Annotated in this window: 50 protein-coding genes (2 of these 50 cut by a window edge); 20 read left to right on the top strand and 30 right to left on the bottom strand. The window is 46.0% G+C overall.

Features of this window, described 5'->3' with window-relative positions; translation table 11 throughout:
• Both ACFFUV_RS14735 and ACFFUV_RS14730 read left to right on the top strand, forming a co-directional pair.
• Positions 1-622, top strand: the end of a protein-coding gene (locus tag ACFFUV_RS14735; protein ID WP_390194260.1) for an alpha/beta hydrolase-fold protein. The gene continues 965 nt to the left of window position 1, outside the view; only the last 622 of its 1,587 coding nucleotides appear in the window; its start codon lies off the left edge, out of view; the stop codon is at positions 620-622.
• Positions 623-636: 14 nt separating this feature from the next.
• Positions 637-2,607: a TonB-dependent receptor domain-containing protein gene (locus ACFFUV_RS14730; protein WP_390194258.1), complete on the top strand. Its 1,971-nt coding sequence runs from the start codon at positions 637-639 to the stop codon at positions 2,605-2,607.
• Positions 2,608-2,664: 57 nt separating this feature from the next.
• Here the strand turns inward: ACFFUV_RS14730 and ACFFUV_RS14725 are convergent, their stop codons facing one another.
• Genes ACFFUV_RS14725 through glyA form a run of 7 tightly spaced genes read right to left on the bottom strand, consistent with a single transcriptional unit; the run spans position 2,665 to position 11,567 of the window.
• Positions 2,665-4,044, bottom strand: coding sequence for an L-serine ammonia-lyase (locus ACFFUV_RS14725; protein WP_390194256.1), 1,380 nt, complete (start codon positions 4,042-4,044; stop codon positions 2,665-2,667).
• 42 nt (positions 4,045-4,086) lie between these two features.
• Positions 4,087-4,953 (bottom strand): formyltetrahydrofolate deformylase, encoded by an 867-nt coding sequence (gene purU, locus ACFFUV_RS14720; RefSeq protein ID WP_390194255.1) that lies wholly within the window; start codon positions 4,951-4,953, stop codon positions 4,087-4,089.
• A gap of 58 nt (positions 4,954-5,011) precedes the next feature.
• A complete protein-coding gene (locus ACFFUV_RS14715; RefSeq protein ID WP_390194253.1) occupies positions 5,012-5,677 on the bottom strand; it encodes a sarcosine oxidase subunit gamma in 666 nt (221 codons plus the stop codon).
• A complete protein-coding gene (locus ACFFUV_RS14710) occupies positions 5,670-8,687 on the bottom strand; it encodes a sarcosine oxidase subunit alpha (protein WP_390194251.1) in 3,018 nt (1,005 codons plus the stop codon). The genes ACFFUV_RS14715 and ACFFUV_RS14710 overlap by 8 nt, the downstream gene beginning before the upstream one ends.
• 12 nt (positions 8,688-8,699) lie before the next feature.
• On the bottom strand, positions 8,700-8,984 hold the full coding sequence (locus tag ACFFUV_RS14705; protein WP_390194250.1) for a sarcosine oxidase subunit delta: 285 nt from the start codon (positions 8,982-8,984) through the stop codon (positions 8,700-8,702).
• Positions 8,985-8,996: 12 nt separating this feature from the next.
• Positions 8,997-10,250 (bottom strand): sarcosine oxidase subunit beta family protein, encoded by a 1,254-nt coding sequence (locus ACFFUV_RS14700; RefSeq protein ID WP_390194248.1) that lies wholly within the window; start codon positions 10,248-10,250, stop codon positions 8,997-8,999.
• A gap of 54 nt (positions 10,251-10,304) precedes the next feature.
• Entirely contained in the window at positions 10,305-11,567 is a 1,263-nt protein-coding gene (glyA, locus tag ACFFUV_RS14695; protein ID WP_390194247.1) for a serine hydroxymethyltransferase, read from the bottom strand.
• Positions 11,568-11,700: 133 nt separating this feature from the next.
• Between glyA and ACFFUV_RS14690 the strand changes: the two genes are divergently transcribed.
• Positions 11,701-11,889, top strand: a complete 189-nt coding sequence (locus ACFFUV_RS14690) for a hypothetical protein (protein WP_390194246.1) — start codon at positions 11,701-11,703, stop codon at positions 11,887-11,889.
• A gap of 82 nt (positions 11,890-11,971) precedes the next feature.
• Entirely contained in the window at positions 11,972-12,469 is a 498-nt protein-coding gene (locus tag ACFFUV_RS14685) for a L,D-transpeptidase family protein (protein ID WP_390194245.1), read from the top strand.
• A 9-nt stretch (positions 12,470-12,478) separates the two neighbouring features.
• On the opposite strand, the gene yddG is transcribed toward ACFFUV_RS14685, so the two are convergent.
• The 7 genes from yddG to ACFFUV_RS14650 form a co-directional block, all read right to left on the bottom strand.
• Entirely contained in the window at positions 12,479-13,399 is a 921-nt protein-coding gene (gene yddG / locus ACFFUV_RS14680) for an aromatic amino acid DMT transporter YddG (RefSeq protein ID WP_390194244.1), read from the bottom strand.
• A 90-nt stretch (positions 13,400-13,489) separates the two neighbouring features.
• On the bottom strand, positions 13,490-14,116 hold the full coding sequence (locus ACFFUV_RS14675) for a cold-shock protein (protein WP_390194243.1): 627 nt from the start codon (positions 14,114-14,116) through the stop codon (positions 13,490-13,492).
• A 131-nt stretch (positions 14,117-14,247) separates the two neighbouring features.
• Positions 14,248-14,658 (bottom strand): OsmC family protein, encoded by a 411-nt coding sequence (locus tag ACFFUV_RS14670; protein WP_390194242.1) that lies wholly within the window; start codon positions 14,656-14,658, stop codon positions 14,248-14,250.
• Positions 14,659-14,667: 9 nt separating this feature from the next.
• Positions 14,668-15,654: a Gfo/Idh/MocA family protein gene (locus ACFFUV_RS14665; protein ID WP_390194241.1), complete on the bottom strand. Its 987-nt coding sequence runs from the start codon at positions 15,652-15,654 to the stop codon at positions 14,668-14,670.
• An 8-nt stretch (positions 15,655-15,662) separates the two neighbouring features.
• Complete coding sequence (locus tag ACFFUV_RS14660) at positions 15,663-16,277, bottom strand: LysE family translocator (RefSeq protein WP_390194239.1); 615 nt, start codon at positions 16,275-16,277, stop codon at positions 15,663-15,665.
• A gap of 72 nt (positions 16,278-16,349) precedes the next feature.
• The gene (locus ACFFUV_RS14655; protein ID WP_390194238.1) at positions 16,350-17,270 is read right to left on the bottom strand and encodes a LysR family transcriptional regulator; all 921 of its coding nucleotides are present in this window, start codon (positions 17,268-17,270) and stop codon (positions 16,350-16,352) included.
• A gap of 15 nt (positions 17,271-17,285) precedes the next feature.
• Positions 17,286-17,735, bottom strand: coding sequence for an Lrp/AsnC family transcriptional regulator (locus tag ACFFUV_RS14650; RefSeq protein WP_390194237.1), 450 nt, complete (start codon positions 17,733-17,735; stop codon positions 17,286-17,288).
• A 209-nt stretch (positions 17,736-17,944) separates the two neighbouring features.
• On the opposite strand from ACFFUV_RS14650, the gene yjeH reads away from it, so the two are divergent.
• A complete protein-coding gene (gene yjeH / locus ACFFUV_RS14645; protein ID WP_390194236.1) occupies positions 17,945-19,219 on the top strand; it encodes an L-methionine/branched-chain amino acid transporter in 1,275 nt (424 codons plus the stop codon).
• Positions 19,220-19,221: 2 nt separating this feature from the next.
• Here the strand turns inward: yjeH and pdxR are convergent, their stop codons facing one another.
• Positions 19,222-20,655: a MocR-like pyridoxine biosynthesis transcription factor PdxR gene (pdxR, locus tag ACFFUV_RS14640; RefSeq protein WP_390194422.1), complete on the bottom strand. Its 1,434-nt coding sequence runs from the start codon at positions 20,653-20,655 to the stop codon at positions 19,222-19,224.
• A gap of 97 nt (positions 20,656-20,752) precedes the next feature.
• Between pdxR and ACFFUV_RS14635 the strand changes: the two genes are divergently transcribed.
• Both ACFFUV_RS14635 and ACFFUV_RS14630 read left to right on the top strand, forming a co-directional pair.
• The gene (locus ACFFUV_RS14635; protein WP_390194234.1) at positions 20,753-21,421 is read left to right on the top strand and encodes a pyridoxamine 5'-phosphate oxidase family protein; all 669 of its coding nucleotides are present in this window, start codon (positions 20,753-20,755) and stop codon (positions 21,419-21,421) included.
• Between the two features lie 470 nt (positions 21,422-21,891).
• A complete protein-coding gene (locus ACFFUV_RS14630) occupies positions 21,892-22,344 on the top strand; it encodes a dCMP deaminase family protein (protein ID WP_390194233.1) in 453 nt (150 codons plus the stop codon).
• On the opposite strand, the gene ACFFUV_RS14625 is transcribed toward ACFFUV_RS14630, so the two are convergent.
• Positions 22,327-24,993: an ATP-binding protein gene (locus ACFFUV_RS14625; RefSeq protein ID WP_390194232.1), complete on the bottom strand. Its 2,667-nt coding sequence runs from the start codon at positions 24,991-24,993 to the stop codon at positions 22,327-22,329. The genes ACFFUV_RS14630 and ACFFUV_RS14625 overlap by 18 nt on opposite strands.
• A gap of 117 nt (positions 24,994-25,110) precedes the next feature.
• Between ACFFUV_RS14625 and ACFFUV_RS14620 the strand changes: the two genes are divergently transcribed.
• The 4 genes from ACFFUV_RS14620 to ACFFUV_RS14605 all read left to right on the top strand — a co-directional run bounded on the left by ACFFUV_RS14620 (position 25,111) and on the right by ACFFUV_RS14605 (position 28,430).
• Positions 25,111-25,545, top strand: a complete 435-nt coding sequence (locus ACFFUV_RS14620; RefSeq protein WP_390194231.1) for a type 2 periplasmic-binding domain-containing protein — start codon at positions 25,111-25,113, stop codon at positions 25,543-25,545.
• Positions 25,542-26,576 carry a porin gene (locus ACFFUV_RS14615; protein WP_390194230.1) on the top strand — a complete coding sequence of 345 codons (1,035 nt, stop codon included), beginning with the start codon at positions 25,542-25,544 and terminating at the stop codon, positions 26,574-26,576. The genes ACFFUV_RS14620 and ACFFUV_RS14615 overlap by 4 nt, the downstream gene beginning before the upstream one ends.
• Positions 26,577-26,640: 64 nt before the next feature.
• Positions 26,641-26,859 carry a hypothetical protein gene (locus ACFFUV_RS14610; RefSeq protein ID WP_390194229.1) on the top strand — a complete coding sequence of 73 codons (219 nt, stop codon included), beginning with the start codon at positions 26,641-26,643 and terminating at the stop codon, positions 26,857-26,859.
• Between the two features lie 683 nt (positions 26,860-27,542).
• A complete protein-coding gene (locus tag ACFFUV_RS14605; protein ID WP_390194228.1) occupies positions 27,543-28,430 on the top strand; it encodes a hypothetical protein in 888 nt (295 codons plus the stop codon).
• Positions 28,431-28,489: 59 nt separating this feature from the next.
• Here ACFFUV_RS14605 and speB read toward each other — a convergent pair whose 3' ends face one another.
• The 5 genes from speB to ACFFUV_RS14580 all read right to left on the bottom strand — a co-directional run bounded on the left by speB (position 28,490) and on the right by ACFFUV_RS14580 (position 36,156).
• Positions 28,490-29,437: an agmatinase gene (gene speB / locus ACFFUV_RS14600; protein ID WP_390194227.1), complete on the bottom strand. Its 948-nt coding sequence runs from the start codon at positions 29,435-29,437 to the stop codon at positions 28,490-28,492.
• Positions 29,438-31,351: an arginine decarboxylase gene (gene speA, locus ACFFUV_RS14595; RefSeq protein ID WP_390194226.1), complete on the bottom strand. Its 1,914-nt coding sequence runs from the start codon at positions 31,349-31,351 to the stop codon at positions 29,438-29,440. It abuts the gene before it with no gap.
• A 429-nt stretch (positions 31,352-31,780) separates the two neighbouring features.
• On the bottom strand, positions 31,781-33,571 hold the full coding sequence (gene ade, locus ACFFUV_RS14590) for an adenine deaminase (RefSeq protein WP_390194225.1): 1,791 nt from the start codon (positions 33,569-33,571) through the stop codon (positions 31,781-31,783).
• A gap of 8 nt (positions 33,572-33,579) precedes the next feature.
• Positions 33,580-34,911, bottom strand: a complete 1,332-nt coding sequence (locus ACFFUV_RS14585; protein ID WP_390194224.1) for an NCS2 family permease — start codon at positions 34,909-34,911, stop codon at positions 33,580-33,582.
• Positions 34,912-34,920: 9 nt separating this feature from the next.
• Positions 34,921-36,156, bottom strand: a complete 1,236-nt coding sequence (locus tag ACFFUV_RS14580) for a M20 family metallo-hydrolase (RefSeq protein ID WP_390194223.1) — start codon at positions 36,154-36,156, stop codon at positions 34,921-34,923.
• 512 nt (positions 36,157-36,668) lie between these two features.
• Between ACFFUV_RS14580 and ACFFUV_RS14575 the strand changes: the two genes are divergently transcribed.
• Positions 36,669-37,166 carry an acyl-CoA thioesterase gene (locus ACFFUV_RS14575; RefSeq protein WP_390194221.1) on the top strand — a complete coding sequence of 166 codons (498 nt, stop codon included), beginning with the start codon at positions 36,669-36,671 and terminating at the stop codon, positions 37,164-37,166.
• A 114-nt stretch (positions 37,167-37,280) separates the two neighbouring features.
• On the opposite strand, the gene ACFFUV_RS14570 is transcribed toward ACFFUV_RS14575, so the two are convergent.
• Genes ACFFUV_RS14570 through dgcN form a run of 3 tightly spaced genes read right to left on the bottom strand, consistent with a single transcriptional unit; the run spans position 37,281 to position 40,127 of the window.
• Positions 37,281-38,138, bottom strand: coding sequence for a D-amino-acid transaminase (locus ACFFUV_RS14570; RefSeq protein WP_390194219.1), 858 nt, complete (start codon positions 38,136-38,138; stop codon positions 37,281-37,283).
• Positions 38,139-38,148: 10 nt separating this feature from the next.
• Positions 38,149-39,123, bottom strand: a complete 975-nt coding sequence (dgcA, locus tag ACFFUV_RS14565; RefSeq protein WP_390194218.1) for an N-acetyl-D-Glu racemase DgcA — start codon at positions 39,121-39,123, stop codon at positions 38,149-38,151.
• Positions 39,123-40,127: an N-acetyltransferase DgcN gene (gene dgcN / locus ACFFUV_RS14560; protein ID WP_390194217.1), complete on the bottom strand. Its 1,005-nt coding sequence runs from the start codon at positions 40,125-40,127 to the stop codon at positions 39,123-39,125. The genes dgcA and dgcN overlap by 1 nt, the downstream gene beginning before the upstream one ends.
• 874 nt (positions 40,128-41,001) lie before the next feature.
• Here dgcN and alr point away from each other — a divergent pair.
• Both alr and ACFFUV_RS14550 read left to right on the top strand, forming a co-directional pair.
• Positions 41,002-42,135, top strand: coding sequence for an alanine racemase (alr, locus tag ACFFUV_RS14555; RefSeq protein WP_390194215.1), 1,134 nt, complete (start codon positions 41,002-41,004; stop codon positions 42,133-42,135).
• Positions 42,136-42,289: 154 nt separating this feature from the next.
• Positions 42,290-42,547: a hypothetical protein gene (locus ACFFUV_RS14550; protein ID WP_390194213.1), complete on the top strand. Its 258-nt coding sequence runs from the start codon at positions 42,290-42,292 to the stop codon at positions 42,545-42,547.
• Positions 42,548-42,892: 345 nt separating this feature from the next.
• Here ACFFUV_RS14550 and malG read toward each other — a convergent pair whose 3' ends face one another.
• The 3 genes from malG to malE form a co-directional block, all read right to left on the bottom strand.
• The gene (malG, locus tag ACFFUV_RS14545; protein ID WP_390194211.1) at positions 42,893-43,783 is read right to left on the bottom strand and encodes a maltose ABC transporter permease MalG; all 891 of its coding nucleotides are present in this window, start codon (positions 43,781-43,783) and stop codon (positions 42,893-42,895) included.
• A gap of 11 nt (positions 43,784-43,794) precedes the next feature.
• Entirely contained in the window at positions 43,795-45,369 is a 1,575-nt protein-coding gene (gene malF / locus ACFFUV_RS14540) for a maltose ABC transporter permease MalF (RefSeq protein ID WP_390194208.1), read from the bottom strand.
• Positions 45,370-45,437: 68 nt separating this feature from the next.
• Positions 45,438-46,619, bottom strand: a complete 1,182-nt coding sequence (malE, locus tag ACFFUV_RS14535) for a maltose/maltodextrin ABC transporter substrate-binding protein MalE (RefSeq protein ID WP_390194205.1) — start codon at positions 46,617-46,619, stop codon at positions 45,438-45,440.
• A gap of 659 nt (positions 46,620-47,278) precedes the next feature.
• Here malE and malK point away from each other — a divergent pair.
• Positions 47,279-48,403, top strand: a complete 1,125-nt coding sequence (gene malK, locus ACFFUV_RS14530) for a maltose/maltodextrin ABC transporter ATP-binding protein MalK (protein WP_390194202.1) — start codon at positions 47,279-47,281, stop codon at positions 48,401-48,403.
• 133 nt (positions 48,404-48,536) lie between these two features.
• Here the strand turns inward: malK and ACFFUV_RS14525 are convergent, their stop codons facing one another.
• The 3 genes from ACFFUV_RS14525 to hutX form a co-directional block, all read right to left on the bottom strand.
• Positions 48,537-50,846, bottom strand: coding sequence for a starch-binding protein (locus ACFFUV_RS14525; protein WP_390194199.1), 2,310 nt, complete (start codon positions 50,844-50,846; stop codon positions 48,537-48,539).
• Positions 50,847-51,316: 470 nt separating this feature from the next.
• The gene (gene hutZ / locus ACFFUV_RS14520; protein WP_390194421.1) at positions 51,317-51,847 is read right to left on the bottom strand and encodes a heme utilization protein HutZ; all 531 of its coding nucleotides are present in this window, start codon (positions 51,845-51,847) and stop codon (positions 51,317-51,319) included.
• Positions 51,848-51,859: 12 nt separating this feature from the next.
• Positions 51,860-52,369 carry a heme utilization cystosolic carrier protein HutX gene (hutX, locus tag ACFFUV_RS14515; protein WP_390194196.1) on the bottom strand — a complete coding sequence of 170 codons (510 nt, stop codon included), beginning with the start codon at positions 52,367-52,369 and terminating at the stop codon, positions 51,860-51,862.
• A 290-nt stretch (positions 52,370-52,659) separates the two neighbouring features.
• Here hutX and ACFFUV_RS14510 point away from each other — a divergent pair, with 290 nt between their 5' ends.
• The 5 genes from ACFFUV_RS14510 to ACFFUV_RS14490 all read left to right on the top strand — a co-directional run.
• Positions 52,660-53,508 carry a heme/hemin ABC transporter substrate-binding protein gene (locus ACFFUV_RS14510; RefSeq protein WP_390194193.1) on the top strand — a complete coding sequence of 283 codons (849 nt, stop codon included), beginning with the start codon at positions 52,660-52,662 and terminating at the stop codon, positions 53,506-53,508.
• Positions 53,509-53,518: 10 nt separating this feature from the next.
• Complete coding sequence (locus tag ACFFUV_RS14505; RefSeq protein ID WP_390194189.1) at positions 53,519-54,553, top strand: FecCD family ABC transporter permease; 1,035 nt, start codon at positions 53,519-53,521, stop codon at positions 54,551-54,553.
• The gene (locus ACFFUV_RS14500) at positions 54,550-55,341 is read left to right on the top strand and encodes a heme ABC transporter ATP-binding protein (protein WP_390194186.1); all 792 of its coding nucleotides are present in this window, start codon (positions 54,550-54,552) and stop codon (positions 55,339-55,341) included. The genes ACFFUV_RS14505 and ACFFUV_RS14500 overlap by 4 nt, the downstream gene beginning before the upstream one ends.
• Before the next feature lie 135 nt (positions 55,342-55,476).
• Entirely contained in the window at positions 55,477-56,298 is an 822-nt protein-coding gene (locus ACFFUV_RS14495; protein ID WP_390194183.1) for a phosphate/phosphite/phosphonate ABC transporter substrate-binding protein, read from the top strand.
• 2 nt (positions 56,299-56,300) lie between these two features.
• A protein-coding gene (locus tag ACFFUV_RS14490) for a sensor histidine kinase (protein WP_390194180.1) crosses the window boundary here: on the top strand, positions 56,301-57,671 show its 5' portion. The gene runs 276 nt beyond the window's last position; 1,371 of the gene's 1,647 nt are visible here — the first part of the coding sequence; it begins with the start codon at positions 56,301-56,303; its stop codon lies beyond the right edge, outside the window.

Below are 57,671 nucleotides of genomic sequence, written 5' to 3'. Positions count from 1 at the left end.
ACTCGTCATTGCGTTTGATGGTCTTGAATATCAGCAGCAAATTCCCACCCCAACCATTCTCGACACTTTGATTGATGAAGGGAAAATCCCGCCCACACGCGCGCTATTTATTCACAATCTAACCCCGAAGAGCCGAGCCATAGAGCTGCCAGCAAATCCTGATTTTGCCAAAATGCTCGCTAAGGAATTGTTACCTTGGTTGTGCCAGCAGAAAGTCTGTCCTTCCGCCGAGAACACATTGCTGCTTGGCTCAAGTTTTGGCGGATTAGCAGCAAGTTACGCGGCGCTTGCGTACCCGACACAGTTTGGAAAAGTGCTTAGCTTATCTGGCTCGTATTGGTGGTCTGCCGAACGTTTCCCAAATGGTTTTACCGATCTGATTCAACCTCAATTCACCCACTCTGTTCAATTCTACTTGACCGCAGGACGCTTAGAAACCGCGCCCGAATCAGACAGTATATTGACGACCAACCGACAATTTTACCATCAGCTCAACACACTCGGTTACTCGGCAACCCTCAATGAGGTTGCAGGTGGACACGACTATTTTAGCTGGCGGTCGGCGATTGCCGACGGCCTAATTTGGCTACTTTCTACCGATTCCCAAAAAAATAAACTTTAAAGGTAAGGATGACTATGAAACCTTCACATCTAAGCTGTGCAGTGGCTTTGATACTGAGCTCTGCCAGTGGCTATGCCGCAAACCAAAACCACGCATCAATTTCCGATGTCGTGGTGGTCACGGCGACAACCAACGAAACCACTCTAGACAAAGCCCCCGCTTCAGTAACCGTGATCACCAACGAAGAGCTGAATAAACTGCCTGCGACCAATATCACCACCGCTCTTGAATCAGTCGCAGGTGTTCATATTTCACGCAGTACGGGCAGTGAGCCAAAAATCGTGGTTCGCGGTATGCATAATCAAAACTCCAGTAACGGGAATTACACCCTTCTGCTGGTTAACGGGCGTCGTGTTAGCTCCAGTGAAACCGTAATTCGGGGTGCTGGCTTTGATCTCTCCAGTATTCCGATGAGTGCGATTGATCATATTGAAGTCGTGAGAGGCCCCATGTCTTCGATCTACGGAAGTGAAGCGCTAGGTGGTGTCGTCAACGTCATTCTTAAAACCCCAACTGAAGAAACCCACATAGCGGGAAGCCTTAGTTACAGCATGCCTGATGATCACGCGGCCAGTTCTGTGTCTCCAACTTCCGATGGTAAATTGACCAACGGCAAAGGCTTTGCCAGCGGCTCAATTATCGATAACCAATTGCTGTACACGCTCTCTGTGGATGTTAGCGACCAAGAAGGTTGGTATCCGAATAATGCAGGCGATAACTTCACACCGCAAGCAAAGCAAAAGCGTACCGGAATGAATGCTGGGCTGACTTGGCTAACCAGCGATCAAGATACCGTGACATTGGACGTTGGCTACCTCGATGATGACCGCACCGAAATTGATAGCAGCGATACTGATTACAACAGTTTCTACGAAAGTAAAAAGCTGACCACCAATTTAGGGCACCAGCGTGACTGGTCATGGGGGGAAAGCAACGTGAACTATTTTTATGAACGTTCGAAAGTGCATGAAAATAACTCACACCCCATGGTTGCAGAGGCTGATCTTGTGCAAAACAATCATACGGTGGATGGCAAAGTGGCGTTTTCCCCAGCTGAGCAGCATATGCTAACCACGGGCGTTGCGGTATCTTACACCTCTGTTGAAAACGAACGCGATTATACCGGAGATCGCTCGGTGACCGAGAGCGCAGTATTTGCTCAAGACGAATACGCTCTGCTCGACGACTTAACCCTGACACTCAGCGGACGTTTCACCCACAACAATCAGTTTGGTAGTAACTTCAGCCCCCGCGTTTACGCCGTCTATCAAGCGACCTCGAACCTCACATTTAAGGGCGGTTATGGTGAAGGTTTTAAAGCACCAACTATCTTCCAGTCATCAGATGATTTCTCTCTGATCAGCTGTGGCGGAAGCTGTTATTTGATTGGTAACCCGGACTTAAAAGCGCAAACATCCAAGTCCTATGAATTTTCTGCTATGTACCAACAGCCAAGTTGGTACGCTCAAGCAACGGGGTTCTTCAACCAAGTAGACGATATGATTGACCGTGACTTAGACAATCGAATCGGCAACGCGGCGGATGGCAAGTATCTGATTCACTATGTCAATGTGGATGAGGTCGAAACTCAAGGTGTCGAACTAGAGCTCGAATTCGATATTAGTGACGATCTGTATGTCACCAGCAATGCGACATTCACTCAGTCTAAAAATCAATCGAATCATCAAGACATTGCCTACACACCAAAATGGCTTGCCAATGCAACGCTTAACTGGCTTCCGACCCAGGAAGTATCGTTATTCACCAGCATTAACTACACTGGCACCCAAAAAGACAGTGATGATAATAAACTCGATGATTATCAGATTATTAACTTTGGTGGACGCTACCAAATCAGCAATGAACTCGCGCTAAAAATGGGCATCACTAACTTGTTTGATGAACGTTTGGACGACAGTGACCAAGACTATGAAGATACTGAAATTGGCCGCACCTACTATGTGACCTTAGATTTCGAAATTTAAGTGAGGCATCCACTGCAAACAAAAATGACCGCTTAATGCGGTCATTTTTGTATCGAACTAACATTCAATCACGTTAACCGCCAACCCTCCACGCGAGGTTTCTTTGTATTTATCTTGCATATCCATCCCCGTATCACGCATGGTTTTGATCACTTTATCTAAGGAGACAAAATGCTGACCATCACCGCGCAGCGCCATCTGCGCCGCGTTGATCGCTTTCATCGCAGCAATGGCATTACGCTCGATACACGGAACCTGAACTAACCCTCCTACCGGATCGCAGGTTAAACCCAAGTTATGTTCAAGACCAATTTCGGCGGCATTTTCAACTTGGAGCGGCGTGCCCCCTAAAATTTGGCAAAGCCCAGCCGCCGCCATGGCACAGGCTGAGCCAACTTCCCCTTGGCAACCGACTTCAGCGCCGGATATCGATGCATTCTTTTTACACAGCGCGCCTATCGCCGCGGCCGCCAGTAGGAAGTCCACCACATGCTCTGGATTTGGGTCTTGAGTGAACTCCATGTAATACATTAATACCGCGGGGATGATGCCTGCAGCGCCGTTCGTTGGTGCCGTCACCATACGTCCACCGCCCGCATTTTCCTCATTGACCGCCAAAGCATAGAGGTTAATCCAGTCCATGCCATTGAGTGTCGAACTAATCACATTGGCAGCGGTGCACTGCTTCAATGACTGATGCAGACCTTTCGCGCGGCGTTTGACCGATAAACCACCAGGTAATATGCCTTCTTGTGTTAAGCCTCGTTCAATACACGACTTCATTGCATGCCAAATGCCCGTCAGTTCACTACGTACCTGCTCTTCGCTGCGCCACACCTTTTCATTTTCCATCATCAATTGACTTACAGAAAGCTGATGCGCTTGGCAAAGCTCGAGTAGCTCTTGACCCGAGTTAAAATCAAAAGGCACCGCAGTTTGGTTGAGCGCAACATCTGCTTGCCGCGTTTCTGCTTCATCAATCACAAATCCGCCGCCAATCGAATAATAGGTATTACGATGTAAGGTATGACCATCATGACCAATCGCCAAAAGTTCCATCGCATTAGGGTGAAATGGCAGCGCGTCATCGAGCAAGTGCATATCACGCTTCCATTTAAACTCGACGGCTTGCTGGCGATAGAACATCAGCGTGTGCTGCTGTTTTATCCGCTCAATTTCGTGGGGAATGATATCAGGGTCAATCGTGTCAGGCCGATAGCCCATCAATCCCATCATCACGGCGTTATCGGTGCCGTGTCCAACACCCGTTGCGCTGAGTGAACCATATAATTTGACCACCACTCGAGCCACACTGTCGTAAGTCATTAAAGCGCCAACTTCTTCACTAAAGCGCGCCGCCGCTAACATCGGCCCAACAGTATGGGAGCTTGACGGCCCCACACCAATTTTAAACAGATCAAACACGCTAATAGACATAACTTTGCCGCCTATGAAAATTCGAGATAAGAGTCATGAAGACTAGTGACTTAATACAATGGTTCTTCCGCCAGAGAGAAACACACGCTTTTCGATATGATGTTTTACTGCGTTAAACAGCGTTATACGTTCGATATCTTGACCTTTCGCGACCAACTCTTCTGGGTATTGTGCATGCCCAACCTCTTGAATACCTTGCGCAATAATCGGCCCTTCGTCGAGGTCATTATTGATGTAGTGCGCCGTTGCCCCTACCATTTTCACTCCTTTTTCCCATGCTTGGTGGTAAGGACGTGCGCCCTTGAAGCCAGGAAGTAACGAGTGATGAATATTGATTGCGCGTCCTTCTAATTGGTCACACAGCCATGGCGAAAGCACTTGCATGTAACGAGCAAGTACCACCAACTCAACGTCATAGTCATCCAGCAAGCTAACCATTTTCTGCTCTTGCTCTAGCTTACTTTCTGGGGTGATTGGCAAATGGTAATAAGGGATGTCATGCCATCTGGCAAGGTTCTCCAAATCCGGATGATTTGAGATAATCAGCGGCACTTCAATATTGAGCTGCCCTGTTCGATAACGATAAAGAAGATCGTTTAAGCAGTGGTCATACTTAGAAACCATAATCGCCACACGAGTACGATGATTTGGCTCGGTCAGTTGCCACTGCATAGCAAATTTTTCAGCACGCGGCGCAAATTCCAGATTGAACTCATCGACGTTAAATCCTTGAGGATTCGGACGAAACTCAATACGAATAAAAAAGCGACTTGATGCTTTGTCGTCAAAAGAAAGGATCTCTTCAACATAGTGCCCAGCTTGCGCCATGTAACGAGTCACAACATCAACGGTTCCAAGTGTGCTTACGCAACTTGCCGTAAAAATCCAAGGTTTGACATTATCCGTCATGTTTATTCCAACTCCCTTTGTTGCCGATGTGAACATCTCACATCGGCATACATTACGACTAGATCTCGATGTTTAAACCAAATTCAAGGCTGGCATCTTGCAGCCACAACCAAATGTAGTCAGCAAAGCTGCGGCGAATCACTAATTCAAATCGCTCATCGCTGATACGGCGAATGGTGGCACTGCTTTTAGCAAAAATGGTCGAGACCACTTTGCCCACAGGAAACTCAGTCGGATAAAAGTCGATCGGCGTCGATTTTCTCAATACGTCCACGGCATGAGGACCTGACAGTTCAATCACTGTATTGCCACCACTGCTGTTAACCAGTGAATAATGTCCGACCATTTCTTGGCGTAACTTCTCTTCCACATCAAAGCTTGCAAGCCCTGGCATGGTGATAAGCCACTCATCTGGTGTCATCCAACGCATCACATAGTCTCCCTTGTGGGTGGACGTCAGTGGCTGAATCGGCAATTCAAAGCCCAGTGCTTTTTTTACCGCTGCCGTTTGCTGCGTGTTACTTGCATCACAGCGTAGAACCAGATGGCCAAGCAGTTTGTTCTCTTTTAAAGTCACCCCAGCTGAGTCGCTATTGGCTTTCGCTAAGCTTTCTAAGTCAGCGTGGTGCAGTGGTGACTGCGCTTGAATTTCACCGCTTGGAACTTGATCCATCAGGGCAACCAACGGCGTTTGTTGTTGATCTAGCATTTCGGTATCAGACATTTTGACGCTCTCCTTTTGGATCGAGAAATACGGTGCTACAAATTTCTGCTTCGATGACTGAGCCATCGACTTGTGGGTAGTAAATCTTTTCACCCATTCGGCTCAAGCCACTTTTAACAAACCCCATCGCGATACTGCGGCCAAGGTTTTCACTCCAGTAGCTAGATGTAATATGGCCGACCATCGGCACTGGAATTGGCGCGTTAGGGTCCATCACACCTTGAGAACCTTCAGGAATGACAACATTTGGATCGATGGTTTTTAAGCCCACCAGCTGTTTACGGTCGGTACGAATACAATCTTCACGTGCCATGCCGCGCTTACCGATGAAGCTGAACGGTTTATTTTTACCCACACACCAGTCCATGCCTAAATCATAAGGGTGAACAGAACCATCGGTATCTTGTCCGGCGATAATAAAGCCTTTTTCAGCACGCAGAATGTGCATGGTTTCAGTACCGTATGGCGTAATGTCATATTTGGCGCCATGTTCAATCAGTTTTTTCCATACATGCATGCCGTAGTTGGCTTGAACGTTAATTTCAAACGACAACTCGCCAGTGAACGAGATTCGGAACACGCGTGCTGGTACGCCAGCCACCGTCGTTTGCTTCCAATCCATAAAGCGGAAGTTGTCTTTGCTTAAGTCGCAATCGGTCAATTCCGCCAGCAGTTTACGGCTGTTCGGCCCAGAAATGGTCGCCGTTGCCCAGTGATCGGTCACGGTATTGAAGTACACTTCAAGCTCTGGCCATTCAGTCTGGTGATAGAGCTCTAGCCACTCTAAAACATGAGCAGCGCCGCCCGTAGTGGTGGTCATTAGGAAATGATTTTCGCCTAAACATGAAGTCACGCCGTCATCAAATACCATACCGGTTTCACCGCACATTAAGCCGTAGCGACATTTGCCCACACCCAATTTAGCCCAGGCATTGGTATAAACACGGCCAATAAATTCGCGCGCATCTTTACCCTGAATATCGATTTTACCGAGGGTTGAGGCATCCAAAATACCAACGGATTTACGCACAGCGGTACATTCGCGATTCAGTGCTTGCTGCATTGTTTCACCGCGTTTTGGATAATACCAAGGACGTTTCCACTGACCGACATCTTCAAACTCTGCACCATTTTCTAAATGCCACTCGTGCATCGCTGTGTAACGTTTAGGATCAAACAGCGCATTGCAGTGACGACCGACGATTGCGCCAAAGGTTACTGGCGTGTAGTTCGGCCTAAAGATTGTGGTTCCAGTCTCTGGAATGGTTTGCCCCAGAGCTTTGGCGGTAATCGCCATGCCATTAATGTTACCAAGCTTACCTTGGTCGGTACCAAAGCCCATGGCGGTGTAACGTTTGACATGCTCAATGGATTCAAAACCTTCTCGACATGCTAGTTCAATCCCAGCCGCGGTCACATCGTTCTGATAATCGACAAACTGCTTTGGTGCTTTTGACGTTGTCAGCGGATGAGGGATATGGAACATTGCCATTGGCTGCGCGACCGTCTCTACTTCGACTTTAGGTAACGCAACCTCTACCACACTTAAACCAAGTGCTTGCAGCGCTTTGCTGCCCGCTCCTAAGCCCTGTTCTAAAGCGCCTTGAGTGGAAAACTCACCGCTTATCGCGCCTGCCAACAGTTGTTTTTGCTTCGTGGCTCCCGGAACAAAACCGATGACTTTGTCGTCCCACACTGGGCGACTTCCGGTATGACACGATAAGTGTACCGCTGGACTCCAGCCTCCAGATGTCGCGACCGTGTCCGCTTCAAGCTCATAAGGCTTACCGACGACTTTAAGACCCAGTGAATCGATATTCGCCACGCGCACCGCTTTGACTCGCTTGCTGCCTTTAACGTCAATCACCGCAGAACCTGAAATGACTTTGATCCCTGCATCTTTCACTTTTTCAATGATATGACTCGTCGCACTCGAACGGGTATCAACCACAGCCACAACTTGACGACCAGCTTGGTGCCAATCGAGGGCTGTTTGGTAGCCGCTGTCATTGGTGGTCATCACCACCAGTTGTTTACCCGGTACGACCGCATAACGATTAATGTAGGTCGATACCGCGCTGCACAGCATATTACCCGGAACGTCGTTGTTGCCGTAGACAAGCGGTCTTTCATGAGAACCCGTAGCGAGAACCACCCATTTAGCCCGCACTCGGTGTAAACGCTGACGCGCCTGCGTTTTTGGTGCTAGGTCGCTTAGGTGATCAGTACAACGCTCATGGATGGTTAAGAAGTTATGATCGTGGTAACCATTCACCGTGGATCGCGGCAAAAGCATAACATTGTCGGCTTTAACAAGTTCCTCAATCACCTCACTAACCCAAGCCATAGCTGGCTTGCCATTTAACATCTGTGTGCTGCTCAATAGGCTGCCACCAAACTCGTTTTGTTCATCGGCGATGATAACTCTCGCGCCCGCTCTGGATGCCGTTAATGCAGCACATAACCCAGCAGGGCCGGCACCAACGATCAATACATCACAATGTTGATTGATGTTTTCGTAGCGATCAGGGTCAAGTTCCAGTGGCGAACGTCCTAAACCGGCCGCTTTACGAATATACGTTTCGTAGGTTTCCCACATCGATTTGGGGTACATAAAAGTCTTGTAGTAAAAGCCTGGGGGCATCATGCTGCCACCGATTTTCCCTACAAATCCCATTAAATCTTTTTCGACATTTGGCCAGCCGTTGGTCGACTTACTGACTAAGCCATTGTAAAGCTCTTGCTGCGTGGCGCGTACGTTAGGCACTTGGGTCGCTTCCGTCGCTCCCAGCTGCATAATGGCATTCGGCTCTTCTGCGCCACTGCCAACAATCCCACGGGGACGGCCATACTTAAAGCTGCGCCCAATGATATCTACGCCATTGGCAATCAATGCGGAGGCTAAAGTATCCCCTTCAAAACCTTGGTAATGTTGGCCATTGAATTCAAAACTCACTGGTCGAGAGCGGTCAATACGACCTTCTGCTGCTAGCCGGTTTAACTGTGACATCCCTGCACTCCTTTAGCTTGCAACCACAGTGGGTTGCTCTCCAATTTTGTAAACTTCTTTAATTTCGTAGGTCTGGGTGTCACGCGTCATATTAAAGAACTTACGGCACCCCGCTGAATGCACCCACATTTCGTGATGTAGACCACGCGGGTTTTTACGAAAGAACAAAAACTCACCCCACTCTTCATCACTGCATGAATCTGGGTCTAGCGGGCGAGAAATATGAGCTTGCCCTTTAGGATGAAACTCTTCTTCTTCGCGATATTCGCAGCAATGCGGACAGTAAATTAAAAACATCCTTGTCTCTCCTTAGTGCGCAACGCCAGAGGCGCCATGTTCATCAATCAGTGCACCATTGTTAAAACGGTACATAGAAAACGGCTTCGCCAAATGGTGCATTTTGCCCGCCGCCAAACTCGCCGCAAATACGTTGCCCGAACCAGGCGTAGCTTTAAATCCACCCGTTCCCCAACCACAGTTAAAGAATAAGTTTTCCACTGGGGTTTCAGTCATGATTGGACAAGCATCGAGCGTGGTATCGACAATTCCGCCCCATTGGCGGTTCATCCGTACGCGGCTAAAGATCGGGAACATTTCCAAGATCGCTTGAATCGTATGTTCAATCGTGGCGTAGGAGCCGCGTTGACCGTAACCGTTGTAACCATCGATTCCAGCACCAATGACCAAGTCACCTTTGTCAGACTGACTAACATAACCATGAACATGGTTAGACATTACGACAGTATCCAAAATAGGTTTAATAGGTTCCGATACCAGCGCTTGCAGTGGGTGCGATTCAAGAGGCATCTCAAAGCCTGCCATTTTCGCCACTACGCCCGAGTTACCAGCGACCACGCAGCCCACACGCTCTGCCATAATGTTGCCATAGCGATTGGTTTTCACACCTTTGATCACGCCACCTTCGATAATCAGGTCGGTCACTTCCGTTTGCTGAATAAGGTCAACGCCTAGGCTGTCAGCGCCGCGAGCAAAGCCCCAAGCTACTGCGTCATGACGAGCCACACCCGCATTAGGCTGCCAAGAGGCCCCTAAAATGGGATAACGTCGATTCGGTGAACAATCCATATGTGGGACCAGTTCTTGAACCTGCTTGGCATCAAGTACTTCACCTTGAATACCGTTAAGACGGTTAGCGGCGACGCGACGCTCGATGTCGCGCATATCTTGCAACGTATGACCGAGGTTTAAACAACCCCGACGTGAAAACATCACGTTGTAGTTCAAATCTTGTGACAAGCCATCCCATAATTTGAGCGAATGTTCAAACAGGTGCGCGGCTTCATCCCACAGGTAGTTTGAACGTACAATGGTCGTATTTCGCGCGGTATTACCGCCACCTAAATAGCCTTTTTCAATCACGGCGACATTAGTAATGCCGTGTTCTTTAGCAAGATAGTAAGCCGTTGCTAAACCATGGCCGCCACCACCGATAATAATGACGTCATAACGTTTTTTGGGAGTGGGATTTCGCCACACGCTTTGCCAGTTTTCATGGTGAGAGAGCGAGTGTTTGAATAAGCCAAAACCTGAGTAATGCTGCATAGTCCTATTCCTTGGTTCATACATGAAGTGCCACCAGCACTTCATTGCACTAAACTAGCGATACGCGGGGAAATCACGGCACAATGCCGCCACATTTTCACGCACTTCTTGTATTTTGTTTTCCAATGCACTGGGCTGATCCAATACATCAAGAATGTCGGCAATCCAGCCGGCGAGGTTGATACATTCCGCGATGCCAAAGCCTCGCGTCGTGATGACTGGAGAGCCAATACGCAATCCAGAGGTCACAAACGGCGATTGTGGATCGCCCGGAACGGCATTCTTATTGACCGTGATATTCGCTCGACCTAACGCGGCATCCGCGTCTTTTCCGGTCAAACCTTGTTTGATAAGACTAAGTAGGAACAAGTGATTGTCTGTACCGCCTGATACGACATCAAACCCTCGCTCAATAAAGACCTCTGCCATCGCTTGAGCGTTTTTCACGACTTGTTTTTGATAATCGGTAAATGAGGGTTCAAGCGCTTCTTTGAACGCCACCGCTTTGCCTGCAATCACGTGCATGAGCGGGCCACCTTGTCCACAAGGGAACACGGCAGAGTTGAGTTTTTTCTCAAGTTCATTGGTCAGAGATAAAATCAAACCACCACGTGGGCCGCGTAACGTTTTGTGCGTGGTAGTGGTGACAACATCAGCATAAGGGACCGGATTAGGATATTGACCCGCGGCAACTAAACCGGCGACGTGCGCCATATCTACGAAGAGATAGGCATCCACTTTATCCGCGATTTCACGAAACTTTGCCCAATCCACAACGCGAGAATAGGCTGAAAACCCAGCGACAATCATTTTCGGTTTATGCTCAAGTGCCAGCTCTTCCACCTGTTGATAGTCGATTTCTCCGGTCTCTTCGTTCAATCCGTACTGAATCGCGTTATACAACTTGCCTGAAAAACTTACATGCGCACCGTGAGTTAAGTGTCCACCATGCGCGAGGCTCATACCCAAAATGGTATCGCCTGGTTCACATAGCGCCATGTAAACGGCAGCATTAGCTTGAGAGCCAGAGTGAGGCTGGACGTTGGCATACTCAGCACAAAAGAGTTTTTTGGCGCGCTCAATGGCTAACTCTTCGACTTCATCCACAAACTCACAACCGCCGTAGTAACGTTTTCCTGGATAGCCTTCCGCGTATTTGTTGGTCAGCATTGATCCTTGCGCTTGCATCACTCGGGGACTGGTGTAGTTCTCTGATGCGATCAGTTCAATGTGAGACTCTTGACGGAGCTCTTCCTTATTTATGGCCGCCCAAAGTTGGTCGTCATACCCTTCAATCAGTTGTTCCTTGTTAAACATGTTCTCTCCTTGCTGCCACCATGATAAGTTGAGTGGTAGTGGCTTTATCACGACTGATTTATTGACATCAGATGGTTACTTGGCGTTTTGTCCCTCGAGCAAATCAAGTGACTGTTAATCAAAACGCTCAATCATGTTAATGAAGTTGGGTATGGCGACCTTGCCTGAAACTGTCTTTGACATGTCCGATTACGACAAAGCGAAACGACGTATTTGGTACGCATCAAACCGCAGTAAACGGCAATTTCGTTATCTGGATACAAATTTACGTATTCACCTACGGATAGAGGTTCAAAAAGCGGCAAATAAGGGTCATTCTTGATGAGTAAATCTTTTACAATTTAAGTGATATTAAAACTAAAGGTGAGGCAGACCTTCTCGTGACAGTACGAATTTTTCTTTTGATGAGTGTACTCTTTTCAACACTCAGTTATGCGATCACTCCGATCACACCACCGACGAAACCAAGCATCACTGCCCCTATCGATTTAGTGAAAGTCGATAAATCAAAACGCCGTATGTATCTATTTTCTAATCAGCATATTGTGAAGTCTTATCGCATTGCTTTGGGTAAGAATCCAAAAGGACATAAGCAGCGCGAAGGGGATCAACGGACACCAGAAGGTCGCTATTATTTAGGGTTTGTGTCCAATGATTCGTCGTATTATCGCTCGATTCATGTCTCTTATCCCAATCAAAGAGATATTGAACACGCGCATAAACTTAATGTTGACCCAGGTGGCAACATTAAGATCCACGGTTTAAAAAACGACGAAACCCACTCAGCAAACTACATCCAAAGTTTTGACTGGACGAATGGGTGCATTGCACTTACCAATGATGAAATGGATGAATTTCTGGCGTTGGTTAAGCCCGGTACACCGATTGATATCGAATGGTAAGCCGTGGGGTCATGCCTCACGTTCTATCAGCGCGTTTGCGTTGTCTTCCTCTGGGGTGCGTGTCATCCACCAGCAAAGTAATGAGCCGAGCGTTACCAAGCCAACGCCTTGCCAGAAGCCGCTGCTTAACGAAATGCCTAATAACAGGGCGGAAAACAGCGCCGCCATGATAGGCGTAAAGTAGGATAACGTCGCTAATAGCATCATGTTGCCACCGAGGAGCGCTTGGTTCCATAGCCCATATCCTGCGGCCATGACGATTCCGGTAAAGACCAACCAAGCGATACTGGGCAAGGTTATTGACATGGGTGGCTGCTCACTTAATGCGTATTGCAGCCAAAGCCCTGCGGCCGTAAACAAGAAAAACAGCCCAACCGCGCTTTTTCCGCTGCCGATCTGTTTAGTCACCACACAGTAGGTTGCCCATAGCACAGCACCAATCAAAGCTAAGCTAAAGCTCAATGGATTGGTGGCGATATTATTGGCTAGAGCAGTCAGCGAGAAAGTTTGCCCTCCCAAAATAGACCACACAACGCCGATAAACGCGATACCAACACTTGGGTAAAGCCACAGGCTGACTCGTTTTGTACTGAGCTGAGCGGCGAATAACACCGTTAATGCCGGCCATAGATAGTTGATGATCATCATTTCAACGGCTTGATGCCGAGAATCTGCAAGGCCTAATGAGAGCGCCATACACGCCTCATATCCGGCAAACAACGCTCCACCAATGACCACATAACGCAATGAAAGATCGCACCGTCTCGGTAACCCGGTAACCATCATCACCATCATTGTCGCCAGCGAATAGATAAGCGCCGCACCGCCAACTGGCCCGAGTGACTCCGTAACTATGCGCATCAGCGCTGATACTGTGCTCCAAAGGACAATCGCAATCACACCGCACAGTGTATATTTATGACGTTTCAATACCGCACCGTCTTTTTGTTTTGCTAAATGGACGGATACATTGCGCTGGTCATCCTATGTAGTCAATAACTTACACGGATAACTGAACTTTTATTGACCAAAACCCGGTAAATAGTGGGATAAAAACCAACGCCCGCTATCAACGATCAACTGCATCTGCTCACGCCCTTCACCACTAAGGCTATAAATCAACACAGCAAAGTGCACGAACATCACTCCCCACTGCCCTGCACGAAACAGCAGGGAACGTGTTGGTAGCGGGGAAAATGGCGCGCTAAGAACTGGAAGTATCCAGCCACCAAATACGGCAATAAACAACAACGCCGCACCGCTAGTCTGTGGTTTAGCATTTCGCCAAGCACACACATCAAGCGCCACGACAAGACTCATCAATAAATTAACTGCAAGCAGCCAATAAACCACTTCGATAGGATAGCGATAATGGAATGTTGCCCCACCAAGCGCTGTGATAAAAATAATCGCGAAAAACACATCAAAAGAAATACCGCTTAAAGGCTCTATATTTGCCGCCTGAGCATGGCCTAATGCATCTTTACTGATCGAGAAACGCACCGGCATTGCTCGCTTTGGCCTCATTTTACGACGTTTCAGCGCCTGCTCTGTAAAACGAACTTTGTTTCCGCCATGAACGGGCGTAATAAAGCCATAGCCTTTATCTGGATACCATTCGCTGATTTGCCCTTTGTGTGCCATCACTTATTTTCACTTAAATCATCACGTCATGCTTGTGCACTTCGTGTGGGTGCACTGACGTGGTTAATGAAACACTCGTGATTTAAGCATAGAAAAAAGCCGAGCACATGGCTCGGCTTATTCATACTTTGGCGTTAGGACAACGACTTCACAATTGACCACGAGTGAGTCATGGTGATACCCGCACCAAGCATCAAGCAAACTGAACAATACTTTTCTAATGAGTTCGCCGTCACTTGTGCGACCACCTCTTCGTCAAGCTCGTTGCCTGTAATGTCAAAATGAATATTGATCGCCGTAAACAACCGAGGCGCAGTGTCACGTCGCTCCGTAGTCAACTTAGCCACGCAACCAGATACCGATTGACCGGCGGATTTTAAACCGTCGACAACATCAACAGAACTGCAGCCGCCCGCCGCCATTAACACCATCTCCATTGGGCTTGGCGCAGTGTCACCCCCATTTCCATCCATCACCACAGAGTGACCTGACTGCGATTGACCTAGAAACTTAAAATCTTCAATCCATTTTACTTCGGCTTGCATGCGCACTCCTTATTGTGTGTTATCAGTTGGAAAAACGACGCCCGTTTGCTGTCGAATTTGTTTGAGTAATTTGGCGACCAACAGCGAGCGGCGCTTGCAATCAGGGTCAATGGCATTGCTTTGTACTTGATCAGCAAACACGTGGGCTTCGTCAAACATCGGATTCGATTGTTGTTCAACACTTAAGTCTTGAGGCTCACTGCCTCTTGGGATTTTCACCACTTTTTGCGCCGTTGAGATCATCTCAACCAAAAGCGCTGCATCTTCACCCTGAATTTCACTGTTTAAGTACGAATTGCTGGTTTTTGAATGGTTGAGGACCACATCAAACCCATCGTAACTCATCACCACACTTCCGTTGCCATCCACTCCGGAATCGAGCAGGTGGGCAGTAGCCTGTACCGCTTTAGGTTCACCAAAAAGCTCAACGGCAGAGGCCAAACAATAATAACCAATGTCCATGATTGAACCATTAGAAAATGCAGGATTGAACGTATTTGGGTTTTCACCGTTGAGGTATTTCGGATAACGTGATGAATATTGGCAGTAGCTGATCATAGCTTGACGGATCGCGCCGATGGAGCTGAGCTGAGCTTTGAGAATCTTAAAATTGGGCCGGTGCGGAGACATAAAGGCTTCAAACAACACTCGCTGGTTATCTTCCGCCGCACGATACATTTGCTGCGCCAATTCATCACTAGACGTTAAGGGCTTTTCACAGGCCACATGTTTGCCAGCGTTGAGCAGCGCTATGGTTTGCGGCGCATGAAATGAATTAGGGCTTGCAATGTAAACAGCTTCATAAGTATCGCTCTGTGCGAACTGCTCAAAGTCATCAAAACAAGCGATGTCAGCGCCGTATTGGTCGGCAAATTGGCGCGCTCGATCAAGTTCTCTTGAGTATACGGCGGTAAGTTCAAAACGTTTAGTTAATAACGCGGCGTCGATAAAGCGATCAGTAATCCAGTTGGTGCCGATGACAGCTAATTTAATCATAATCTTATCTATACCGTTAAGATGACACGGAGTGCCAGAAGAATCAGTACTGCGCCTGACAATCGGTCAATCAGCACAGCGCGAGTTCGAATTTTATCCAGTACGCGTGGATTTGAGAGGAACAATGTGATCAGTGTATACCATAGCCCGTCGACTAGAAATGGGGTGAGCACGATGACTGACTTGCTTTCCCAAGAATGGCCAATCGCCACAAACTGACTAAACAGAGCGATAAAAAATAGAGAAATTTTGGGGCTGAGTAGTGAGATAGTAAACCCTTCTTTGGCGGATTGAAAAACACTCACCGCCTCACCCGACTCCAATTTAGCCGCCACGCCCCCTTTTGAGCGTAGAGCATTAAACCCAAGGTAGGCAAGATACGCGGCCCCAGCATAACTTACGGTCTTAAACAGTAGCGGTGACTGCTGCAGTACCACCGCAAGGCCAATGAGCGTTATAAACGCATAAATCGCAATGCCAAACGCGTGCGCCCAAGCGGTCGCCAAGCCATTACTGCGTCCGCCCGCCAAACTGTGCTTAGCAACCATAGCAAGGCTAGGCCCTGGTGACATCGCACCCAGTAAGCATATGGTAAATAAAGAAAACCAAATCGTAATTGTCATACAGACCTCCTCGTGAGGAGAGTAATGTAGCGCGAACCCATCATGATTCAAAATCAAAGTTAGTCATAGCAGTCATGATTTCAAGTCATGACCTATTGAGTAGCGTGAAGACTGCATAATACTCAGAAGCAGGTGGCGTATCCATTGGTGGGCGGGGTCGTTATCTACTTTCGGATGCCAGATCAACCAATACACCAAAGCGTCGGTAGCAAAAGCCAGAGGTTGGTAACTTAACAGTGCATGACTGGAGAGGTTTTTGGCAATATGCTCTGGAACCACTAACACGTAATCACTCTCTAGCAAAGTATTCACTGCGGCGGAAAAAAACGGCAGTTTCAATGCGACTCGGCGCTGTTCTCCCTGCGTTTTTAACGCCACATCAATATGTGTATTTTTATCCCCACCGCCAGTTACCGCGACGTGGCTGAACGAAGTAAGACGCTTTGCGGTAATCGGCGCGCTAAAAACTGGATGATCTTGACGCGCTAAACAGACGGAGCTATCAGTGCCAAGTAGCGTACTTTTTAATCCTTTCGGCGCTTCCCTGCCAATTGTCATGGTGGAAGCCAAATCAATACCGCAATGGTCGAAATCTCTTAAGTAAGCCGGATCCCATAGCCGGTATGCTAAATTAAGCCGAGGCGCTTGAGATTCAACTTTCTGTGCGAGTTTAGGAAACAAATACTGAGCAACATAGTCGCTAGAGGAAAACACAAATTCCCCTTTCCAGTTCTCTGGCGTAAATGGTTTGTCATTGAGTAGCCCATCGCATTCATTGAGCACAAAGTCCAATTTTTCTTTTAATTCAAGCGCCTTTGCCGTTGGCAACAACTGGTTACCATCACGGACCAATAATTCATCAGCGAATAATGTTCTTAACTGTGCCAGTTGGCGACTCATGGCTGATTGGGTGATATGTAAACGCAGCGCAGCACGACTCACGTGCTGTTCTTCAATTAAGATTTGCAGGGAGCGAAGTAAATTAAGGTTCATGTGCTGACTCTTTGACTAACGATTATAAAGATCGAAAAACTCACTGAGCACAGTATGAGTGGTTAAATGTTTCAGCTCTGGAATTTGATAAAGCGCATCATGAAGCTCGCTCATTCTCGCCATGCTTGGCACTTCCACATACAACATCATATCGGTTTCACCGCTGATGGCGCGGCAACTCTTTACACCCTCCAAACCATAAATGTATTGTGCGTAGGATTCACAACGCTTAATCGAGTTGCTGGTGTCCAGCTTTAAAGCTAAATAGGCGCATATCAGATCAGGCTCCTTTTTATCTTTAGCAAGATTGGCGTGATAACCCAGAATCTCTCCCTCGGTCTCAAGCCGTTTAATTCTCGCGGTCACCGCTGAGCGTGATAAGTTCACTTCTCGAGCAATATCGCTGACTGAACGCCGCGCATTATGTTTGAGGATCTCAAGAATGTGTTGGTCGAATTTGTCCATGGCTTTAAATACTTAACTAGATGATTGTGCGCTTTTTTATTTATGGTCGTAATGTGACACAAAAGCCTGAATGTGCCTAGAGCGTCAAATCGTTTTTTGTTGGCGCCGACAAACGTCAATTTGACACTTAACCACGCCAGTTTGCTATCTGCCCAAGTTGCATAATTTGAGTTACGATTTTCTCCAATAATAATAACGCTAATAACTCTATGTCTCAGCTTAAGCAAGAAATCACACTGACCTCCGGTATCGCTCAATTATCAACCACGTTGATGGGTACTGGCCTGTTTATGATCCCAGCCATTGCCGCGGGCATCGCTCAGACGCTCTCTCTTTGGGCGTGGCTGTTTCTTTTTATTGCGATTTGTCCTATTGCTTTAACCTTTGCGCAAATGGGCAAACACTATCCTAATGCCGGTGGCACCGCTTTCTTTGTTCGTAAAGCGTTCAATGCGCGAATGGAGCGTGCGGTAGCTGGGTTGTTTATTAGTATCATCCCTGTTGGTGTCCCTGCCGCCGTCGCTTTAGCCGCTGGCTTTCTCCAACAGTTACTGCCAGCGCCACTGGACACACCGGTGTTATGTCAAGTTATCACTGTCGCACTGTTGGTGCTGGTCAACTTGGCAGGAGCCAAGTCCTCCGGACAATTGCAGACGGTGATCGCGCTGGCGATCTTCACATTAATTGTGGCCTTTTTATGGAAAGGCGATATTGGTGCCCAAGACCTTACGATGCCGCCTCTCGACAGCCAAAGTGTTTGGCCTATCGCTTCTGCGTTAGCCGTCATGTTTTGGTGTTTCGTTGGTATCGAAGCGTTTGCCCATATGGGAGAAGAGTTTAAAAACCCGCAACGCGATTTTCCGATCGCCATTATTGTTGGCTGCTTCGTTGCCGGTGTTACTTATTGGTTCTGCTCCGCGGTCATTTTGAAATTTGGCGCTTACGGCACGCCAAAACTTGATAGCACATCCATTCCGTGGTTAAGCGAGAAATTGTTCGGTGAACAGATTTCCATCATCATCAGTCTGATTGGTTTTTCTGCCTGTTTTGCTAGCATCAACTTGTATACTCAAAGTTTATCTCGAATGATTTGGTCACAAGCACGGGAATATCATCCAAAGAGTTTGATGGCTCGCCTTTCTGTCCGAGGCGTACCGGCAAATGCCACCTATTTAATTGGCATCGTCTTGGTTATCTCTTGTGCGTTCAGTCAATGGTCAGGGCTTAATCTCGAGTTTTTCCTTAAGCTCGCAAACAGTATTTTTGTCCTCGTGTATTTACTAGCCATGCTCTCAGCAACCAAATTACTCTGTGGCGCTCAGCGCGTCCTAGCGATTATCGCTTTGGTGTTGTGCTGCGGCGTGTTCGTCTGCTTAGGTTGGTCGATGCTCTATGCGCTTGGTGTATTAAGTGTCATGCTCCTGCCTTGGCACAAATGGCGACGCCATTCCCAGCACGCGGAACCGAGTAATCAAGAGTCGTGATCCTATATTGTAAATAGTTTAGCTAATCTTTGAATGAGCGTGTCTATTTGATCGATTGCCACGTTACCAAACCCCAAAACGGCGCCTCGCCAATCTCGCTTCGAGGCGCCGCCAGATTGGTAGTAACTCAATGGTCGTATGACAATCCCCTGCTGTTTTGCTCTCTCAACCCATATTTGTTCTTCAATGCCAGCATACCAACGTAACGTGATGTGAAGCCCAGCGGCTTGACTGACCACTTCAACACGCTCGCCCAAATGACGAGCCAACGACGCGAGCATCTGAGCGTGCTTTTGATGGTAGAGACGCCGCATCCTTCGCAGATGACGCACAAACTCCCCTTCAGCAATAAATTCAGCCAACGCTGCTTGGGTGTGCGTCGGTGAGTCGCCCGTAAGAATATTTTTAAGTGCTAAACACGATTCAACCAAATGCTCCGGGACCACTAAATAGCCAAGCCTTAAACCGTTAAACATTGTCTTACTAAATGACCCAATGTAAATCACACGCTCATCTTGATGAATACCAGCCGCTAAGCCCTGTAAACTGGAGTAAGGGCGATGAGCAAATTGAAACTCGCTGTCGTAATCGTCTTCGATGATCCAACTGTCGTTGTTGGTGGCCCATTCGATAAGGCTCAAGCGTTGTTCGGTGGTTAACGACGTCCCCATCGGGTATTGATTACTTGGCGTGATATAAAGGGCTTTGGCTCGGCTAGCCAGCACTTGTTCGAGATTAAGCCCATGATAAGGTGACACGGTCACTGGAGTTAATCGATATCCAAGTAGCTCAATCACGTTCGTCATTTGCGCGTAACCAGGCTGCTCCATGAGAACATCTTGTTCGCGCGATACCGTTGCCATTAAGGCGATGGTCAATGCTTGCTGTGCACCTGACGTTATAATCACCCGTTGGGGATTGCAACTGACAGAGCGGCTGCTTGATAAGTACTCGCTGAGTGTCTCTCTCAAAGGTAAATAACCCTGCCGCGATTGATGACCTAATAAACTTTTGCGTGTTGAGTGGCGCTGAACATAGCGCTGCCATTTATGGCAAGGAAATCGTTCTAAATCCGCCACACCCGGCGCAAACGGCTGATTAAAATCTTGCGGAGCTGGCGCCGAAGTGGACAGTTCCGTGATCTGGGCACTGCCAATAAACTGCTCCGGCAACGCAATCGCGACATAATAGCCAGCCCCTCGCCGGCTTTCGATATAGCCTTCAGCCACCAATTGTTCATAAGCCGAGATTACTGTGTTGCGACTCAACGCGAGCTCGGCGGCTAAAGCTCGAGTTGACGGCAGCTGGGCTTGGTTACGCCATAAACCCGCCACAATCTTATGGCGAATGGCTTCAAATAATTGGGTATGTTTTGGCTTGTGGCCACCACCCGGCATTGATTGCGATTCAAGCCTCAAGTCACCAATATCAATCATTGCCAATTGGATCTACTCATCATTCATAATTGGTACTCAATAAAGTACCAATTAGCTTCTAAATTGCAATCATTGGATACTCAGTTAAGGAAAAAACATGCTGTCAAATACGCCTCGTACAACCATCAAAAAAGCCTCTCACAAAGCGGCAACGGACCCTCTAAAGCTTTATGAAATCATTGATGAAAGTTTGATTGGTCATGTAGCAATTGACGATGCAACCGGCCCGTTAGTCATTCCCATGCTGGCATGGCGGGTGGATGATGCTATCTATATTCATGGTGCACACAACAGCCGACTGCTTCGCCAGCTTTCGACGCCAAAGCCAACCTGTGTGACATTTACGCTATTTGACGGCTGGGTATTAGCACGTTCTGCCTTTCATCACAGTGCCCATTACCGCTCTGCCGTGGTGGTTGGCGAATTTACCGTGATTGAAGATAATCGAGAGAAAGACCGACTATTAACGCACTTTATTGAACAAATCGCGCCGGGTCGTAGCCAAGAAGTGCGCCCGAGTAATAACAAAGAGCTCTCGGCTACTCGCCTGCTGCGAATGCCGCTGGTTGAAGCGTCCGTTAAAATGAGCCATGGCGCCGTGAACGATGATGACAATGATATGAGCCGGCCTGTATGGGCAGGAATATTACCCTATCGTACTGTGGTCGGCCCCATGCGCGGTGATGCCCAGCTCGCTCAAAACATCCAACAACCTAACTACCAATCTGCTTATGCTGGCCGCTGGTACACCGATGAGAAAGAATGATAAAACGCACCATAAATTGCAATTTGCAAAGCGCATTTTGCAAATTCACAATATGGAATGCGATTCCAACCCCAAAAGTGCATAAAATATGGGCAATTTAACACTCTGAAAGTTGGCACATATAGTGCTTTAGTTATATTGACCCTTATTAAGCCGAGGGTCACCTAGCCAACTGACGTTGTTAGTGAACCAAACTTGTTCACACTTATCTATGCCAATCACCCTTTTGTGATTGGCTTTTTTATTTGTTGCCCTCAAATCCACTTTCCTATCTTATTCAATAACGTATATCATTCTTTATCATATCGGTTATCGATACGATCGAAAGGTCAACCGATTGCAACAACCAAATTCGCGAAGCTGAAACACAGTTATGTCTTTTTCTTTCGCAACTGAGCTTATAAACTAGTGTATTAAGCCGCATAGGTTACTAAAAACACACCAATTATTTCTCTTTGAGGAACCAAACAATGAATTCAAAATGGGCAAAGCGCTTCTACCAAATGGCAGAGCTTGTTGGGTCTTGGAGTAAAGATCCCTCAACGCAAGTCGGCGCTGTGATCACCAAGCAGAATCGAATTGTCTCCGTCGGGTTTAATGGTTACCCACACGGAATTTCCGATAGTGCGGAAATAGATGATCGCGAAATGAAGTACCTGAAAACTCTGCATGCCGAAGAGAACGCGATTCTCTTTGCTAAACGTGATTTGGACGGATGTGAGATTTGGGTCACCCATTTTCCATGCCCCAATTGCGCAGCCAAGATCATTCAAACAGGTATTTCAGGTGTACATTGCCCAGAGCAGACTCCAGACTTTCTCTCACGTTGGGGCGATAAAATTCAGGTCAGCCAAGACATGTTTTTACAAGCAGGTGTAACGGTTAATTGGCTACCACTGAGTGAACTAAACAGCGACGCTTAAACGCTGCAAGGTCTCAAATAGCTGCTGAGATTTATAGGGTTTGGGTAAATAAGCATCCATGCCAGAGTCATAGCAGCTTTTTATTTCTTCTTCCAGCACACTGGCTGTTAATGCAATAATCGGTGTTCTCGGCTTATTATGCTGCTGTTCCCACTCACGAATTTTTCGTGTTGCCGTCAAACCATCCATCAATGGCATCATGCAATCCATGAGAATCGCACTGTAGTGACGATGCTTACACACCATATCCAATGCTTCCTGCCCGTTACCGGCAATCTCATATTCCAAACCAATTTTACTCAGGAAAAAACTGGCGATTTTTTGATTCATCAAATTATCTTCAACAATTAACACTAGGCTCTGTTTAGCGTCATCTATGGCTTTGTCGCCCACTAAAGTCAATGCTTTCTCTGACATGGCAGAGTGTTCGAGCATATGAATTAATGACTCAAATCGCGCGCCTAAAACCGGTAATGTGATCGACGCTGTCACCCACTCATCGAGTTCATGAGAGGCTATCAAATGGTGTTGAAACAGTACCATTTGTGCTTGCGGGTAGTGCTGATGCAACATTTCAAATTCCCGACGCGTTCCCAACGCCTGCTGAGTTTTAAAATAAAATACGGCGTCCACTGGGTCATGACTGGCTGTCGCCTCCTCGACCGTTTTCGTCACCTTAACGTTCAATCCGAGTCGCTGACACTCTTCAATCACTAAATGCTGATGCTTTGATCCATTGACCACCATGAGTACCTTCAGAGAGTAATGCGGTCTAGAGTGGTTCTCGCCAGCCAGTTCAACTGGAATCGTAACCATGAAACTACTGCCTAGACCACGCCGTGATTCGACCGTTATTTGTCCCCCCATCAAATCGACAATTTGCTTACAAATAGTCAGCCCGAGTCCAGTCCCGCCATATCGACGCGTGATACTGCCATCTTCTTGAGTAAATGGGGAAAAGATTGACTCCAGTTTGTCACTTTCGATTCCAACGCCTGAATCGGTGATGCAGCAATGAATATAATCTTGCTCCTCTTTACGATGGTGAGATACCGCAATCGAGACAAACCCTTCATGAGTAAACTTAACCGCATTGCTGAGCAAGTTCATCAGCACTTGTTTAAAGCGAAATTCATCCAATTTAACCCAAGGAGGGAGCGTGGGTTTCAATTCAATAAACAGCTCATTTTGATTTTTGAGTGCTTTACTATTCACCATATTGACGGTTTCAAAAACCACATTATGAATTTGAGTCTCGTGGGGAGTTAACACTAAATTGCCAGACTCAATTTTAGACAAGTCGAGGATATCGTTAATTAAGACTAAAAGAGATTGTGAAGAGGCATCAATATCCCCAATCAATTCACGCTGGCTGTGTGTCAATTCGCCATCTGCGAGGATTTCGGTGATACCGACTATTGCATTGAGTGGCGTTCGAATTTCATGCGACATATTAGCCAAAAACATACTTTTCGTTCGGTTGGCGCCCTCAGCCTGCTCTTTCGCACTGACTAACTGTTGCTCATAGTGAATAAGCTCTTGAATCACTTGGTTAAGTTTATGCGCAAAATCAGTAAATTCATCACTCCCATCAACTTCAATAAGTGCTTTTCCGCTATCGCTGCTAAGATGGCTCATGGAATTCAAAATACGTTTTAGCTTTGAGTTGATTCGGTACAATGTTGACGTGCCCCATGTCACCATAAAGGTTAGGAGCACGACATTGATCGCCGCGATCAAAAGTAACTCTTTCTTCTCGGTAGCAATGAGGGTTTGTAATCGTTCCTGAAACTGATTAGAAAACACCATCATTTGCTGTTTCACTAATTGATTGCGCACCGTTACTGCATTGGATGCTAACGCCAGCTGTTGTGGGGTCACCTGAGGGTTAGATAGACTTTCTCTCACTTGCATCGCACGGCGAAAAGGGACACTCGAAAATAGCTCAACAATTTGATTGAGATATCGATCTTCAAGTTCTTGATTAATAAACTGTTCGAGGTGGAGTTGCTCTCGGTCACGAATTTGAAAATAGTCCGCAATATAATCCTGATACTGCCAGTCTAGCTGCTGAGCTTGTTCGATTAGCCAAGCTTCTTTTTCCATCCAGAAATAAAGCCAATATAGATTCGATAGCTGCAAATCCAAGCGATTGACTTCTTTACTGGTCGCAATGCCCGACAAATGGTGAACATCAATATAAGTGTCATAGATCTGCTCGTTGAAAAACTGACCGACTTCGATGACTTCATTACTCTTCACACCATGAAGTTCATTGAGCGTGTTTTCTAAACTCTGAATATCGAGAAACAACCTCTCATAGCGCTCATCATCAATCACACCTTTAGATGAGCGAAGAACAGTTTGTAACGCCGACAGTTTCGCTTGCGTTGTGGCCATTTGCTGTTGAATACCCTCCCCCACCAACTGCCGATTGAGGGTTTCATGTGTTTCACCGGCGAACTGCGAGAGACCACCCAATAACCGCGCTTTTGCAGATATCAACTCAAATTGATGTAAACGCTCGCCGACAGTAAATGCAAGGTTGCCACTGAATCCAATGATCACAACGGCGGGGATCAGACAAAGAAGCATTAGACGCGTTTTAATCGATAACTGCCCAAGCGCGATCCATGAGATTGCTCGCATTCCTATTCGTCTCCTTGATTAACACATCAATTAGCCTAGTGTTAATAGTAGACAATATTTGTTCACAAACTCATCAATTAGAATGATTTCTGTTATCAACGTTAGTAAGGGGACAGCTTGGTACGCATCTGTCTAGCATTTGGCTTTCTCTTTATTTGCCACATCGCTTTTGCAGAACACTTTGTGGTTATTACCAAAAATAACCACATTGAACCACTGCGCAGTAATCAAGTAAAAATGCTCTATCGAGGCCGAATCTCTCACCTAAATGGTATTCCCGTCAAACTGGTGGACTTGCCCGATCACTCTCCTACGCGCCAAGCTTTTTACTCCGAACTTCTCAATAAAACCCCGAATCAAATGAACGTTATTTGGGCCCGGCAAAGTTTTTCAGGTAAGACCGCCGCACCTTATGAACTGCACGACGATGATCTACAACAAGTACTTCAATGGCTAAGCGAGAACCCCAACGGCGTAGCCTATTTCCCAAAATCACTAACGCCTAGTGATGTGAACATCCTTTACACCTTAAACGAGAAAGGCGAGTTATGATCAAGTACCTGATTGCCATCAGCTTATTTCCGAATGTGGTCTTTGCCAACGTAGCCGAAGATCTGCGAATTAGCGGCTTTGGATCTGCGACCACGGCGCGAAGCGACAGCACCACGCCTGTGGGTCAAAATCGCGATTTAGTTGATGAATGGTGTTTTGACTGCGATACCACATTAGGTATTCAATTTGAATGGCAAATATCGCCAGGGCTGCGCTCTGCGGTGCAAGTCATTAAGCGGCCCCAAGACCATTTTTCAGATCCAAAGCTCGAGCGAGCGTTTGTCGAGTATCTCACCAATAACTTTAAATTTAAGCTCGGGCGCTTACGCACTCCGCTGTTTATTATGTCCGAGTACTACTACGTGAGTGGTGCTTACCCTTGGTTGCATTTACCCAATGAAGTTTATGATAGCTCGCTTGGAGTAACGCATTATGAAGGGATTGGGATCGATTGGTCATACGAGACCCAGCGCTTCGGCCAATTTGTGCTCTCACCTTATTACTCTCGTCCTGTCGAAGAAAAAATCGACCAATTTGGTCAACGCTTTCATATTCGATTAACCGATGGTTTCGGGCTGGCTGGTAACTGGTATATTGAAGACAATCAAGTACATGCGGCAATTGTGCATGTTGATGTTGAACAAACGTTCGCCAATTCATTACGGCGTGATTTGTCGTTCAACATTTTTTCAACTGGCTTTAGCTACACCTACAATAATTGGCACCTTCAATCAGAACTGCTACTAACCGAAAATTTGCATTCAAACTGGTACGCCAGCGCGGATTATAATTGGCAAGCATTTACTCCGTATGTTGTCTACGGGCAAAGTCGTCGTCGCCGAGATACTGAGAGCTATACATTGGGGATTAACTATGCCGTTGCCTATAACATCAGCCTGTATGCAGAATGGCAACGAATTGAAGGACGTCCAGAACTCATCAGTGGGCAATTTACGATGCCACAAGATCCATCGGCCCCCTTTGATACCGACGTCAATGTGCTGTCGCTTGGTTTATCTCTCACATTTTGACCTTTTGCGGTTCATCTTATGTTCATAGCGGTTTGTTACGCTGTCCATAAATAGGAGGAAAGCCATGAAACAAATTTTGATTTCCATCGTTACCCTGATGGTCACTATCGTGACCTTTATCGTCGGTTTGCTATTTATCGTTCCGCTGGGTGTGATTGCTCTTCTAACTGGGCGTGCCGTACTCGCCTCTAAGTTTAAAAATACACGACGTTCAGAGCATGACGTTATAGAGGGAGAATACCAAGATGTTACGGATCAACAACAAGCGTCTATGCAGCGATAAACAATTAAGACAAAAAACACGTTTCACGTCTATACCGGCAAGAGGACCTGCAACTCTTGTCGGTATTTTTTTGGTTAATCTTCACTGCTCTCAGCAATAATAGGCGCTGGCGGGTCCAAACTCACACGTAAATTATAAGTAAAACTGCTATTGAGATCCCATGAGCTAACTTTATCCTGACATAAGAACTACTTCAGAAAAAAATCTTCCATTACATTTTTTTGTTCTAGTTTGTTGATAATAAAAATTCCATTATTCCGATATATCAACAAACTCATCAACTAACTTCATTATGAGCAAACGAATTCTTTCTCCAACAGAGATAACATTGGCGAGTTAATAAATGAAATATGTGTCATTTTTGAATTAACACTCTACTGATAAATAAACTAATTTCTAGTTTTTACCTTTCAGCATTTATTATTCTTTTGTCTCTATTTTACTCATTGCATTAAACTTATAAATTAAAATCAAATGCAGTACCAAAAAATGACCAATTCAGACATTCACATAACAAATATGTAGCAGACTTGTATAAGCTTATCCCTCGCTTATCAGCTGATCACTTTGAGAATGTGTCGTCGCTATAGCGCTGATCAAGCCTTTGTTTATAAAAAATAGAGTCCAACTCGTTCAAGCGATGTTGTATACGCTTAGCGAATCGACAATAAAAGGAATTCACAATGAGTGTTATTATTGGTACATCCAACCATGATGGTACAGGTTCTTCTGAGAATTTAACCGCCGACAACGGTGCACTTATCAGCGGATATTTTAATGACGATGGTATCACCGTTTACCCTTATGAAACCTTTTCAGGTATCTCTTTTGATAGTGTCCAAATCCAATCTGACACGTGGAATAATAAGAACTATAAAGAAGCAAAAGTCGATGGAAATTATGAAGCTATTACTATCGATAATATTATTGATTTAGATATTCACAATCAATCTGACCTCGGTTTTTCTCATATCGAATTATTAAATACAAAACGGGGAAACATTGACACCTCAGGTGTTGATTCCGATGATTCCATTTTTATTGGTGTATACAGTAACAGTAGCGGTTGGAGTAATAAATTTACTATTGATACTGGTGAAGGCAATGACTCAGTCACTTTGGCAAATGTACAAGGTTCTCAATACACTCGCTTTGATATTAATTTAGGCACCGGAGACGATCAGCTTGATATTTCGACGTTATCGTCTTCCTATAAAAGTTATCAAGAACGTATCGCAGAAGGCGGTGACGGGTTTGATGTTTTAATCACCAATGGCAGTAACAACGTAACATTCAGTGGATTTGAAATGGTAAAAGGAACGGGCTTCAACTCAACACTATCGATCACTAAGGATATACTCGACAATAATTCAGACAATGATGTTGGCTTAATCATCACCAATATTGATGTCGACTTTTCCAGCGCGCTTAATTATACAACGCAAGCAGTTGATGCAGAGCACAGTACATATTTAGAACAACATGGCTTCGATGTTGACACTTTCGATTTGGTGACGGTCGATGACGGTGAATATACCTTGCTGATTCAACACGACGACCTATTATCTTAGAATTCAAACAAGGGGAGCCTCAATGACTCCCCTTTTTATTCATCTACGCTCAATAAGCGCTATTCATCGTCTAAATCTTGCTTTAATGATTCTCGGTCATAGGCCCAAGCGTACATCAATTCCAGCGCGATAGTCGCCCCCGCCAAGGCTGTTACTTCACTTTGATCGTAAGGTGGTGATACCTCAACGACATCCATTCCGACAATGTCCATTCCTGCCATACCGCGAATAATTTTGAGTACTTTGTCAGAACTTAGCCCACCACATACCGGGGTCCCGGTGCCGGGAGCATAACTTGGATCAAGGCAGTCAATATCAAAGGTCACGTACACGGGTTTTCCAGCTGTAATCCTCTTAATTTCAGCAATAATTTCATCAACGGGTGTATCATTCGCTTGCATCGCATTGATGACATTAAATTCATGGCGATGCGCGGCATATTCGGTTCGAATACCAATCTGTACCGAGTGCCGAGGCGAGATTAACCCCTCATTCGGCGCATGATAAAACATCGTACCATGATCGTATGCGCTTCCATTTGGATAAGTATCGGTGTGGGCATCAAAGTGGACCAACGCCATTTCACCATGGTGTTTGGCATAAGCACGCAAAATGGGCAGCGTGATAAAATGATCTCCGCCCAAAGCGAGTAGCGTTTTACCTGACTTTAAAATCTCACTGGTTGCCGCTTCCAAGCGATAAGTAAAATCTTCAGCATCACCACAATCAAATACCAGATCCCCTGCATCTATCAACTTGGCACGAGAGAGCAAATTAAACTCCCAAGGAAATTTCTTACCTTCCCAAGCCAAATTAACCGATGCTTTTCGAATGGCATCTGGGCCCATTCTGGCTCCAGAACGCCCGGATGTTGCCATATCAAGGGGCACCCCTAAAATCACCAAGTCTGCATCACTGTCTCGCGGATCGCGTAAATACGGCTGACGTAAGAAGGTCATCGCATTGGAATAGAGAGAATAATCAGTTTTTGTGAACAAATCATTCATTTAGAAGTCCTCTAAATACGTGTAGCCTGTCAGGCCCTGCTCAAGCTCAGCAAGAATATTTTCTCGCTCACTCTCTTCAACGCGCAGCGCCACCAACTCGCGGTAGTGCTCACGAATATTATCCACATCAATATGTACATAGCGCATCATGTCTTCGACCGTATCCCCCTCATTAATCAAGGCCAGTTCAGACTCACCTTGATCATTGATATTGACAACCACACTGTGCGTGTCACCAAACAGATTATGCATATCACCCAGAATTTCTTGATAAGCGCCCACAAGGAAAAAGCCCATCCAGTACTCTTCATCTTTTGTCCATGCCGGTACCGGTAAGGTTTTCTCAATCCCCTGCCCTTCCACATATTGCTCGACAACGCCATCAGAATCACAAGTGATATCGAGCATAACCGCACGCCGTTCTTCCAACCTTTCTAGTCCCGACAATGGCATCACAGGAAAAACTTGGTCAATGCCCCAAGCATCCGGTAGAGATTGGAACAAGGAGAAATTAATAAAGAACTTATCGGCTAAACGCTCGCTCAATTCATCCATGATCGGACGATGAAAGCGGTTTTTGGTGTTCATTTGCCGCGCGAGTTCATGGTAAATACGTAGCGAAAGTTGTTCTGCCCATGCGCGCTGCTCTAAGTTCATCATGCCAGTTGAAAAATGCGAGTGCACTTCAGCGAGATCACTTTGCGTATCGTTATAAATTTCTATCAGCGCTCGAGCATCACTGCCGTTTTGCAGTGCTTCCCAACTCGCCCACATATTCTGCAATAAGTAGCTTTCTTGCCATTCAGTCGGTTCACTCACCAACTCGGGATAGTAAGTTTCTGTACCAATCACATTAGTGATCAATACCGCGTGATGCGCTGTTAGTGAACGTCCAGACTCTGAAATGATCGTGGGCATCTCTTGCCCATATTGCTGGCAAACATCACCCACTGTAGTGACGATATTACGCGCATATTCAATCAGTCCGTAATTCATCGAGTTCGGCGATTGACTGCGCGTGCCGTCGTAATCAACCGCTAAACCACCACCAATGTCGAAATAGGCAATGTGCGCCCCCATATCACGAAGTTCACAATAGAAACGCGCCGATTCATTCACGCCATTGCGAACATCACGAATGTTGGCCATTTGCGACCCTAAGTGAAAATGAACCAACTGCAGTGAATCTAATAAATCTTCTTCACGTAAACGCTTCATTACATCAAGAACTTGTGAAGCAGATAAACCGAATTTCGACTTTTCACCACCACTGGATTGCCACTTACCTGCACCTTGTGACGCAAGACGAATACGAATACCAAGCCGAGGCTTCACACCTAAACTTTTGGCTTCTTTCAAAACGATGTCGAGCTCAGACATTTTTTCGAGTACCACAAACACATTGTGGCCAAGCTTTTCACCAATCAACGCTAACCGCATGTACTCTCGGTCTTTATAACCGTTACATACAATCACTGAACTGGCCTTTTGCGCCATCGCCAGCACAGCTAGCAACTCGGGTTTACTGCCCGCCTCCAACCCCAGTTGTTTAGTCTCAAGCTGGGCTTGGCTAGCAAGAATTTCATCCACGACTTCGCGCTGCTGATTGACTTTGATCGGGTAGACCAACAGGTATTTATTTGGATATTGGTATTCTTCGATCGCTTGGTTAAACGCATCACAAATATTATGAACACGCTGATGCAGTATTTGTGGAAAACGGACCAAAACGGGTAAATTCAACCCTTGCGCTTCGATCTGTTTGACAATATGAGGCAGCGACGTCGGGTGTTCTCTATCACTTCTGGGTGAGACATACATTTCCCCATTGTCATTAATACCGTAAAAGCCTTGGCTCCAGTAATGAACATTATAATCTGCGCGTACGTTGTCGAGTTTAGATTGATTTTCCACGTATTTGTCCGAGGTAGTGTCTTTGTATAGGGTATAGCAAAAGACCTGTAAGAATGCCGCCTGATCATCGTCATCAGGATAATTATGCGTCGCCGTTTTGTTAAATAAACGGCCACGACTTCAACCGTTTGAGTGAGTTCTAAGCTATAAAAAACGCGGTTCTATAGCCTCGAAATTAGGCGCATTAACCGACAAAACGCCCTGGGAGTCTAATGAATTAAATTTGTCGTCTCGACATCAACCATTTATCACCAACCAACAGCGTTCGGTCAAAAATAAAGCCGATGAATAAAGGCGAGGATGACACGTTCCAGCAAGCGTTGAACGGTAAAAAGAGAGGAAAGAAGAAACAGCGATGGTGGGTAACAAACAAGCAAAAAGCCGAAGGGGCCATAAGCGCCTTCGGCTTTTTATTAGTGTCAATGGTGTTTATTCGCTGACAAAAAGAGGAACAAACGCCTTTCTCTCAACGTCAATTAAGCCTTTGTCTGAAAGCTTAGCTTTCGGTACCACCGGCAAGGCAATCGTTGCGATACGTAATAGTGGATTGACCGCCTCTCGAAATCCGAGTGACAGCACCGACTGCTTCATTCTCTCACCCTCGTTGGCTAACGCGTGACAATCGAGTGTCGACATTAATCCAGCGACCGGAAGCGCTAAGCCGTCGACGACCTTCCCATCGTTGGCGCAAGCAATTCCACCTTGCATGCGTTTCACTTGCTCAATGGCGGCGATCGCATTCTCAGGGGTATCAAACATTACCGTCAGATTATGACTGTCGTGAGAGACGGTGGCGGCGATCGCCCCTTGCTCAAGACCAGACCCACTCACCACGGCAACCGTTCGCTGCTCCGTCTTCCCGTAGCGATTTTGCACCATGACAAACTGGTGGCCTTCTGGTAGCACCAATCTTCCATTTTTTACTGGAATCGACACCTGACGCCATTCAGTGAGCGAGGCATTGGGGCGCAAATAATGGATGACGTTCACCATCACATGCCCATGCTCGATGTTTGGCGTAATCGTCAACATCTCTGGGGTAAAATCCGGAATATCCGCGGTGGTATCCACCTCTTCGATGGCGTGTTTTTCATCAGTAAAGGGCCCAATATAATTGCCATTTTTGGCAACCAACTGTCCCTGACTAAAGACACGCTCAGGGCGAGGGTCATTTAAGTCATCGACCAACAATAAATCGGCAACATACCCAGGAGCAATCGCACCTAAGTTGCTAATACCCAAATCTTTTGCGGTATGTAACGTAGCACAACGAATTGCAGTAATCGGATCCAGCCCCGCTTCAATCGCCACTTTAACCACATGGTTCATATGCCCATGCTCTAAAATGTCCGCGGCCTCTTTATCATCACTACACAAACATAGATAATCGTGGAACTTGAAATCCTTAACCGCCTCGACGATGTCTTTAACGTTGCGTGACATAGAACTTTCTCGCGCGTAGACATACATACCAAGGCGGAGCTTGTCTTTCGCCTCTTGGCCTGAACGGCATTCGTGATCATTACTCGGTCCAGTACACAAGTAAGCGTTAAGCTTTTGCCCAGACATATTAGGCGCATGCCCCTGAATATAAGCGGATTGTCCGGTAGACTGCTTGAGGATAGGCGACATACGCTCGTCTTGATCCAGCACACCAAGAAAGTCCATCACTTCGCCAATACCAAATATGTTTTCGTCATGGTAAAGCGACATGACATCTTGCTCAGAGAACGAGGCGCCTGCAGACTCCATCCCTGGCAAAGCGGGAACACAAGACGGCGCTAATACCAAGTTACGAATAGGCATGTCCGCACTATTTTGCGCCATGTATTTTACACCATTGGCCCCCATAACGTTGCCAATTTCATGTGGGTCTGTCACTACCGTTGTCGTGCCCCATGGAAGTACTGCTTTGGCAAAGTTTTTAGGCGTCATCATGGTACTTTCAATGTGCAAGTGCGCATCAATCAACCCAGGAATCAAATAGCGTCCTTCACCATCAATGACTTCAAGCGCGTTTCGTTCAATGGATTCTCGCGATAGATTGTCTGGATCCATATCCACGTAGGCAATAAAGCCATCGTATAAACCCACTTGGCCGGAGTGAATTTCGCCGCTAAACAGGTTAACGATCTGCACATTGGTAATAAGCGTGTCTACAGGTTTTCGCCCCATCGAAGCGGCGACTAACGCAGACATGTCATTAGGATTTAGTCTCATGCTTCTCCTTACTTCATCGCAAAGAAATAAATCAGTGGTAGTGCCAGTACATACAAGCCCGGGTGAATATCACGATAACGCCCAGCAAGTAGTTTCACCGCAATATAAGAAAGGATACCCATACTAATACCGTTCGAAATACTTGAGGTGTAAGCGCAAAATACGATGGTCGCAAATGCGGGTAAAAACTCAGTCACATCGTCAAAATCCAAACGTTTAACGCAAGTTAACATGGAAAGACCCAGTAAAATCAATACAGGTGCGGTAGCAAACGCAGGAATAATTACGATCAGCGGCGTGAGGAAAATACACAGCAAGAAGCACAACCCCGTCGCGATAGCGGTTAAACCTGTCCGTCCTCCGGCTTCAACCCCCGCCGCCGACTCAATGTACGTGGTGAGCGTGGTTAAGCCAAACAATGAACCGATAGTGGTCGCCAATGAATCAACCCAAAACGGACGATGAATATTAGGCAGATTGCCCTCTTTATCGAGGAAGCCTGCCTTTTCAGAGACACCGAGTAACGTCCCTAGCGTAGAGAAAAAATCGCCGACAAAAAATGTGAAGATAAAAGAAATATAGCCAAACTGCAGTGCGTCTAAGATATCCAATTGAAAAGTAATTGGCGCGAGCGTTGGTGGGATAGAAACCAGTTGTTCTGGCAGTTTGGTCATTCCAAGCGGAATACCGACAATCGTTACAATGGCAATCGATAATAACAAGCCGCTATTAAATTTGCGGGCAGCGAAACCAAACGATAACGCCAATCCAAGCATGGTTAGTAACGCGGTATTGTCACTCATGCTGCCAAGCGAAATAGAACCATCACCAATCATCATCAAGCCGCCGCTTTTAAAGCCGAGCTGAGCAATAAACAACCCAACTGCCGCGCCAATCGCAATTTTGATGTTGGTTGGCATCATACGGACAACTAACTCTCGCAAACCAAGAAACGTCAATATGATAAATGCGATCCCAGAGATGAACACCATCCCCATTGCCGTCTGCCAATTAACAACACCTTGCGCAACCAGTGTAAACGCGAAAAACGCGTTGCCACCCATCGCTGGCGCAATCGCAAACGGCAAGTTAGTAAAATAGCCCATGGCAAAGCAGCCGAGTGCAGAAAACAACGCGACGGCCACCGTCACTGCGGCCACATCCATTCCCGCCACGCGCATAAACGATGGATGGACAATCAGGATATAAGCCATTGCCATAAAAGTGGTGACACCAGCCATCAACTCGGTCTTGAGTGAGGATCCTTTTTGAGTAAATTGAAAACGGCCATCGAGCTTATCGGTTAATGTGGCCTTTTTATCTTCCACTTGAGTGAACATCACAACGTCCTATTGTTCTTGAGTATTAATGATATATTGAGTCAGCAACCGAGCGCCCATTTCAAGGTGCTCAATGGCTGTGTATTCTTCTGGGTTGTGGCTAAATCCCTTAACGCTTGGCACAAACACCATTCCAACAGGGCAAACTCGCGCGAAAATACCCGCATCGTGCCCGGCACCACTGTGTATTGGAACCGCATGAGTATCAATGTCTTCACTGGCCTTCCACAAATGCTGTTGGATACTCTCATCCATGCTAACAGCAGGTCCTTCGCCAAGAAGCTCGGTTTCAAATCTCAAACCTTGCTGCTCAGCTACCGTTTCACAACACGTAACAATCGACTGATGCAATTGATCTAATGCCGCATCGGACACATCTCGAACATCAATTTCTAGATGAGCGACCGCAGGAATGATATTGGCTCGATTCGGTAAACAGGTGATATGACCGGCCGTAATGGTGGCGCTGTCAGTGATATGGTCAGATAACAGTTGAGGGATTTGATAAATAAACCCTGCCGCCGCGACCATCGCGTCAGCGCGTTGGGACATCGGCGTTGCACCCGCATGATTTGCCTGACCAAAAAAAGACAGGCGAATTCTTTTTAATGCGCTGATTGCACTAACAATACCAAGGGCGACGCCTAATTCATCCAGCCTTGCGGCTTGTTCAATGTGAAGTTCAATAAAGGCTCGAGTGTTATTTGCCGTGTATTGCTGGTGCTCGAGATGACGAGGCTGCAATCCATTTTGTTCGCAAGCACTGACATAATCGACACCCGCGATATTTTTTAACTGCTGAAGATCGTTCAACTCAAAGTGACCTGTCACCGCTTTACTGCCAATAAATGGGCTTTTGAAGTCACACCCCTCCTCGGCTTCCAGAGCAATCACTTCAATCGGGAATCGGGTTACAATATTCTGACGATTCAAATCATCAATCATTTTAAGGCTGCACGCGATGCCGGCTAACCCATCATATTTGCCTGCTTGACGCACCGAATCATAATGCGAGCCAAACACGAGCGCTTTTTCTGCCTCGACACGCCCTAGTCTTCGACCACGAACGTTGCCCACATTGTCGATGTAAGCATTTAATCCAAGTTCGGTCATCACCGACAAAAGGTACGCTCTCGCTTTTAACGATTCGGCAGTGCATGGAAAGCGAGTGACCCCCTCGGTTGTTGTAGAAAATTGCGCCATATCGTCAATAAATTTGCCGATAGAAAAGCCATTAGCATCCATAAGTAAACCTGAAAAAGTAATAAGTAAACGTTTGCTTTTTTTCTAAAGAAAAAACAAGGGTGAATAAACGCGCTGCGTTCCTGACTGCGGCGATGGTAAAGGGCAACATCTTAACGACAAAACACAGCTCGATGTGAAAACGAAGCCGTCTGTGCCGTGTGATTCGACACTTGACTTGGGAGAAAGAAATACGAAGTCATGTACATTGCTATCCTTACAGTACAGTGATGATTTTACAAAAGGCGTCATCCGTTAAGTTACAACCCACTGACATAAGCAAATCGTTTATTATGCTCACTAACCTAAAGTTGTAACCGGTTCCCGATTCTAGCGATCTCCATCACATTCGTCTAGCGTTGATATCGTGCTACTACTCATTTAATCGTGAACTTGAGCAAGGTTGAGGTATTGTTTGAGCATTAATTTGCCTATATTTGATGACAAAGCGTGATACACTTTTTTAACAATCAATAATGATACCGTATCTGTCTACATACCGAGGAGAAAGGCCGATGAGTCGTGGTCAAAGGGAACTTACGTTACGTTTTTTAGCCGAGCCGACGGATGTGAATTTTGGCGGTAAAGTCCATGGTGGCGCGGTGATGAAGTGGATAGATTTGGCAGCGTATGCCTGCTCCGCCTCGTGGAGTGGAAAGTACTGCATTACCGCTTACGCAGGTGGAATTCGCTTCGTCTCTCCCATCTTGGTCGGTAACTTGGTCGAAGTGAATGCAAAAGTCGTGTATACCGGAACAAGCTCAATGCATATCGCGATCGATGTTCAGGCCAGCGATCCGAAAGAGCCCCAAAACCGCTTAACCACGCACTGCATCGTGATCATGGTTGCGGTTGATGAAAACGGCAAACCCACCGCCGTTCCCGAGTGGGTGCCAGAAACCGAAGAAGATATTGCTTTGCGTAATTCGGCCGTTCGGTTGATGGAAATGCGCCAAGAGATTGGTGAAGAAATGGAAGCTCACGTTAAGTACCTAAAAACCGATAATACTTGAAAACCCAGAGTACTTGAAAACCGAGTGTACCTAAAAACCGAGAGTACTTAAGAACCGAAGGATGATAGAAAAACACCCGCACGAGGCGGGTGTTTTTTACGGCTTAGCTAACAATTAAACGGCCAATTCACGGGCGGTTTTAATGTAAATGTCTCGCAGTTTAAGAGCGATGTCACCCGGCTTGCCATCAGCAATCGGCTTATCGTCAATCGCGACCACAGACCACACAAACGTGGTTGCCGAACTAATAAACGCTTCTTTGGCTTGATAGGCTTCATCAATCGTGAATAAGCGCTCTTCAACAGTTAGGTTCATTTCTTGCGCTAACGTCATCAGTGACGCGCGAGTGATACCATGCAGAATATCGTTACTCAATGGGCGCGTAACCAGAACATTGTCATGAGTGACAATGTACGCATTACTTGAACCGCCTTCGGTGACAAACCCTTCTTCAATAAGCCATACGTCTTCAGCGCCAGCAGCGTGCGCGGCATGTTTCGCCATGCAGGCAGGCAGTAAACTGGTGGTTTTGATATCGCGGCGTCGCCAGCGGATATCGTCAAAAGAAATCACCTTGATACCGGTCTGCGTTTTTGGGCTCTCAATTAAACTACGCGCTTGAGTAAACAAGACTAAGGTCGGTTCAATATCATCACTGTATGAGAAATCACGGTCACCTTCATCACCACGCGTTAACTGCAAGTAGATACCGCCTTCCTGTAAACCATTTTTCTCAATCAGTTGACGCTGAATATCCATCAACTCATCACCGGATACTGGCATCTTAATATCAAGCTCTTTTGAAGAGCGCTCCAGACGAGCCAAATGACCTTGGTGGTCAATCAGTTTACCATCCAATACAGCCGTCACTTCATACACAGCGTCCGCAAATAGGAAACCTCGATCAAACACTGAAATCTTTGCTTCACTTTCAGCCAGATACTCTCCATTGAGATAGACAATACGTTCCATTATTTTCCCCTTATCCCCACAATTGACTGTGGAAAGGCAGCATCGAATTATTATCAAATTCAAAGCCGTGTTCGATATCTTTGCTCAAAAGTAATGGCCCATCGAGGTCCACGACTTCGGCTCCTTGCGCCACCACAAAAGCAGGCGCCATACTTAACGATGAGGACACCATACAACCGACCATGATTCTCAACCCTGCTTGCTCAGCTTGCGCTTTGAGCGCCAAGGCTTCAGTCAATCCGCCGGTTTTATCGAGCTTGATATTAATCATGTCATATCGACCAATGACTTGATCAAGGCTCTGGCGGTCATGGCATGACTCATCGGCGCAAATAGGAATCGGCCTTTCAAGCTCATCTAATACATGGTGCTCATCGGCGTGAAAAGGTTGCTCGATCATCGCAACATTCAATTTGATTAACTCAGGAACAAGCTGCAGATAAACCTCTTTTGTCCACGCTTCATTAGCATCCAAAATGATGGTCGCGTTTGGCGCACCACGACGCACTGCCTGAACGCGCTTAAGATCGCCCGGACCACCTAACTTGAGCTTCAGCAGAGGACGATGTGCATTGTCGATCGCCGTTTTTTCCATATTATCAGGGGTATCAAGCGACAAAGTATAAGCCGTAATCAAAGGCTCTGCGCTGATATTAAGCTTATCCCAAATCGATGCACTCCCCTGCTTACACTCAAGATCCCACAAAGCACAATCCAATGCGTTGCGAGCCGCGCCGGAAGGGAGCAGTGGTTGCAACTGCTCGCGGTTAATTCCTGATTCAACTTGAGCGATAACACTTTCAATCTCAGCCTTAACACTATCGATCGATTCACCGTAGCGGCCGTAGGGAACACATTCTCCACGACCGATCATGCCTTGGTGTTCAATCTCCACCACGATGGTTTCCGCGTGAGTTTTACTCCCTCGAGAAATAGTAAAGCTGCCACGAATCGGCCAACTCTGGGTATTGACGGTAACCTTCATTACAGCTCCAGCAATTTGTCGACAATTCGTGAAACGCCTTGACGGAATGGGTCAACCACAGGAAGTCCAATCTCTGACTCCACTTTATCCATATAATCGAGCGCTTCACTTTCAGAAAGCCCTGAAGTATTAATCGACACGCCAACAAACTGAACGTTGGGATTGGTGAGTTTTCCTGTCGCGATGTTCGCGGCCATGCACTCTTTCAGCTCAGGTAAGGGGTAATCTGGTAAGCCACGCATGTGGGTGCGAGTCGGTTCATGGCACAGCACCAGAGCATCGGCTTGAGAGCCATGAATAAGGCCGGTGGTCACGCCTGCAAAAGAGGCATGAAATAGCGAACCTTGCCCTTCGATAACATCCCAATGCTCAGGCGCATTTTCAGGAGAAATGGTTTCAATCGCACCTGAGACAAAATCTGACACCACGCAGTCTGCACTGACACCAGCCCCAGTGATCAAAATACCGGTTTGCCCTGTTGCGCGAAAATCCGCATCGACGCCCCGCACTTTCATCTCTTTTTCAATCGCTAAAGAGGTGTACATCTTGCCAACCGAGCAATCAGTACCCACTGTCAATACACGTTTCCCTGCCCGTTTTTTCCCATTCGCAACGGGATAGGTTTGAGTTGGGTAGCGAACGTCAAATAAGCTGCGACCATTTTTTTCTGCGCACGCGACCAGTTCAGGAATGTCGACAAGCTTATTGTGTAAGCCTGCTGCGATATCCATCCCAGCCTCAAGCGCTTCAATTAACACAGACACCCATTCTTGAGAAATGACACCGCCACGGTTTGCCACACCAATCACTAATGTTTTCGCTCCCGCTTCCGCCGCTTGCGCTATGTTCATGTCCTCAAGACCAACATCAGCATTACAGCCATCAAGCCGCAGTTGACCTACACAGTACTCCGGACGCCAAGTTTTAATCCCTTGCGCAACTTTCGCGGCCAATGCATCAGCAGCATCACCCAAAAATAACAAATAAGGCTGTTTCAGTTCCATCTTGTTTTACTCCATAAAAAGGCGACATCGTGCCAGCTATAAATATCAACGTTCGAACTAAATTACAGAGCAAAATCCGTGACAACAACTCTTAATTTAGTGAGGAAATATTCAAATTTACATTATAAAAACCGAATAAATTGCATATGAATGCATAAATCCATATAAATTAGCATGTTTATTCATAACTATTTATTTTTATTAAATGCTTTAATTTGTTTTATATATAGATAAAGAGGAATGTAAGAACGAGTGAATTCGGATGATTGTTTTATAAGCGCTTTCTTTGAGCGAAAAATCTAAAATATAACCACAAAAAATGACAAGAACCTTATGCCATTTAAATGAAGTAAAATAGATAATCATATTTTGTGATCTAGCTCGTGCTATATGAGAAGAGTTTACATTTCAATCGTGCTCTGTACGGCGACATGCGTCTTTTGTGCACCGATACTGAGCAAACTTGCTTTATTTTGGGGCTTTTATCCCATTAACTTGGATTAATGAATCGGTTTTAAGTGGAAAAGTTTGACTGTTTGGTAAAAATTACTGAAAAAATACACGCCTGACGAAGTATATAAAACTCTAAAAATTCACTTAAATACGAAATATAAATTCAAAACAACAAATCAAATGACGTCCAAATCGTCAATCCATTTCAATAGTGGTGATAACTATTGATGAGTACCAATACCAAGTAAACATCTACAAAAGGACTCAAGCTTGAAATGGTCTATATATTGCTTTAAAAAAGAGAAGCATATTTACCTTTAAAGGTAGCCGAATAAGCACGGACAGCAAAAAATGGTCACTCACCACATCGAAAGGTGAGTAAGTCAAACCATAGCAACTTAACAGAATTAAGGACGATTCTATGATTACTGCCGAAGCGGTTATCAACCTCAGCGCACTGCGCGATAACTACGATTTGTTAAAACATAAAGCCGGCGGAAAAGGCGTTATTGCGGTGATCAAAGGGGATGCCTACGGTCACAATGCGCTCAAAACGGCCAAAGCTTTGAAACAAGCCGACATGTTTGCGGTTTCTCGAATTGAAGAGGCCATCGAGCTTAGACATGCGGGTATCGAACAGCCGATTCTTCTTCTTGAAGGCTGTTTTTGCCAGAAAGATCTTGAAATAGCCGCGCATCACCATCTTCAAACAGCGATTCATTGCCAAGAACAGTTGACCGATCTTCAAAACGCCTCGCTCTCCGCGCCCCTCTCTGTTTGGTTAAAACTCGATACAGGAATGCACCGCTTAGGTGTTCAACCCTATGAGCTTAGTGATTACGTAGAGCAAATCACCGCAACAGGAAAACTCGCAGGCCCTGTTGGTTTCATGAGCCATTTCAGTTGTGCGGATGATCTCAATGCGTCTTCGACTCAAAAGCAAATTGATCTGTTCCTCTCTCAAACGTCATCCTTCCCCGGGCCGAAAACGTTAGCTAACTCAGCGGGTATATTATTTTGGTCAACGTCGCATTTTGATTTTACTCGAGCGGGTATAGCACTTTACGGAATCAGCCCGAATGAAAATGAAACGGGGCGCCAGCATCACTTACGCCCTGCAATGACATTGAAATCTCGCCTGATCGCGGTGCGCCATCATAAAGCCAAACAACCCGTTGGGTATGGGGAAACTTGGACAGCTCCAAAAGATACCTACATCGGAGTGATCGCAATGGGCTATGGGGATGGCTATCCACGCAATGCACCAGAAGGAACGCCGGTGTCGATCAATGGACGAGAAGTGCCCATCGCGGGGCGTGTATCCATGGACATGATCACTGTAGATTTAGGCCCCAGTGCGCAAGATAAAGTGGGCGATAGCGTTGAGTTTTGGGGAGAAAATATCGCCATTGAACGGGTAGCAAAACACGTGGGTACTATTCCTTATGAGCTGGTGATAAAACTCACCAAACGTGTTCACAAACGTTATCTCGATCATACTAATCCTGTCGATCATATAAATCCTCTTCCCCATCAAACTGACCTCAACGAGTAAAACGCTATTTCGACAAGTTGCGGCGTGTGCCAAATCGCACCGCCGTCTGAACGTTAACCCTTTGAAAGGGCTGTCATATAACCTTCATTTTCATCTGCTTTAATAATTGCAAATAACGAATAGTGCTCTCTATTCTATGTAAGAGATGAAATCCATGGCCTTGTCCATTCATGATATAACCCTAAGTGAACATACCCTTTCCGATTTAAAATCCGTTGAATACCACTGGATACGTACACTGTATGTCGAAGGTTATGAACCTTCAGAGATCAATCACTATATTCAAACCTGCTTTGGTGGTGATGATACCTTTGCTAATCTTTTTCGGCGCGTTGCATTAAAACAAGAAAGTGTCTTCGTTCTGCTTCAATATTTAGGCTGTGCCCCGTCAAATAAAGAGCTCACTTACTAATCCACAGAGCAAATAGATTAATTTTCCTTGTCGTCCGCATTTCTGTGCAAGGAGAGCTAGCGATACACGCAAAGTCTTTGAGTACCTCGCAACCAATACAATCCAAGATTTTTATTATTTAACAGGGAGTTATAGTAGGAATCAAATCGCAGATATAAAAAAACCCGAGGCAAAGCTCGGGTCATGGTTACAATAACTGTTAGTGAACATCTAGTAAGGAATAAAGCTAACAGCCAGCTATGCGTAACGCCAGTCTGCACACTGCTTAACTGATCGGCGGCCAAACCAAAAGCGCTAAGCAGAAATACACGTTAGGCGACCTCGCGGTCGCCTTTATCGTTTTTATTAACCTTTAACACCACCAGAAGTTAATCCACCGACTAACCAACGCTGGGCAAGTAAGAAAACGACCGTAATTGGTAATGCAGAAAGCACAGCTGCCGCCGCAAAGTCACCCCATAAGTAGTTTTGAGGGTAGAGATACTGCTGCATACCAACCGCTAGTGTGTATGAGTTTACATCAGAAAGCAGTAAAGATGCTACCGGAACTTCACCCACTACCGCGATAAACGACAGGATAAATACCACCGCAAGAATAGGCACAGACAGAGGCAGAAGAACTAATCGGAATGCTTGCCAAGGGGTCGCGCCGTCCAGCGCTGCCGCTTCTTCCAAAGAATTGTCGATGGTTTCAAAATACCCTTTTATTGTCCAAACATGCAGTGCTATCCCGCCAAGATAGGAGAAAATAAGCCCCCCGTGAGTATTTAACCCAAGGAACGGAATGTACTGACCTAACTTGTCAAAGAGAGCATACAGCGCAACTAACGCCAACACCGCTGGGAACATTTGAAAAATCATCATCGCTTTCAAAATGGTGTTTTTACCTTTAAAGCGCATGCGCGCAAAAGCATACGCTGAGGTGGTAGAAAGCGCGACAATCAAAATAGATGAAATACCCGCGACTTTGATTGAGTTCCAAAGCCAAGTTAAGACTGGGAAAGGCGGTGGTGTGACAGTGCCATCCGCATTTGTCACAGAGAAACCAAGTGCCAATTTCCAGTGTTCTAATGATGGGTTATCAGGAATCAAGCTCCCGGTCGCGAAGTTACCTTCGCGAAACGAGATAGCGATTACCATCAACAGTGGAAAGATGATCAGCGCAAGGAAAGCCCATAAAGCCGCATGCGTTGCCCAAACTCGGTATTTGAGTGATTTACCTTGAACCATTGCCATTGTTCGACTCCTTAATCCTGCGCGACTTTAGTGAAACGTAAGTTAATTAATGCAAGTGCGCCAACCAATAGGAAGATAAGCGTTGCGATTGCACTGGCGAGACCGAAGTCTTGACCACCCGACCCTTCAAACGCGATACGGTAGGTGTAGCTGACTAACAAGTCGGTGTAACCCGCAGGTTCAGAGGTACCAATCATGTTTGGCCCACCAGAGGTCAATAATTGAATTAACACGAAGTTATTAAAGTTAAACGCGAAACTTGCAATCATTAACGGTGTTAGTGGTTTGATCATCAAAGGTATCGTGATGCGTTTAAAGTTTTGGAAGAAATTAGCACCATCAATTGCTGAGGCTTCATAAAGATCATCGGGAATCGCTTTTAATAGGCCCATGCACAGAATCATCATGTATGGAAAGCCTAGCCAGGTATTAACTATGAGCACCATGGTTTTAGCTAAGAATGGGTCAGAAAACCATGACGGACTGATTCCGAATATTGACTCCAGCACCATATTTATCTCACCAAAGCTTTGGTTAAACAAACCCTTAAAGATAAGGATCGAGATAAAAGCAGGCACCGCATAAGGTAAAATCAGCAGCACTCGATAGATCGCACGCCCGCGCAGCGCTTCCCATTGGACAATACTCGCTAATACCATGCCGATGATGGCAGTAAATATAACCGTGCCCGCAGAGAAAATAATGGTCCAAATAAAGATGCTGATGAATGGCTCTTTGATGCCATCATCTTTCCATACGCGCTCAAAGTTATGAGAACCGATGGTCACCACAAACCCTGGAGACACAGTGTTGCCGACAAACGCACCGGTGTCGTCCACCGGTTGGTAATACCCGACATCCATATTCGGACGCAGCGTTTCACCGGTTTCATTATTGATCAGCGTCTCGCCGTCATCTTGAAGGGCATAAAGCGGCTTCACCGCAGCAAACTTACGTAACCCGCTCATGCGAATCTCATCACCACCGGGTAATTGCAGCTCCAGTAAGTTCAGTTTGTCACGATTTGCGATAATGGCTTTAATGGCGGCTTTGTCACCACTCACACCTTCAACCGGTGTTAATGCCATCTCTTGCTCGCCAACCGAGGCCAAATCAAAAGCTTGAGTAGCAAGCAATTGTTCGCCTTGTTGAATGGTGATGACTTGCCCCTGTTCTGTATCAAGCAGAGTAAATGGGTAGCTGTCACCACTTTGAAAAGTGCGATCGAGCAGTACCGACTGTGCTCGATCAAACGAAAGTTGGTTTTTGGCACTGTAGTTCGTAAAGGCCAGTCCAATGGTATATGCCAATGGGAAAAGAATGAATAAAATCATTCCGGCAATACCAGGGTAAATATAACGATGAGCGTATGTTTTCTTGCTACCAAAAATATACAAAGCTAATGCAGTTAAAATAAGCGTTAATAACGCGAAAGCAAGCTCACCTCGAGAATACATTAGAATAGTGGCATAGCCATTAATAATTCCGACTGTCCCAAGCAGCGCCCATTTAATAAACACTTTTTGGCTAGACGGTAAGCTTTTTTTAGAAGATGTCATAACATCAATACCTTGGACTGACTGCATATTACAACCTGCTAGCGATAAACGAGGAAAATAAGGAGGAGTTACCCCCTCCTTCAAAAAGAAAAGACTTACTTAGTAACTTGTTTTTCTGCATCTTCAAGAGCAGCATCAACAGATTGGCGGCCATCAACAATGTTAATGATCGCATTTTTCGCTGCGCCCCAGAATGCGTTCATTTGAGGAATGTTCGGCATGATTTCACCGTTCATCGCGTTGTCCATCGTCGCTGCAATGCGCTTATCTGAATCCAATTCACGTTGGAAAGAGTTAAGAGCAACAGCACCTAGCGGCTTATCGTTGTTAATGTCACGTAGACCGTCGTTGGTGAGCAAGTAGTTTTCGATAAACTCAACCGCTAAGTCTTTGTTTGGTGAAGCGGTGCTGATACCGGCAGTGAGTACGCCAACAAAAGGTTTAGACGATTGACCATTAAATTTAGGTAATGTCGTCACACCATAATTGATGCCCGACTTCTCAATGTTACCCCAAGCCCAAGGACCATTAATGGTCATTGCCGCTTTACCTTGGTTAAACGCTGACTCAGACACGGAGTAGTCCATATCGGCAGAGATTACCCCTTTATCGACGAGCCCTTTAACAAAGTTCATGGCGTCTTTTACGCCTTCTTTATCAAGACCTGCATCTTTAACGTCATAGCCTTCAGCACCAAATTTGAACGCGTAGCCACCATCAGCCGCCATTAATGGCCATGTGAAATACGGTTCTTTTAGGTTCCACATGATGGCAGACTTGCCTTCTTTTTTAAGCTTCGCGTCTAGCGCTGCCACATCTTCCCAATTTTTCGGTGGGGTTGGGACCAAATCTTTGTTGTAGATAAGAGAAAGCGACTCTACCGCAATTGGGTAGCCGATGTACTTACCATCGTATTTCACCGCATCCCAAGCAAAATCAACGATACCTTCTTTGACAGATTTTGAAGGTTTGATTTCGGCTAGGAGACCCGATTCAGCGTAACCACCAAAGCGGTCATGCGCCCAAAACACAATGTCAGGACCGTCACCTGTTGCAGCGGTTTGTGGGAATTTGTCTTGAAGCGCGTCTGGGTGAGCCACAGTAACTTTGATGCCTGTGTCTTCTTCAAACTTCTTACCGACTTCCGCTAGGCCATTATAGCCTTTGTCGCCGTTAATCCAGATGGTGAGCTGACCTTCTTCGATCGCAGCATGTGCACCAAATGAACCAAGAGCAACAAGAGTACCGAGCGCTACAGAGCTTAGGGCATTTTTCATGTTCATATCCTTTTTTATATTTGTGTTGTAGGGCTTTACCTGAGGTTTCGCCGTATTTCGCCATATATAATCAGAAAAAAAGGAGTTCGACTCATCCTCCCAACCCCTACGCCCTCTGTATTATGGCGTATTTTCGTGATCACCATCGATACTGAATGGCGACCGATATCACAAAAAATCGGTTTATTGTGATCATTCTCATAAACGGTCAATGAAATAATTTGAAGTGGATCTTAGTATGCTTTCTCCTCCCCCTTTCCCCTCATCCCCTCCTACTACCCCCAGAAAAAAATCAACCGGGAGGATGTGCCTCAAACAGGAAATAGCGACACTACAGCTATCCAATAGTGGATGGTAAGAAGCTTTTCCAGTGTTCAATCTTTGTAGGTTTACTGGTTTGCAATATCACACTGGTTTTGCTGTTGAGTGTAGAGTGTTCGGGGTAGTGAATTTCTGTTTCGGGGGAGACACTCTACGTTCGCGGGGGAAGCAGACCAAGTTTTGATATTGAGGGTGATGTGATGTGTCTTAAGAATCGTCCATCACCCTAATTTTTCTTGCCATTATAGACATCACACCAAATTCCTACTGTTACTGCTCATCACATAATTCATATAATGCTGAGTGGTAAAATAAAATTTCGATCGAGGACAAGCTAGATGGCGAGTGTCACGTTAAAAAATGTATGTAAAGCTTATGGCGACGTATTGATCTCGAAAAACGTCGATTTAGAGATTAAAGAGGGCGAATTTGTCGTCTTCGTTGGCCCATCAGGCTGTGGTAAGTCAACCCTTCTTCGCTGTATTGCTGGATTAGAAGACATCACGTCTGGTGATCTGTATATTGGCCAAGAGCGCATGAACGATATCGAACCGTCCAAACGTGGCGTGGGCATGGTGTTCCAATCATACGCGCTTTATCCACATCTTAACCTTTACGACAACATGTCTTTCGGCCTTAAATTGGCAAAAGCCAATAAACAAGAGATCGATCAACGTGTTGACCATGCAGCTGAAATTCTTCAGCTCAGTCATCTTCTTGATCGTCAACCTAAAGCTCTGTCTGGTGGTCAACGTCAACGTGTGGCGATTGGCCGTACACTGGTATCACAACCAAACGTGTTTTTGCTTGACGAACCATTGTCAAACTTGGATGCCGCACTGCGTGTGCAGATGCGTTCAGAAATCACTAAGCTACAACGCAAGCTTGGCTGCACCATGATTTACGTGACTCACGATCAAGTCGAAGCCATGACCATGGCTGATAAAATCGTGGTTCTCGATGCCGGTTTTGTTTCTCAAGTGGGTAAACCTCTTGAACTTTACCACTATCCAGAAAATCGTTTTGTTGCCGGCTTTATCGGCTCACCAAAGATGAACTTCATGAGCGTATTCATTGATGAAGTCGAGGAAAAGCAGGTTAAAGTCCAACTTTCAAACGGCACTTCATTCTGGATTCCAGTCGAGGGCACAACCGTCGAGCGTGGTGCCCGTATGTCACTTGGCGTCCGTCCTGAGCATTTACTGAAACCTGAAGACGCTGATGCCACCATTGAAGGTGACGTAATGATTGTCGAGAAATTGGGTAATGAAACTCAGGTTTACATGAACCTGGAAGCCGCAGATGCGGACGTTATTTACCGTCAGCCTGACACGCTTGATGTTGAAGTGGGTGATAAAATTGCCATTGGTATTCCTGCCCATCGTTGCCATCTGTTCCATAGTGATGGTCGTGGTTGTAAACGATTATTCCGCGAAAAAGGCGTTGAATTTTTAGAAGAATAACCCTTTACTCTTTAGTTTCAATCCGTTTAGGCCACGTTTACGTGGCCTTTTTTTGTTGATGATTCAGCAACCTCACATTGATATATTAATAAAAAAAGCCACCTAACGGTGGCTTTTTAGATGCTAAATGAACTTACTGAGCAGTGACCGAAATCGCTTTCGACGCAGCATTAAAGTTTATTTGGTAAGTTGCATTATCACCAACCTGATAATCCGTGCTTGGATAAGATTCAGTCCACTGACCATCATCGATTTTGAATCTTGCAGGGCTCTCCTCACCACTGAAGGTTTGCGTTGTGGTATACAAGCCGCTTTGTGCGTCATACTCAAGCTGTGTTAGCCCCCACGAATTCGATGTACCGCGGTAGTACCAAACTTCCTCACCTTGGGTGGTACCTGAAGCACACTGAGCACTATCTACCCAGCTTCCTCCGAGCAAGCAAAGGTTTGGATTTGTAATGGCGGCATCGGCCGTTTGATTACTCCCTTGATCGCTTAAAATCACATTCAATGAGGTTAAAGGAGTGCCGAAATCATGGCAGTAAATCCCGTTGTCTTCACTCATCACCACACCTGGCCAAGTGGCGTTTGCTACCGTGGTTGCCGCTTCTACGCCCCAATAATACAAAGTCGGAGAGCTAAAGCCCGCACTATTGTCGTAGCACACCTTGGTCAAACTATCTCCACCATTGTCACCACCGCCTTGTGAATCAACGCTAAAGCCACAACTTTCCAGTGACTGCCATTGCCCATTAAGCAAGCAACTCCCTGTTGAGGTCGTCAGATCAGCACCTTGCGCGCTACCTGCATCCGAGAAAATGAGATTGATACTGGTCGCTTGACTGCCCACATCGTGACAATAAAAATCCCCATTTTCGCTCATCACAACCCCAGGCCAATTTGCGTCTTCGACGGCACCTGCAGGCAAGGCATTCCAGTAATACATCGTCGGCGAGCTAAATCCTTGGCTATTGTCATAGCAAATCGCCGTTGATGTCACTGGGGTCGCAGGTTGGAGTTCCCCCCCACCCTGGCAATCCGTCGTGCATGCATCGCCCACTTTCGCTCCTACGTGAATCGCGGCGGCATCCTGAATGGCGATATTAAAGGACGCTAAGCCTGCGCTATTGACCGAAATCGTCGGCCCGCTACACTCGCCTGTTTGCGTGTCAAAGTCACCCGCAATCACATCGCAATATTCCCCTTCTGGCATACCGGTTTGCAGCGTTTGCGATAACGTATTGTTATCGTCGCGGTTAATCGCGACAAAACCTAACCCGCCGCGCCCAAATGCGATTTGGTTATAGCCGTTATCCCACCAGTCGGTCACTTGCCATTGGTCGGCGGTGTAGTTACGAAACGCCACCATATTCGCGACACCACGCCAACGGTGTTCACAAACCCAATCACCACCATCAAAACCACAAGCGTTTCCGCTGTGAATGCCAGTTGAAGGAGGTCCAGCGTCAAAATCATTAAAGTAATAACCTGACATCACTTTGGGGTAACCATAAGGATAAGCGAGCGTAAATACATTCCCTAAGAAGTAGAGATTACCAGCGTCTTTGTAGCTAAGGGTTTGCTCGGGGTTATGGCGTTCTTCATCGTGATTGGTCACAAACGTGACGGCCTCACTGCTCGCCAACCAACCATCACCCGAGCCGATATTCTGCAGCTGATTGATCCCCCCGTTTTTGAAAATAGGCCCAAGCGTGCGCGCAAAATTAAACTCGGTGACATCCCCAATATAAGTATATTCGCTGGTTTGAACCGGCTCTCCGTACGCGCCAATCACTTCTTGAAAGAGGTAAGGGCTGCCGTTTAACTTACTTTTTATTGCCGCAATATCTTGTGCTGGGATATGCTTTGCAGCGTCAATACGAAAGCCAGCAACGCCCATACTCAGCGCGTCATTCATATAGTCAGCAATTTTCTGGCGTACATATTCAGATTCGGTTTTTAAATCATTCAGCCCAACCAAATCACAGTTTTGAACTTGCCAGCGATTGGAATAGTCAATATCGCTTGTACAGGTGTGAAAGTCATCGCTGCTGTAAGGGACATCTGGGAAATAACGGTTTGCCGCAGCCATATGGTTAATCACGGCATCGACATAGATATCAACCCCAGCAGTTTTACAACGCTGTACCATATCCTGAAACTGTGCACGTGTACCGCTGCGCCCTTCAAAGGCGTAACTCATAGGCTGATATCTCGCCCACCACGCTGAGTTATCTACACTGGACTGAGGCGGGGAGACTTGCACTGCGGCAAACCCTTTCGGCCCGAGGAAAGTTTCGCATTCGCTGGCGACATCAGGCCAGCTCCATTCAAATAAATGGACAAATGCCGTTCTAGGTACTTCATCTGCAAACAACGGCGCACTACTGAGCATTCCACTCAATATCAACGCCGAGGTGACAGCGTGTGTCTTGATTTTCATATTCATTCCTTTAACTATGAACTAGCTAAATTAGGCTATTATTATCGAGAAGGTTTAAGAGAGTTTATAAGGCAGAAATAACTCCCCAATAAAATAATCAAACAAGCCAATTAATATACAAACTATGAATATGTCAGCGTGTGATAATAATCATTTAATGTAGTGATGAATACGCTTTTATCTATAATTTAAATCACACTCAGTGAAAGATGTGGTCAATAAAACCTCAATAAATAATACGCAATTCTCTATATTTAACTTTTCTTTAAAATAAAATAACTTAGATTATTTATATTCAAACGTATTAATAATATCAGCTACAAATGGAGACAAGTATCACAATAAAACAGCGCTGACTGTTTTAATTATCGTGATCGAGATTTTGTCATACCAAATGATGAGTTTAGAATTTTGGAAAAATAAAAAAGAGAGCGTTATGCTCTCTTTCTCGTCGGTATTTTTGGACTTGATTACGGGGTCTCAATCCGTTTATGCCCTTGCTCAAGGTGCACAAAATCAACCAAATCTTCGCCCGATACCTGATACGCCTGACCAAACCCCTTCACAAATAATCCATGTTGGGGAGTGAATTTAAATAGAATGAAATCTTGCAATTGACTCAGACCATCAATGATTTCACCAAAACGTTGCTGTAGCTGCCCTATCACCTCTTGCCACAGCTCTGAGTTACGTTCTACGATTTCAGCTTGCGCATCAAACGTAAGTCGTTTGCGTGCAAACAGTTGTTTCGCGGCCTTCTCATCTTCAATCATCATCAGCGATACATGCGGATTCAACTGTAAATTTCGCGCATGGCGAGCGATTTCCGATATCAACACAAAATAACCCATTGAGTTTTGCACAAACGGGGCATAACTGACATTCGGTTTACCGTCCTGATCAACGGTGGCAAGTTGAAGCGTCATGCAACTCTGGCGAAACTCTTCAATTTCTGGCCCTAAGCGTCCTTGTAGACGCTGCTGTTTCATCTGCTGATCCATCATCGTGTTCCTTTATTGGTGAGCGCTTAACTGAGACTTCAATTCAGCAAACTTTTCTACTTGTGAAGGAAGCACATTACGCTGATCATCTCGACCGAGATAAACTTTAAGGATACTGGCTCCTTGATTATCAAAAAAGCCGATGTAGTGGCTGTCTTTGCCCATAAACGGCTTACTCACCAGAGCAATATTTTCGATACTTTCTAGCTTGATATGACCATGAAGCTGACCATTTTCACCTTGTAAGTTGTAATAGCCATTCGCCATGATTCCAGCCGGAAACGGCGCTTTAATTTCAAATATCGAACCACCAGCATGAATAATGCTCGTGAGTGGCCCAAATTCAACCAAACTTTGAAGTATCTCAAGCGCTTCATTTGGCGAAGCAACCAGCGCCATCGATGCAGGTAATTCCTTAACCACCTCTAACTCTGAAACGTTAAGACGCTGCGCCATCGAGACAGGACGTAAGTTAGGTTCTTGCTCGATAAGAGCGGCGACTTGAGCTTGTATAGATTGCATAGTTCTCTCAATTGTTACCATATTGTAACTGGTTGCTGCCCCGCGATAGGACAGAGATTGGTTAGTTCTCACGCAGTCAAACGCAGTGATAAACAAAAATAACCATACTCAACCAACTGTTTAATATCGACAAATTATATTAATGACCCATTTCTCATTTGATCCTATATTTTTGTTTATGATAATACAAATGATAATTGATATTATTTAGATTATAAGCAATACTCTCGCACTTTACACCATCACAACAACTTGTGATGACCAATAACACAGATTAGAACCGTATGCTCATGAACCACAATAAACCTAAGATCCATCTTGTCGTCTTATTGCTCTCGACGCTCAGTTTTATGGCTCAAGCACAACAAAAAATCGTGAGTGCTGGTGCCGCAGTCACTGAGCTGCTACTCGCGCTTGACCAACAATCCTCTCTGGTTGCTGTCGATGTCACCAGTGAATTACCGGCAGGCATTGAAAAACCAGTCATTGGTTATCATCGTCAGTTATCAAGCGAAGGGATACTCGCGACAGGCGCAACGCAGCTCATCGGCTCTGACGAAATGGGGCCGCAAAGTTCATTAGAGCAACTCAAGCGCGCTGGGCTAACGGTTTCGATTGTGAATACTGAGCCAACGCCCCATGGTTTATTGGAGAGAATTGATCAATTAGCGAAACTCACCGATAGCCAACAACAAGCGCGCGCGCTCAAAGCTGAGGTGAGCAAAAACCTCGAGACACTTGATGCCCTACGTCCACAAAAAGAGGCTCAAAAGAAAGTACTATTTCTTCTGATTCACGAAGGGCGAGCAGCTAATGTTGCAGGAAAAGAGACCACGCCCAACGAGATCATTCATCTCGCTGGAGGTATTAATCCCGCTGCCGAGCAGTTAAGTGCTTACCGTCCGCTCTCCAACGAAGCCTTGATAGAAATGCAACCTGATGTCGTGTTAGTTAGTGGCCGCAGCTACCAAAGCCTTGGTGGTACTGATGCCATACTTCGCGCCCTTCCAACGTTAGCGGCAACACCTGCGGGAAAAAATCATCAAATCATTACCATTGATGGTCACGCTTTAGTCGGTGGTTTAGGGCTAAAGAGCTTGTCCGAAGCAAAACGGATTAATCAACTGATTTATCCTTAGGAGTCAGTCGGTGTTACGAACAGTACCCACAACCTTGATCTTAACCGTATTTATCACGTTGCTTTTCGCGCTCGCCATAAGCTCAATTACTATCGGCCCTATGCGTATTAGCTGGATGGATAGTTTGGCGGCGCTCACCGGAGAAACTCATAGCAACGCGCCGCATATTGGCATGATCATTCATCAAATTCGTTTGCCTCGAACTTTGTTATGTATGTTAGTCGGGGCCATTCTGGCCATTTGTGGCGCAGTGATGCAGGGCTTATTCCGAAACCCACTCGCCGAGCCAGGAATCATCGGTGTGTCTGCAGGTGCGAGCCTTGGGGCCGCTATTGCCATCGTGATATTCAGTCAACTGGATTTCAATGCCCCTAGCCTGTTGAGTTTATTTACCCTGCCTTTATTTGCCTTTTTGGGCGGCACTGTAACGACCCTGTTAGTGTATCGTCTTGGTACCGGACGGATGGGCACATCCGTCACCGTAATGTTATTGGCTGGCGTCGCCATTAGCGCAATTTCTGGCGCAGGGATTGGTTATCTTAACTTTATTGCCAGCGACCAAATGCTGCGTGATTTATCGCTTTGGTCCATGGGCTCACTGGCTGGCGCGAACTACAGCCACATTGGATTATGTGCGGCGGTGCTTTCTGCCCTAATGATTATATTTCTTCGTAAAGCGATGGCACTCAATGCGCTCCTGCTTGGAGAGTCAGAGGCAAAACATCTTGGTATTGCGATTCAATCTCTGAAACGCCAGCTGATTTTGCTCACGGCACTGGGGGTGGGTGTAACGGTCAGTGTCGCAGGAAGTATTGGATTCATCGGCCTTGTCGTCCCCCATTTAGGTCGAATGCTGTGTGGCCCGGATCATCGACGTTTAATCCCCATTTCCGCCATATTAGGTGCCTTACTGATGACGGCAGCCGATATCTTTGCGCGTGTTGCCGTTGCGCCCGCAGAGCTTCCTGTTGGCATCGTCACCGCTTTGATTGGTGCGCCATTTTTTATCTATTTACTCTTTAAGCAACGAGGACACATGCGATGAAAGCATCTCACTTTGATATCGCGCTTTCCGCGAACAATATCCATGTCCATTTTGGTGATACCTGTGTCGTAGACGATGTCAGTTTGGCAGTAAATAAAGGCCAAGTAACGGCACTTTTAGGGCCCAATGGCGCAGGTAAAAGCACGTTACTCAAAGCGTTAGCTGGCGAGTTAGTTTGTAAAGGTGAAGTCGAAATATTTTCTGCACCGCGTCGACACTGGAAAAAGGATGATCTAGCGCGGCATTTAAGTATGTTGCCACAAAGCAGCTCCTTGAGTTTTCCATTTCTGGCGCAAGAAGTGGTCGAATTAGGCGCCATTCCTTTAAATAAGTCGGCTCGGGAGATTACTCAACTGGCAAGAATCAACATGCGCAAAGCGGGCGTCGAGCATTTAGCTCAGCGGTTATACCCTTCACTTTCTGGCGGAGAAAAGCAGCGCCTTCATCTTGCGCGTATCTTGACCCAGCTTTCTGAAGCCGGCGATAAACAAATTCTATTACTCGATGAACCGACGTCTGCTTTGGATCTTTCCCACCAACATAACTCACTGAACTTAGCGCGAAACATTGCCCACAATGAAAACGCCGCAGTCATTGTTGTACTGCATGATCTAAACTTAGCGGCTCAATACGCTGACCGTATGCTGGTGCTAAAACAAGGGCAAATCGCCTATGATGGTACGCCCGAGCACGTTATGACCGCGAGTATGATTGACGATGTCTATGGGTACAAAGCGACTATTGCCACTCACCCGTCATTAGGGTTTCCAATGATGTACAGCTCTTAGGCCGTCATCCTCTCTCGTCATTTCTCTCTTTATTCTCGCGAGCCAATTAACACTAAACGATTTCATAGAGTTAATGGCAAATGGTGGTAGTCAATCTACACTTAACTAAAGATTGAAACCGCTAAGGATCCCTCAATGAAACATTGGCTCTTGTCGCTTGCCTTATGGACGCTGTTTCCCGTCAGTGCTTATGCTCACGCCATCACTTTTGGTATCGTCCCCCAGCAATCAGCCGTGACGCTTGCTCAAAATTGGGGGCCGATTCTTAAATACCTCTCTGAGCAAATTGGTCACGATGTCGTATTCCGCACCGCTAAAGATATTCCTGAATTTGAAAAACGCTTATTGGCAGGTGAATATGACATTGCCTACATGAATCCCTACCACTATACGGTATTTCATCAAAAACCCGGCTACCTTGCTTTTGCTAAACAAAAAAACAAGCAAATTCGAGGTGTTCTTGTCATCAATAAAAACTCATCGGTAACCTCCATCCACCAATTGGATGGTCAAAAGCTCGCTTTTCCGTCGCCAGTTGCTTTCGCGGCAACCGTCGTTCCTTTGTCGTCATTGGAGCAAATGGGAATTAACGTGGTTCCACAGTATGTCTCTTCACATGAGTCCGTCTATCTTAATGTTGCTAAAGGATTTTTTATTGCCGGGGGCGGCATAGAGCGCACTTTCAATAACAGTTCTTCACAAGTCAAAGAGCAGCTTAGGGTTTTATGGCGAACGCCCGGCTATACACCACATGCATTCGCTTCTCATCCGGATTTGGATCCTGACCTGGTACAAAAAGTCCAAACCGCATTGGTGAACATGGCGGCAACAAAGCACGGTTTGGAGCTACTTAAAAGCATTAATTTTAATGGCATTACGCCGGCAAATAACCAAGATTGGGATGACGTAAGGAGCTTAAACATCTCTCTTCTTCAACACATGATTGACACGGAATAACCATGTCTCTGCGCTTAAAAACCATCCTTGGTATCGCCACAATTGAAGCGGTACTGTTGGCTATTTTGTTGTCTTTAACCCTGAACTATCTAGAAACTACGAACCACAGAGGGTTAGATGAACGCGCGACTTCAACCTCTACATTATTCGCAACATCAGTAAAAAACGCGGTTCTTTCTTATGATCTTGCGACCATAGAAGCATTCACTACTGAATTACAACGTAGCCCCGATATCGTGTATGTCGCCGTTTTTGGCGACAATAATCAAGCACTGTCAACCAAGGGTGATGTTCCCGAGTCATTGGATGACGCCCTGCTGCGCTTTCACAATCATGAAGAAACACAGAGTATTTACCACATTAAAGCAGATATCGTCAGCTCAGATATTACGTTTGGCTCAGTATGGATAGGGTTTGACCTTAGCTATCTAAACCAACAAATTGAAGATGCTCAACACTGGAGCGCGCTGATTGTGTTTGGCGAGATGTCACTCGTCGCACTCTTTTCCTATTTTCTTGGCGCTTACTTAACACGCCGGCTATCGGAGCTTCGCAAAGCAGCCGATGACATTGCACAAGGAAAACGCTATATCTCGCTGTCTACTCATGGCGAAGATGAACTGGCAACGGTTTCCAAGGCATTTGAACAAATGGTAGAGAGCTTACGCCAGAGCGAAGACGAAAATCAGCAATATCAGCAGCAATTGCTATCGACCAACGAGTCGCTTGAAGTTAAGGTCGCCGCACGAACACAAGATCTTATGCGCTCAAATCAGGAATTGCGTCAAACCAATCATCAACTAAAAACAACCCAAGCCAAATTGGTCGAAACTGAAAAAATGGCATCAATTGGCACCATGGCTGCTGGCGTTGCACATGAAATTAATAATCCAATCGCCGCGGTGAAGAGTAACTTACAAAGCTGCTTTGAATACCTCTCCACATACCAACAATGGGTCTCACATAGTGAATCTCTGATTGGGCAGCAGTATCACGACAAACAAAAAGCAGAATTTGAACGTTGGAAAAAAAACCAGCATGTTGAGTTTCTTTACGAAGACTTCAAAGATAGCCTCAATGATGCACAAATGTGTGTGACTCGCGTGGCGAGAATCGTATCTGCACTACAAAATTACTCTCAATACCAAAACGAAAACGACCGAACATTTAGTCATATAGAACTTTTTGATGTTATCGATAAAGCTCTGAATCAAATACCATTGTCTCTCAACGTCCAAATTATATTGGATGCAAGCATAAACAAACAGCCTGCGGTTGTCGGTGTTTATGACGAATTAAAAACCTTATTCGAACAAGTGATCAAAAATGCGATTCAGGCATGTGATCGCGCAGCGCCACAACTCAACCACTGT

Origin of the sequence: Vibrio olivae, from assembly GCF_042428525.1 — a bacterium.
Classification (GTDB): Bacteria; Pseudomonadota; Gammaproteobacteria; order Enterobacterales; family Vibrionaceae; genus Vibrio; species Vibrio olivae.
This window is presented reverse-complemented; position numbering and strand designations above follow the sequence as displayed.

What these genes read in the sequence shown, in the direction of transcription:
- ACFFUV_RS14705 (WP_390194250.1), bottom strand. Translation starts at nt 8,984, where the DNA reads ATGTTTTTAATTTACTGTCCGCATTGCTGCGAATATCGCGAAGAAGAA.
- ACFFUV_RS14550 (WP_390194213.1), top strand. Translation starts at nt 42,290, where the DNA reads ATGGCCTTGTCCATTCATGATATAACCCTAAGTGAACATACCCTTTCC.
- ade (WP_390194225.1), bottom strand. Translation starts at nt 33,571, where the DNA reads ATGAGACTAAATCCTAATGACATGTCTGCGTTAGTCGCCGCTTCGATG.
- hutZ (WP_390194421.1), bottom strand. Translation starts at nt 51,847, where the DNA reads ATGGATCAGCAGATGAAACAGCAGCGTCTACAAGGACGCTTAGGGCCA.
- ACFFUV_RS14575 (WP_390194221.1), top strand. Translation starts at nt 36,669, where the DNA reads ATGAGTCGTGGTCAAAGGGAACTTACGTTACGTTTTTTAGCCGAGCCG.
- ACFFUV_RS14610 (WP_390194229.1), top strand. Translation starts at nt 26,641, where the DNA reads ATGAAACAAATTTTGATTTCCATCGTTACCCTGATGGTCACTATCGTG.
- ACFFUV_RS14725 (WP_390194256.1), bottom strand. Translation starts at nt 4,044, where the DNA reads ATGTCTATTAGCGTGTTTGATCTGTTTAAAATTGGTGTGGGGCCGTCA.
- yjeH (WP_390194236.1), top strand. Translation starts at nt 17,945, where the DNA reads ATGTCTCAGCTTAAGCAAGAAATCACACTGACCTCCGGTATCGCTCAA.
- ACFFUV_RS14625 (WP_390194232.1), bottom strand. Translation starts at nt 24,993, where the DNA reads ATGCGAGCAATCTCATGGATCGCGCTTGGGCAGTTATCGATTAAAACG.
- ACFFUV_RS14500 (WP_390194186.1), top strand. Translation starts at nt 54,550, where the DNA reads ATGAAAGCATCTCACTTTGATATCGCGCTTTCCGCGAACAATATCCAT.
- malE (WP_390194205.1), bottom strand. Translation starts at nt 46,619, where the DNA reads ATGAAAAATGCCCTAAGCTCTGTAGCGCTCGGTACTCTTGTTGCTCTT.
- purU (WP_390194255.1), bottom strand. Translation starts at nt 4,953, where the DNA reads ATGACGGATAATGTCAAACCTTGGATTTTTACGGCAAGTTGCGTAAGC.
- dgcN (WP_390194217.1), bottom strand. Translation starts at nt 40,127, where the DNA reads ATGGAACTGAAACAGCCTTATTTGTTATTTTTGGGTGATGCTGCTGAT.
- ACFFUV_RS14655 (WP_390194238.1), bottom strand. Translation starts at nt 17,270, where the DNA reads ATGAACCTTAATTTACTTCGCTCCCTGCAAATCTTAATTGAAGAACAG.
- ACFFUV_RS14650 (WP_390194237.1), bottom strand. Translation starts at nt 17,735, where the DNA reads ATGGACAAATTCGACCAACACATTCTTGAGATCCTCAAACATAATGCG.
- malK (WP_390194202.1), top strand. Translation starts at nt 47,279, where the DNA reads ATGGCGAGTGTCACGTTAAAAAATGTATGTAAAGCTTATGGCGACGTA.
- ACFFUV_RS14670 (WP_390194242.1), bottom strand. Translation starts at nt 14,658, where the DNA reads ATGCAAGCCGAAGTAAAATGGATTGAAGATTTTAAGTTTCTAGGTCAA.
- malF (WP_390194208.1), bottom strand. Translation starts at nt 45,369, where the DNA reads ATGCAGTCAGTCCAAGGTATTGATGTTATGACATCTTCTAAAAAAAGC.
- pdxR (WP_390194422.1), bottom strand. Translation starts at nt 20,655, where the DNA reads ATGATTGATATTGGTGACTTGAGGCTTGAATCGCAATCAATGCCGGGT.
- speB (WP_390194227.1), bottom strand. Translation starts at nt 29,437, where the DNA reads ATGAATGATTTGTTCACAAAAACTGATTATTCTCTCTATTCCAATGCG.
- ACFFUV_RS14690 (WP_390194246.1), top strand. Translation starts at nt 11,701, where the DNA reads ATGTTAATGAAGTTGGGTATGGCGACCTTGCCTGAAACTGTCTTTGAC.
- ACFFUV_RS14570 (WP_390194219.1), bottom strand. Translation starts at nt 38,138, where the DNA reads ATGGAACGTATTGTCTATCTCAATGGAGAGTATCTGGCTGAAAGTGAA.
- ACFFUV_RS14510 (WP_390194193.1), top strand. Translation starts at nt 52,660, where the DNA reads ATGAACCACAATAAACCTAAGATCCATCTTGTCGTCTTATTGCTCTCG.
- dgcA (WP_390194218.1), bottom strand. Translation starts at nt 39,123, where the DNA reads ATGAAGGTTACCGTCAATACCCAGAGTTGGCCGATTCGTGGCAGCTTT.
- ACFFUV_RS14665 (WP_390194241.1), bottom strand. Translation starts at nt 15,654, where the DNA reads ATGATTAAATTAGCTGTCATCGGCACCAACTGGATTACTGATCGCTTT.
- glyA (WP_390194247.1), bottom strand. Translation starts at nt 11,567, where the DNA reads ATGTTTAACAAGGAACAACTGATTGAAGGGTATGACGACCAACTTTGG.
- ACFFUV_RS14630 (WP_390194233.1), top strand. Translation starts at nt 21,892, where the DNA reads ATGAATTCAAAATGGGCAAAGCGCTTCTACCAAATGGCAGAGCTTGTT.
- ACFFUV_RS14605 (WP_390194228.1), top strand. Translation starts at nt 27,543, where the DNA reads ATGAGTGTTATTATTGGTACATCCAACCATGATGGTACAGGTTCTTCT.
- ACFFUV_RS14525 (WP_390194199.1), bottom strand. Translation starts at nt 50,846, where the DNA reads ATGAAAATCAAGACACACGCTGTCACCTCGGCGTTGATATTGAGTGGA.
- ACFFUV_RS14615 (WP_390194230.1), top strand. Translation starts at nt 25,542, where the DNA reads ATGATCAAGTACCTGATTGCCATCAGCTTATTTCCGAATGTGGTCTTT.
- ACFFUV_RS14580 (WP_390194223.1), bottom strand. Translation starts at nt 36,156, where the DNA reads ATGGATGCTAATGGCTTTTCTATCGGCAAATTTATTGACGATATGGCG.
- ACFFUV_RS14685 (WP_390194245.1), top strand. Translation starts at nt 11,972, where the DNA reads ATGAGTGTACTCTTTTCAACACTCAGTTATGCGATCACTCCGATCACA.
- malG (WP_390194211.1), bottom strand. Translation starts at nt 43,783, where the DNA reads ATGGCAATGGTTCAAGGTAAATCACTCAAATACCGAGTTTGGGCAACG.
- ACFFUV_RS14730 (WP_390194258.1), top strand. Translation starts at nt 637, where the DNA reads ATGAAACCTTCACATCTAAGCTGTGCAGTGGCTTTGATACTGAGCTCT.
- ACFFUV_RS14700 (WP_390194248.1), bottom strand. Translation starts at nt 10,250, where the DNA reads ATGCAGCATTACTCAGGTTTTGGCTTATTCAAACACTCGCTCTCTCAC.
- ACFFUV_RS14635 (WP_390194234.1), top strand. Translation starts at nt 20,753, where the DNA reads ATGCTGTCAAATACGCCTCGTACAACCATCAAAAAAGCCTCTCACAAA.
- ACFFUV_RS14585 (WP_390194224.1), bottom strand. Translation starts at nt 34,911, where the DNA reads ATGTTCACTCAAGTGGAAGATAAAAAGGCCACATTAACCGATAAGCTC.
- hutX (WP_390194196.1), bottom strand. Translation starts at nt 52,369, where the DNA reads ATGCAATCTATACAAGCTCAAGTCGCCGCTCTTATCGAGCAAGAACCT.
- ACFFUV_RS14715 (WP_390194253.1), bottom strand. Translation starts at nt 5,677, where the DNA reads ATGTCTGATACCGAAATGCTAGATCAACAACAAACGCCGTTGGTTGCC.
- ACFFUV_RS14495 (WP_390194183.1), top strand. Translation starts at nt 55,477, where the DNA reads ATGAAACATTGGCTCTTGTCGCTTGCCTTATGGACGCTGTTTCCCGTC.
- alr (WP_390194215.1), top strand. Translation starts at nt 41,002, where the DNA reads ATGATTACTGCCGAAGCGGTTATCAACCTCAGCGCACTGCGCGATAAC.
- ACFFUV_RS14660 (WP_390194239.1), bottom strand. Translation starts at nt 16,277, where the DNA reads ATGACAATTACGATTTGGTTTTCTTTATTTACCATATGCTTACTGGGT.
- ACFFUV_RS14710 (WP_390194251.1), bottom strand. Translation starts at nt 8,687, where the DNA reads ATGTCACAGTTAAACCGGCTAGCAGCAGAAGGTCGTATTGACCGCTCT.